Annotated in this window: 53 protein-coding genes, 2 tRNA genes and 1 pseudogene (1 of these 56 cut by a window edge); 30 read left to right on the top strand and 26 right to left on the bottom strand. The window is 62.5% G+C overall.

Going from position 1 to position 56,854, the window contains the following annotated elements; genetic code table 11:
• The 3 genes from JF290_RS16750 to JF290_RS16740 all read left to right on the top strand — a co-directional run.
• On the top strand, window positions 1-548 hold the end of the coding sequence (locus JF290_RS16750) for a vWA domain-containing protein (protein ID WP_199026048.1). 640 nt of this gene lie to the left of the window's left edge; 548 of the gene's 1,188 nt are visible here — the last part of the coding sequence; its start codon lies off the left edge, out of view; its stop codon occupies window positions 546-548.
• 328 nt (window positions 549-876) lie between these two features.
• A complete protein-coding gene (locus JF290_RS16745) occupies window positions 877-1,137 on the top strand; it encodes a hypothetical protein (protein ID WP_199026047.1) in 261 nt (86 codons plus the stop codon).
• Window positions 1,134-1,823, top strand: a complete 690-nt coding sequence (locus JF290_RS16740; protein WP_199026046.1) for a M48 family metalloprotease — start codon at window positions 1,134-1,136, stop codon at window positions 1,821-1,823. The genes JF290_RS16745 and JF290_RS16740 overlap by 4 nt, the downstream gene beginning before the upstream one ends.
• A 76-nt stretch (window positions 1,824-1,899) precedes the next feature.
• On the opposite strand, the gene JF290_RS16735 is transcribed toward JF290_RS16740, so the two are convergent.
• The 4 genes from JF290_RS16735 to JF290_RS16720 form a co-directional block, all read right to left on the bottom strand.
• Entirely contained in the window at window positions 1,900-2,442 is a 543-nt protein-coding gene (locus JF290_RS16735; RefSeq protein WP_199026045.1) for an RSP_2648 family PIN domain-containing protein, read from the bottom strand.
• On the bottom strand, window positions 2,439-3,647 hold the full coding sequence (locus tag JF290_RS16730) for an RSP_2647 family RNA methyltransferase (RefSeq protein WP_199026044.1): 1,209 nt from the start codon (window positions 3,645-3,647) through the stop codon (window positions 2,439-2,441). Before JF290_RS16730 ends, JF290_RS16735 begins: the two co-directional genes overlap by 4 nt.
• A 306-nt stretch (window positions 3,648-3,953) precedes the next feature.
• Window positions 3,954-4,226 carry a hypothetical protein gene (locus JF290_RS16725; RefSeq protein WP_199026043.1) on the bottom strand — a complete coding sequence of 91 codons (273 nt, stop codon included), beginning with the start codon at window positions 4,224-4,226 and terminating at the stop codon, window positions 3,954-3,956.
• A complete protein-coding gene (locus JF290_RS16720; protein ID WP_199026042.1) occupies window positions 4,223-7,012 on the bottom strand; it encodes a bifunctional [glutamate--ammonia ligase]-adenylyl-L-tyrosine phosphorylase/[glutamate--ammonia-ligase] adenylyltransferase in 2,790 nt (929 codons plus the stop codon). The genes JF290_RS16725 and JF290_RS16720 overlap by 4 nt, the downstream gene beginning before the upstream one ends.
• 96 nt (window positions 7,013-7,108) lie before the next feature.
• On the opposite strand from JF290_RS16720, the gene JF290_RS16715 reads away from it, so the two are divergent.
• The 6 genes from JF290_RS16715 (at window position 7,109) to ilvN (ending at window position 12,183) form a co-directional block, all read left to right on the top strand.
• Window positions 7,109-7,591 (top strand): YbaK/EbsC family protein, encoded by a 483-nt coding sequence (locus tag JF290_RS16715; protein ID WP_199026041.1) that lies wholly within the window; start codon window positions 7,109-7,111, stop codon window positions 7,589-7,591.
• 105 nt (window positions 7,592-7,696) lie between these two features.
• Window positions 7,697-8,116, top strand: a complete 420-nt coding sequence (locus tag JF290_RS16710; RefSeq protein WP_199026040.1) for a DUF2852 domain-containing protein — start codon at window positions 7,697-7,699, stop codon at window positions 8,114-8,116.
• A gap of 64 nt (window positions 8,117-8,180) precedes the next feature.
• Window positions 8,181-8,624, top strand: coding sequence for an RDD family protein (locus JF290_RS16705; RefSeq protein ID WP_199026039.1), 444 nt, complete (start codon window positions 8,181-8,183; stop codon window positions 8,622-8,624).
• Between the two features lie 62 nt (window positions 8,625-8,686).
• A complete protein-coding gene (locus JF290_RS16700) occupies window positions 8,687-9,502 on the top strand; it encodes an arginyltransferase (RefSeq protein WP_199026038.1) in 816 nt (271 codons plus the stop codon).
• Window positions 9,503-9,799: 297 nt separating this feature from the next.
• A complete protein-coding gene (locus tag JF290_RS16695) occupies window positions 9,800-11,551 on the top strand; it encodes an acetolactate synthase 3 large subunit (RefSeq protein ID WP_199026037.1) in 1,752 nt (583 codons plus the stop codon).
• Window positions 11,552-11,622: 71 nt separating this feature from the next.
• Window positions 11,623-12,183, top strand: a complete 561-nt coding sequence (ilvN, locus tag JF290_RS16690) for an acetolactate synthase small subunit (protein WP_199026036.1) — start codon at window positions 11,623-11,625, stop codon at window positions 12,181-12,183.
• A 13-nt stretch (window positions 12,184-12,196) separates the two neighbouring features.
• Here ilvN and JF290_RS16685 read toward each other — a convergent pair whose 3' ends face one another.
• Window positions 12,197-12,559 (bottom strand): hypothetical protein, encoded by a 363-nt coding sequence (locus tag JF290_RS16685; RefSeq protein ID WP_199026035.1) that lies wholly within the window; start codon window positions 12,557-12,559, stop codon window positions 12,197-12,199.
• Window positions 12,560-12,837: 278 nt separating this feature from the next.
• Between JF290_RS16685 and JF290_RS16680 the strand changes: the two genes are divergently transcribed.
• The 3 genes from JF290_RS16680 to JF290_RS16670 all read left to right on the top strand — a co-directional run bounded on the left by JF290_RS16680 (window position 12,838) and on the right by JF290_RS16670 (window position 15,078).
• On the top strand, window positions 12,838-13,596 hold the full coding sequence (locus tag JF290_RS16680) for a helix-turn-helix domain-containing protein (protein ID WP_233155482.1): 759 nt from the start codon (window positions 12,838-12,840) through the stop codon (window positions 13,594-13,596).
• Window positions 13,597-13,705: 109 nt separating this feature from the next.
• Entirely contained in the window at window positions 13,706-14,866 is a 1,161-nt protein-coding gene (locus tag JF290_RS16675) for an aromatic ring-hydroxylating oxygenase subunit alpha (protein WP_199026033.1), read from the top strand.
• Window positions 14,863-15,078: a hypothetical protein gene (locus JF290_RS16670; RefSeq protein ID WP_199026032.1), complete on the top strand. Its 216-nt coding sequence runs from the start codon at window positions 14,863-14,865 to the stop codon at window positions 15,076-15,078. Before JF290_RS16675 ends, JF290_RS16670 begins: the two co-directional genes overlap by 4 nt.
• On the opposite strand, the gene JF290_RS16665 is transcribed toward JF290_RS16670, so the two are convergent.
• The 4 genes from JF290_RS16665 to prfB all read right to left on the bottom strand — a co-directional run bounded on the left by JF290_RS16665 (window position 15,075) and on the right by prfB (window position 20,536).
• On the bottom strand, window positions 15,075-15,863 hold the full coding sequence (locus tag JF290_RS16665; RefSeq protein WP_199026031.1) for a DUF2189 domain-containing protein: 789 nt from the start codon (window positions 15,861-15,863) through the stop codon (window positions 15,075-15,077). The two genes, JF290_RS16670 and JF290_RS16665, sit on opposite strands and share 4 nt — an antisense overlap.
• A 23-nt stretch (window positions 15,864-15,886) precedes the next feature.
• Window positions 15,887-17,284, bottom strand: coding sequence for an amidase (locus JF290_RS16660; protein WP_199026030.1), 1,398 nt, complete (start codon window positions 17,282-17,284; stop codon window positions 15,887-15,889).
• A gap of 80 nt (window positions 17,285-17,364) precedes the next feature.
• Entirely contained in the window at window positions 17,365-18,951 is a 1,587-nt protein-coding gene (locus JF290_RS16655) for a calcium-binding protein (protein WP_199026029.1), read from the bottom strand.
• A gap of 463 nt (window positions 18,952-19,414) precedes the next feature.
• Complete coding sequence (gene prfB / locus JF290_RS16650; RefSeq protein WP_199026028.1) at window positions 19,415-20,536, bottom strand: peptide chain release factor 2; 1,122 nt, start codon at window positions 20,534-20,536, stop codon at window positions 19,415-19,417.
• A gap of 178 nt (window positions 20,537-20,714) precedes the next feature.
• Here prfB and JF290_RS16645 point away from each other — a divergent pair, with 178 nt between their 5' ends.
• Entirely contained in the window at window positions 20,715-22,169 is a 1,455-nt protein-coding gene (locus JF290_RS16645; protein WP_199026027.1) for a M20 family peptidase, read from the top strand.
• A 23-nt stretch (window positions 22,170-22,192) separates the two neighbouring features.
• Here the strand turns inward: JF290_RS16645 and JF290_RS16640 are convergent, their stop codons facing one another.
• From JF290_RS16640 to JF290_RS16630, 3 genes are all read right to left on the bottom strand, one after another.
• Complete coding sequence (locus JF290_RS16640; protein ID WP_199026026.1) at window positions 22,193-24,745, bottom strand: penicillin-binding protein 1A; 2,553 nt, start codon at window positions 24,743-24,745, stop codon at window positions 22,193-22,195.
• A 96-nt stretch (window positions 24,746-24,841) separates the two neighbouring features.
• Window positions 24,842-26,062, bottom strand: coding sequence for an N-acetylmuramoyl-L-alanine amidase (locus tag JF290_RS16635; RefSeq protein ID WP_199026025.1), 1,221 nt, complete (start codon window positions 26,060-26,062; stop codon window positions 24,842-24,844).
• Entirely contained in the window at window positions 26,059-27,207 is a 1,149-nt protein-coding gene (locus tag JF290_RS16630; protein WP_199026024.1) for a pyridoxal phosphate-dependent aminotransferase, read from the bottom strand. Before JF290_RS16630 ends, JF290_RS16635 begins: the two co-directional genes overlap by 4 nt.
• 22 nt (window positions 27,208-27,229) lie before the next feature.
• On the opposite strand from JF290_RS16630, the gene JF290_RS16625 reads away from it, so the two are divergent.
• Both JF290_RS16625 and JF290_RS16620 read left to right on the top strand, forming a co-directional pair.
• Window positions 27,230-28,606: a M48 family metalloprotease gene (locus tag JF290_RS16625; RefSeq protein WP_199026023.1), complete on the top strand. Its 1,377-nt coding sequence runs from the start codon at window positions 27,230-27,232 to the stop codon at window positions 28,604-28,606.
• The gene (locus tag JF290_RS16620) at window positions 28,603-29,349 is read left to right on the top strand and encodes a DsbA family protein (protein ID WP_199026022.1); all 747 of its coding nucleotides are present in this window, start codon (window positions 28,603-28,605) and stop codon (window positions 29,347-29,349) included. Before JF290_RS16625 ends, JF290_RS16620 begins: the two co-directional genes overlap by 4 nt.
• Window positions 29,350-29,355: 6 nt before the next feature.
• Here the strand turns inward: JF290_RS16620 and ispG are convergent, their stop codons facing one another.
• The 3 genes from ispG to hemA form a co-directional block, all read right to left on the bottom strand.
• Window positions 29,356-30,486, bottom strand: coding sequence for a flavodoxin-dependent (E)-4-hydroxy-3-methylbut-2-enyl-diphosphate synthase (gene ispG / locus JF290_RS16615; RefSeq protein ID WP_199026021.1), 1,131 nt, complete (start codon window positions 30,484-30,486; stop codon window positions 29,356-29,358).
• Between the two features lie 88 nt (window positions 30,487-30,574).
• Window positions 30,575-31,810, bottom strand: a complete 1,236-nt coding sequence (locus tag JF290_RS16610) for a helix-turn-helix domain-containing protein (protein ID WP_199026020.1) — start codon at window positions 31,808-31,810, stop codon at window positions 30,575-30,577.
• 123 nt (window positions 31,811-31,933) lie between these two features.
• A complete protein-coding gene (gene hemA / locus JF290_RS16605) occupies window positions 31,934-33,157 on the bottom strand; it encodes a 5-aminolevulinate synthase (RefSeq protein WP_199026019.1) in 1,224 nt (407 codons plus the stop codon).
• A gap of 493 nt (window positions 33,158-33,650) precedes the next feature.
• Between hemA and JF290_RS16600 the strand changes: the two genes are divergently transcribed.
• The 3 genes from JF290_RS16600 to JF290_RS16590 all read left to right on the top strand — a co-directional run bounded on the left by JF290_RS16600 (window position 33,651) and on the right by JF290_RS16590 (window position 37,005).
• Window positions 33,651-35,033, top strand: a complete 1,383-nt coding sequence (locus tag JF290_RS16600; protein ID WP_199026018.1) for a M20/M25/M40 family metallo-hydrolase — start codon at window positions 33,651-33,653, stop codon at window positions 35,031-35,033.
• Window positions 35,030-35,905: an alpha/beta fold hydrolase gene (locus JF290_RS16595; RefSeq protein ID WP_199026017.1), complete on the top strand. Its 876-nt coding sequence runs from the start codon at window positions 35,030-35,032 to the stop codon at window positions 35,903-35,905. The genes JF290_RS16600 and JF290_RS16595 overlap by 4 nt, the downstream gene beginning before the upstream one ends.
• Window positions 35,906-36,009: 104 nt before the next feature.
• Complete coding sequence (locus JF290_RS16590; protein WP_199026016.1) at window positions 36,010-37,005, top strand: META domain-containing protein; 996 nt, start codon at window positions 36,010-36,012, stop codon at window positions 37,003-37,005.
• Between the two features lie 3 nt (window positions 37,006-37,008).
• Here JF290_RS16590 and JF290_RS16585 read toward each other — a convergent pair whose 3' ends face one another.
• Window positions 37,009-37,881 (bottom strand): glycosyltransferase family 2 protein, encoded by an 873-nt coding sequence (locus tag JF290_RS16585; protein ID WP_199026015.1) that lies wholly within the window; start codon window positions 37,879-37,881, stop codon window positions 37,009-37,011.
• Between the two features lie 181 nt (window positions 37,882-38,062).
• On the opposite strand from JF290_RS16585, the gene JF290_RS16580 reads away from it, so the two are divergent.
• Complete coding sequence (locus tag JF290_RS16580; RefSeq protein ID WP_328701282.1) at window positions 38,063-38,731, top strand: hypothetical protein; 669 nt, start codon at window positions 38,063-38,065, stop codon at window positions 38,729-38,731.
• Between the two features lie 19 nt (window positions 38,732-38,750).
• On the opposite strand, the gene JF290_RS16575 is transcribed toward JF290_RS16580, so the two are convergent.
• The 4 genes from JF290_RS16575 to JF290_RS16560 all read right to left on the bottom strand — a co-directional run bounded on the left by JF290_RS16575 (window position 38,751) and on the right by JF290_RS16560 (window position 40,707).
• A tRNA-Asp gene (locus JF290_RS16575) sits at window positions 38,751-38,827 on the bottom strand.
• Window positions 38,828-38,963: 136 nt separating this feature from the next.
• Window positions 38,964-39,040: transfer RNA gene (locus JF290_RS16570), tRNA-Asp, on the bottom strand.
• Between the two features lie 96 nt (window positions 39,041-39,136).
• A complete protein-coding gene (locus tag JF290_RS16565; RefSeq protein WP_199026014.1) occupies window positions 39,137-40,075 on the bottom strand; it encodes a pirin family protein in 939 nt (312 codons plus the stop codon).
• Window positions 40,076-40,179: 104 nt separating this feature from the next.
• Window positions 40,180-40,707: a hypothetical protein gene (locus JF290_RS16560; protein ID WP_199026013.1), complete on the bottom strand. Its 528-nt coding sequence runs from the start codon at window positions 40,705-40,707 to the stop codon at window positions 40,180-40,182.
• 314 nt (window positions 40,708-41,021) lie between these two features.
• Between JF290_RS16560 and JF290_RS16555 the strand changes: the two genes are divergently transcribed.
• The 4 genes and pseudogenes from JF290_RS16555 to JF290_RS19845 all read left to right on the top strand — a co-directional run.
• The gene (locus JF290_RS16555) at window positions 41,022-42,326 is read left to right on the top strand and encodes a tyrosine-type recombinase/integrase (protein ID WP_199026012.1); all 1,305 of its coding nucleotides are present in this window, start codon (window positions 41,022-41,024) and stop codon (window positions 42,324-42,326) included.
• Entirely contained in the window at window positions 42,244-43,017 is a 774-nt protein-coding gene (locus tag JF290_RS16550; protein WP_199026198.1) for a hypothetical protein, read from the top strand. The genes JF290_RS16555 and JF290_RS16550 overlap by 83 nt, the downstream gene beginning before the upstream one ends.
• A 108-nt stretch (window positions 43,018-43,125) precedes the next feature.
• Window positions 43,126-43,299 (top strand): helix-turn-helix transcriptional regulator, encoded by a 174-nt coding sequence (locus JF290_RS16545; protein WP_227363422.1) that lies wholly within the window; start codon window positions 43,126-43,128, stop codon window positions 43,297-43,299.
• A 3-nt stretch (window positions 43,300-43,302) separates the two neighbouring features.
• Window positions 43,303-43,398 (top strand): annotated as a pseudogene (locus JF290_RS19845) (hypothetical protein); the annotation flags it as partial.
• On the opposite strand, the gene JF290_RS16540 reads toward JF290_RS19845, so the two are convergent.
• Window positions 43,386-43,739, bottom strand: a complete 354-nt coding sequence (locus JF290_RS16540; RefSeq protein ID WP_233155481.1) for a hypothetical protein — start codon at window positions 43,737-43,739, stop codon at window positions 43,386-43,388. The pseudogene JF290_RS19845 and the gene JF290_RS16540 sit on opposite strands and share 13 nt — an antisense overlap.
• Window positions 43,740-44,088: 349 nt before the next feature.
• On the opposite strand from JF290_RS16540, the gene JF290_RS16535 reads away from it, so the two are divergent.
• Window positions 44,089-45,141: a DUF1214 domain-containing protein gene (locus JF290_RS16535; protein WP_233155480.1), complete on the top strand. Its 1,053-nt coding sequence runs from the start codon at window positions 44,089-44,091 to the stop codon at window positions 45,139-45,141.
• Between the two features lie 50 nt (window positions 45,142-45,191).
• Window positions 45,192-46,628, top strand: coding sequence for a DUF1254 domain-containing protein (locus tag JF290_RS16530; RefSeq protein ID WP_199026009.1), 1,437 nt, complete (start codon window positions 45,192-45,194; stop codon window positions 46,626-46,628).
• A 217-nt stretch (window positions 46,629-46,845) separates the two neighbouring features.
• On the opposite strand, the gene JF290_RS16525 is transcribed toward JF290_RS16530, so the two are convergent.
• From JF290_RS16525 to JF290_RS19840, 3 genes are all read right to left on the bottom strand, one after another.
• Window positions 46,846-47,079, bottom strand: a complete 234-nt coding sequence (locus JF290_RS16525) for a DUF1145 domain-containing protein (RefSeq protein WP_199026008.1) — start codon at window positions 47,077-47,079, stop codon at window positions 46,846-46,848.
• 91 nt (window positions 47,080-47,170) lie between these two features.
• Window positions 47,171-49,249: a hypothetical protein gene (locus tag JF290_RS16520; protein ID WP_199026007.1), complete on the bottom strand. Its 2,079-nt coding sequence runs from the start codon at window positions 49,247-49,249 to the stop codon at window positions 47,171-47,173.
• 254 nt (window positions 49,250-49,503) lie between these two features.
• Window positions 49,504-49,860 carry a helix-turn-helix transcriptional regulator gene (locus JF290_RS19840; RefSeq protein WP_199026006.1) on the bottom strand — a complete coding sequence of 119 codons (357 nt, stop codon included), beginning with the start codon at window positions 49,858-49,860 and terminating at the stop codon, window positions 49,504-49,506.
• Window positions 49,861-50,033: 173 nt separating this feature from the next.
• On the opposite strand from JF290_RS19840, the gene JF290_RS16510 reads away from it, so the two are divergent.
• Entirely contained in the window at window positions 50,034-51,044 is a 1,011-nt protein-coding gene (locus JF290_RS16510; RefSeq protein WP_199026005.1) for an AraC family transcriptional regulator, read from the top strand.
• 575 nt (window positions 51,045-51,619) lie between these two features.
• On the opposite strand, the gene JF290_RS16505 is transcribed toward JF290_RS16510, so the two are convergent.
• On the bottom strand, window positions 51,620-53,374 hold the full coding sequence (locus JF290_RS16505) for a hypothetical protein (protein ID WP_199026004.1): 1,755 nt from the start codon (window positions 53,372-53,374) through the stop codon (window positions 51,620-51,622).
• 153 nt (window positions 53,375-53,527) lie between these two features.
• On the opposite strand from JF290_RS16505, the gene JF290_RS16500 reads away from it, so the two are divergent.
• The 4 genes from JF290_RS16500 (at window position 53,528) to JF290_RS19750 (ending at window position 56,582) form a co-directional block, all read left to right on the top strand.
• Complete coding sequence (locus JF290_RS16500) at window positions 53,528-53,761, top strand: hypothetical protein (RefSeq protein ID WP_199026003.1); 234 nt, start codon at window positions 53,528-53,530, stop codon at window positions 53,759-53,761.
• A 159-nt stretch (window positions 53,762-53,920) separates the two neighbouring features.
• Window positions 53,921-54,718 (top strand): hypothetical protein, encoded by a 798-nt coding sequence (locus tag JF290_RS16495; protein WP_199026002.1) that lies wholly within the window; start codon window positions 53,921-53,923, stop codon window positions 54,716-54,718.
• A gap of 95 nt (window positions 54,719-54,813) precedes the next feature.
• Window positions 54,814-56,208 carry a metal-dependent hydrolase family protein gene (locus JF290_RS16490; protein ID WP_199026001.1) on the top strand — a complete coding sequence of 465 codons (1,395 nt, stop codon included), beginning with the start codon at window positions 54,814-54,816 and terminating at the stop codon, window positions 56,206-56,208.
• A gap of 251 nt (window positions 56,209-56,459) precedes the next feature.
• Entirely contained in the window at window positions 56,460-56,582 is a 123-nt protein-coding gene (locus JF290_RS19750; RefSeq protein WP_255625767.1) for a hypothetical protein, read from the top strand.
• 147 nt (window positions 56,583-56,729) lie between these two features.
• Here JF290_RS19750 and JF290_RS16485 read toward each other — a convergent pair.
• The coding region (locus JF290_RS16485) for a transposase (RefSeq protein WP_199026000.1) at window positions 56,730-56,854 on the bottom strand (125 nt) is incomplete at its 5' end.

Raw genomic sequence — 56,854 nt, 5'->3', positions numbered from 1 at the left:
GCGCCACCGCCGAACACGGCTACCTCGACGTCAAGACCCGGCCAGAGCGTCACAACGCGGTCAAGGTGGTTCTGTTCCTCGATGTCGGCGGCAGCATGGACCCCCATGTCAAGGTGGTGGAAGAGCTGTTCTCTGCCGCGCGCAGTGAATTCAAGCATCTCGAGCATTACTATTTCCACAACTGCCTCTACGAGGGCGTGTGGCGCGACAACCGCCGCCGCTGGGATGCGCAGATCCCCACGCACGAGGTGCTGCGCACCTACGGCTCCGACTACAAGTGCATCTTCGTCGGTGACGCGTCCATGAGCCCCTACGAGATCGCCTATCCCGGCGGCGCCAACGAACACTGGAACGCCGAGGCCGGCAGCGTCTGGCTGCAACGCGCCATCGACCAATGGCCCGACACGCTGTGGATCAACCCGGTGCCCGAGAAGTACTGGGACTACACGCATTCGATCCAGATGATCCAGGAGATCTTCGGCAAGGAGGCCATGGTGCCGATGACGCTGGAAGGGCTCAGCCGCGGCATGAAACACCTGACCAACTGATTTCGAACCGCGGCTCCGGACCCCGACAACGCTGAACGCCGGGCGACCCGGCGTCTCCGAAGTCGACATGCCCCGCGCCAGGCCCGGTCTCCGTTGGCCCTGATCGCTCGGCGACACTTTCTTTACCTTTGGCCCCGCGCGCCGCGTTAACCGTCGCACCGGGCGCGAAACGGCATGCCGCGTATGCACGCGGTCTGTACGCGGTATGTACGCCCTGCACAGCCCGTTCGGTCAGGGAATGCAGGGGTAAACGCCGGGTTTCGGCATGAACCCGGCGCAGCCGTTGCGCGTTCTCTTCCCCGCGCCCCCGGCGCGCTGAACTGCCACCATGTCCGATGCGCCCGTCACCGGTATCGACCTCGCCGCCTTCACCGCCGATCCCTACCTCGTTCCGGCCCGGATGCGGCGGGTCGCGCCGATCACCCAGGTCGCCCTGCCCATGGCGCTCGCCGCCGCGCCCGGCCTGCGCCTGGCCACAGAGGTGAAGTTCACCGGTTGGGCGTTTCGCGGCCCCCGTGCGGTGTCCGTGGCCTGGGACGCGCGCAAAGCCTTGTCGAAGGGCCCGCCCGACGCCATATCCATTCCATGATCAAGCTGACGCCGATCCTGCTGGCCATCCTCTACGCCGTCGCGATGTACCGCGTATCGGTCTGGCGCACCGGACGCGAACTTGACAGCAAGTCCACCGAACTGGCCGACCCGAAACTCAAGCGCCTCACCGACCGGCTCGCCGTGGCGCTCGACCTGGCGCGAATCCCGGTCTACATCTACGAGATCGACCCCGTGAACGGGCTTGCAGCGCCCGACGGACGGATTTTCATCACCCGCGGGTTTTATCGCAAGTTCCAGAACGGCGACGTGACCGGAGAGGAACTGTCGAGCGTCATCGCGCATGAACTCGGCCATGTCGCCCTCGGCCATTCGCGCCGCCGCATGATCGATTTCTCTGGCCAGAACGCATTGCGCACGGCGTTGATGATGATCCTCGGGCGCTTCATTCCCTTTGTCGGGGCCTGGATCGCCAACATCCTGACGACCCTGTTGGCCGCCGGCCTGTCACGCTCGGATGAATACGAGGCGGACGCCTACGCAGCCGCCCTGCTGACCAAGGCCGGAATCGGCGTCGAACCGCAGAAGTCGCTGTTTCGCAAGCTCGATGCGCTCACCCAGCAGCGCGCAGGCATGGCCCCGGCCTGGCTTATGAGCCACCCGAAAACCGAGCAGCGCATCGCCGCGCTCGAAAAGCTCGAGGCGCGCTGGACCGCGCCGAGTTGATGCGCCCCGGGTCACGCTGTTGGCCCGGCCCGCCGCGCGCCCCGCTGCCATCCTGAGCGGAAAGAAGCAACCGAGTTCAGCCTGCGACGGCCTTGGCCAACCGTGGCAACCGGGCTTTCTTGAGCAGTGCGCGCATCTCCCAATGGTGTCCGGACAGGCGATTGGCTTGGGCGAGGACCGCATTGGCCTCGGCGGCGATGCTTTCGGGCGCCTGCTGCCAGAGACCATACAGAAAGGAGTCTGGATCGACGCGGGTAAGCCCTTCCTCGGCGAGAATGTTGCGCGGGAAATCCCGCGCGTTCAGCGTCATGATCGCGTCAGCCGAGCCCGCAACGGCGACCGCAAGCACATGCAGATCGGACGGGTCCGGCAGCCAGAGACGGGTTTCGACACCAGGCGCGGGTGGCAGGAGCGCATCGGGCCAGGCCGCGCGCAGCAATGCGATCTCTCCCCGCGCCTGAACTTCGCCGTCGGGTCCGAGCCGGTGCGCGGCGCGGGCCCATTCCTCGAGGATCCGCTCGGACCAGAAAGGGGCGAAATGACCGGCCCGGGCGGCACCCAGGATCATCTCGCGCATCACGGTGGGAAACAGGACGCAGGTGTCCAGAACGATCTTCACAGCCGGAAGACCAACGCCTTGAGATAGCCGCTTTCCCCCAGCTGTGGCAATTGCGGATGATCCGGCCCCGCGAATCCCGTGTGCAACAGTTGCGCCTGTCGCCCTGCGCGCCCGATGCCGCGCGTGCAAGCCGTGCGGAACCGCTCGAGATCGGCGGCGTGCGAGCAGGAACAAAGGACCAGGTATCCGCCCGGCGCGACCAGCGGTGCGGCGAGACGGGCGATGCGTTCATAGGCCCGCAGACCGGCCTCGAGCGCGGAGCGCGCCGGCGCGAAAGCCGGCGGATCGCAGATCGCGAAATCGAACTGCGCACCTTCCTCCTGCAATGCGGCGAGGGTTTCGAAAGCGTCGCCCTGCCGGGTCTGGAAGCGGTTCCCTACCCCGCTCGCCTCGGCCCCCGCGCGGGCGAGGTCGAGGGCTGCAGCAGACCCATCCACCACGAGAGCCGAGGCCGCGCCATGCGCAAGCGCCGCCAGGGCGAAACCGCCCACATGAGAAAACACGTCAAGCACCCGCGCCCCGGGCGCAAGCCGCGCGGCAAAAGCGTGATTGGGCCGCTGGTCGAAGAAGAGGCCGGTTTTCTGCCCTCCTGTCAGGTCGGCCATGTAGATCGCCCCGTTCATCGGCACCGGCACTGGCCGATCGGGTGCCTGCCCGTGCAGAACGCCTGAAACATCGTCGAGCCCCTCAAGCCCCCGGGTGCGCCCGCCGGCGTTCTTGAGTACCGTGGCGACGCCGGTCACCTCCACCAATGCCCGGGTCATCGCGGCGAGATGCACCTCGGCCCAGGCAGCATTGGGCTGCACAACCGCCACGTCGCCGAAACGATCGATCACGACGCCGGGCAAGCCGTCAGCTTCGGCATGCGCAAGCCGATAGAACGGCGCGTCATACAGCCGGGCGCGCAGATCCAACGCCCGCTGCAGTCGCTCCGCGAACCACGCCACGTCGACCTCGGCCGCCGGGTCGCGGTCGATCATCCGGCAGATGATCCGCGAGTTCGGATTGACCGAGACCAGACCCAGCGGCGCGCGGGCATCATCCTCGAGAACCGCCAGCGTCCCCGGCTGCAGCGACCGGGTGCGCCGGTCCGTCACGAGCTCGTTGGCATAGACCCAGGGGAACCCGTGGCGCAGCCCCCGCGCGTTGATCTTGGGCTTCAGACGAACGCGGGGGCGGTCATCCGGTTGAGGAGCAGGTGTCATGTCAGATCCGCGTTGGTCCGGGGACGGGCCGTTGCTGACCCATTGGTTCGCCTTGCCTTAGCGCGTTTCACCATCTGGGCAAAAGGCCCGACTTGGCGAATTGCACCATCGTCCCGAAATTTTCGCTTATCGGCCTTCCTCATCGGTCCCGTTCGGGAAACACCGCGTATCGCGAACAGCATGGGCCAAGGCCCGTCGTCCCCTTGGCGTCCAAGAACTCTCACGGCCGCCGCGCTTCGGTCTGATGTCTGCCAATTCCTATCGCCCAGGAGGATGTGCGCACCCGCCGAGGGTTCAGTTCCCGCGTCAGGTGCGCGGGCGGGCGCGCCAGCCGCCTCGGCGTTTGGGCGTCGCGACAGAGGTCAACCCTTCCTGCATGACCTGCGTCATCGGATGCTCCGGCTGCGCGGTTGCAAATCGGTCGATCAGTTGGCGCAGGATCGCGCGGGTGTCCGAACCCTCCGGAAGGCTCAGGGCCCAATCCAGAAAGATCGATCTGCACTCGGACGCGGTAACATCCGGCATGCGATACGCTTCCTCGATCAGTCCCTTCGGATCGGTCCGTGCATCGCCCTTCATTTTTCATTCCCCGGCCCAACCAGCTCTGCGATACGGCCGGAGATGCGCTCATAGCTCGTCTCGAGTTCAGCACGCAGAAGGTCGATATCGTCAACCCCAGTGCTGCGGCACAGGAAGGCTGCAGCTCCTTCGCCGATATCCGCACTGTCCAACGCATTGCCGGAAATAAGCCGGGCCGCCATCTGCACCGCCCAGTAGAGATCATATGCCTCCGACAGCAGGTTTGCGTCCTCGGTCGACAGCCAACCGCAAGCGACGGCGGCCTCGAGCCCCGACCGCACATCGCGGGCGGGCGACCCGGCCAACAGAGCGCCTGTCTGCGCGACCAGTTCGATATCCTGCATCCGTCCCGCGCCGGTCTTTGCGTCCCAAGGCCCGTCAGCGGTCTTGGCCGCGGCCACGCGGGCGCGCATGTCGGCAACCTCTCGCAGCACCTTGTCGCGGTCGCGCCCGGTCGCCAGAACGGAGCGGCGAAAGCTTTCGATATCCTCGGCCAGATCGGGCGCCCCGGCGACGACCCGGGCGCGGGTCAGCGCGAGATGCTCCCAAACCCAGGCGTCCGACACCTGGTAGTTCCGGAAACTAGCCCAGCTTGTCGCAACCGGCCCCTGGGTACCCGAGGGCCTGAGCCGCATGTCCACCTCGTAGAGCCGGCCCTCGGCGGTGGGGGCGGTCAGGGCGGTGATCAAAGCCTGCGTCAGACGCGCATAGTAGGGGCGCACGCCAAGGGGGCGGCGTCCCTCCGAACTCTCCTGCTCCTGCGGGTCATAGATGACGATCACATCCAGATCGGACATGGCGTTCAGCCGGCCCGCGCCCAGCGATCCCATGCCCAGAATCGCGGCCCCGCGACCAGGCGGCGCGCCGTGCTTTCTTGCGAACTGACGCGCGACCACCGGTGCGATCGAGGCAATCACCGCTTCGGCAAGCTCGGCGTATTGCGCGCCCGCGCCCGCCGCGTCGATCAGACCACGCAGGTGATGCACGCCGATGCGGAAATGCCATTCCTTGTTCCAACGTCGCGCCGCGTCCAGCTGGCGCTCGTAGTCGGGTTCCCTGGCCAGAAGCTGGTCGAGATCGGCGCGCAGCTGCTCGGTTCCGGGCCAGTCGGCAAAGAAATCGCCCCCGATCACCGCGTCGAACACGCCGGCGTTACGCGAGAGGTGGCTGGCCAAGGCAGACGATGTGCCGACGATATCGATCAGAAGATCGATCAACTGCGTGTTGGCCTCGAACAGCGAGAACAGCTGCACCCCGGCGGGCAATCCCGCGAGGAACCCGTCCAGAGCCAAGAGGGACTCCTCGGGCTTGGCGGTTCGTGCCAGCCGCGACAGCAGCTCCGGGCGCAGTCGCTTGAAGATCTGTCGCGCCCGTTCCGAACGCAGCGCCGGATAGGTCGGCCACCGCGCGAGAATGCTTGCATCAAACGCCTCGGTCTCGGGCGGGCTGGGCTCCGCTGCGCCCGATTCCGGAGCAAAGAACCCTTCGGTCAACTCGTGCACCTCGGTCAGACGCGCCTTGACCGTGTCGATCATGTCGGTTTCATCCATGTCCATCAGGCAGGCGATCCGCGCCAGGCCCTCCTCTGTGGAGGGCATCTTGTGGGTCTGCGCGTCGTTCACCATCTGGATGCGGTGTTCGACTTCGCGATGCGCCCGGTAATGTGCGGTCAGTCGGTCCGCGACGTCCTTCGGAACCCAACCCTTGGCAGCCAGCGCCGCAAGACCGGGCACAGTACCGCGCTGACGCAGATCGCTGTCGCGGCCGCCGGCGATCAACTGGCGGGTCTGGGTGAAGAACTCGATCTCGCGGATCCCCCCGCGCCCCAGCTTCATGTCATGGCCCGGCACCGAGAGTGGGCCGTACAACCCCTTGTTCTCGCGGATGCGCAATCGCATGTCATGGGCGTCCTGGATGCTGGCGAAATCCAGGTGCTTGCGCCACACGAAGGGGGTCAGCGTGGTCAGGAACCGGGCACCGGCCTCCAGATCCCCCGCCGCCGGGCGCGCCTTGATATAGGCGGCGCGTTCCCAGGTGCGGCCGAGGCTTTCGTAGTACCGTTCCGCTGCTTCGGTGGCCATGCAGACAGGCGTCACGGCCGGATCCGGGCGCAGGCGCAGGTCGGTACGGAATACATACCCCTCCGCGGTGCGTTCGCTCAGCGTGCTGCACATGTTGCGCGTCGCGCGGACCATGCCCTGGCGGGCATCATGGAAATCGGACGGGTCGAAGCGAGTTTCGTCGAACAGGCAGATCAGGTCGATATCCGACGAGTAATTCAACTCGTGTGCGCCCATCTTGCCCATCGCCAGAACGATCAGACCGCCGGCCGTGGCGATGTCGTCCTCGGTTTGGCCGGGCAGTTTGCCGCGCCGCACCAGCGCGGCGATCTCGGCCTTGATCACCACGTCACAGGCCAGACCACCGAAATCCGTCAAGACGCCGGTCACCCGTTCGAGCGGCCAGACGCCCGACAGATCGGCCAGCGCCGTGATCAGCGCGATGCGCCGTTTGGCCCGGCGCAGACCGGACTTGAGTGCATCCGGCGCCAGCTCCGAAACCTCCGCAAGACAGCGGTCGATCGCGGCATCGGGATCGTCGGCAGCCGAAAGGAGCCACTCCGCCTCGCTTTCGATCAGGCCTTTCAGAAATGGGCTCGACCCGCCTGCTCCCTCGATCAACTGTGCGAAATCGCCCTCGGCGCCGGGCACGGCGGCACGGGCCTCCGCGCCCCGGTCCGGGTCGTAGGCTCGGGGCAGACGGGTGATCTTGCGCAACAATGACATGAGCGCAGACTGCTGCGCGACGCAAGGCGCGTCAATCCGCGATCGGCCTTGAGCGAGCGGCTTGATCCCGCCCGCGCACTGCGCCACCCTGTCGCCATGAGCAAAAGCCTGAAGCGCGTCCGCGCCGCCCTGAAAGACGCCGGGCTTGATCCGGATATCCGCGAAACCGACCTCGCCCGCACCGCCGCGGACGCCGCGCGGGCGGTCGGCTGCGGGGTCGACCAGATTGCCAAGTCGATCGTGTTCCTGGGCGAACACAGTGGCGAGGTGCTGCTGTTTCTCACCGCCGGCGGCAACCGGGTCGATCCGGACAGGGCCGCGGCCTTGGCAGGCGAACCCCTGGGAAAGGCCGACGCCGCGCTGGTGCGCAGCCGCACGGGCTTTGCCATTGGCGGCGTCGCCCCGGTTGGCCACCTCTCGCCGATCCCCGCTTTCCTGGACCTTCGCTTGACGGATTTCGACCGGGTCTGGGCCGCTGCAGGCACGCCGCATCACGTATTTCCGATCTCACCCTTGGATCTTCAGCGAATTTCAGATGCTCAAATATCTGATTTCACGATAAAAAAGGAAGAAATGTAAAAAACATTCACATAAACCCTTGCAAAGGGGCACAGCACTTCCGATCTAGGTAATGTGAAAGAGGTTCACATAGACCCACCGAAACCCGATATGGAGAGACTGACCATGACCATGATGACCGACCCCGTCCCCGCCACGTCCCATCCGGGCTGGTTTTCCCGCAGCGAAGCCTGGCTTGACAGCAAGGGCAAAGGCGCGTGGATCGCCGCCATGGTGCTTGGCTTCGTCTTCTTCTGGCCCATCGGCCTCGCATTTCTCTTCTACATGATCTGGAGCAAACGCATGTTCAGCAAATCCTGCAGCCGCCACGGTTCCTGGAACACCAGCCGCATGACGATGACGAAATCCACCGGCAACAGCGCCTTTGACGCCTACAAGGAAGAAACCCTCCGCCGGCTCGAGGAGGAGCAGACCAACTTCGAAACCTTCCTGGAGCGCCTGCGCGAAGCCAAGGACAAGGCCGAGTTCGACCAGTTCATGGAAGAGCGCGCGAAAAAGAACGGCGACGGCACCGAAGCCGCCTGATCGACCCACCGCCCCCGCCAAAGCGCGGGGGCGCTTCCCCCAATCGTTTCACGGACGCACAACAATGCTTCACCTGCCCGACCCGGACCGCCAACCGCAGTTCTACAGCTCGGTTCCGGCCAAGCGCCTGCTGGCCTGGATCGTCGACATGGCGGTGATCCTATTGCTCAGCCTGCTGACCGTTGTTCTGACCGCCTTTGTCGGCGCCTTCGTCTGGCCCGTGCTGATCGTGGTGATTGGCTTTGCCTACCGGGTCGTGACGCTCGCCAACGCCTCGGCCACCTGGGGCATGCGTTTTGCCGGAATCGAACTGCGCCAGTCCGATGGCAGCCCCTTCGATCTCGGGATGGCTCTGGCGCATACCACGGGCTACACGATCAGCGTCGCTGTCCCTGTCCTGCAGGTGATCTCGATCGTGATGATGCTGACCGGCGCACGCGGACAGGGCCTGTCCGACGCCTTTCTCGGCACGGTTGCGCTGAACCGGCGCGCCGTTTCCAGCGCGTGAATCCGGGCTTGGCGTATCAGACGACGGTTGTTATCATTTAGGCAATCAACCGCGGACGATCGATGCGCCACACTCTTCCCATAGCGCCACAATTCTATGTGACGGCCCCCCAGCCCTGTCCTTATCTGGACGGGCGAATGGAACGTAAGCTGTTCACATCGCTGCAGGGCGAGAACGCCGATCGACTCAACAACAGCCTCAGCCAGCAGGGGTTTCGCCGGTCACAGAACGTGCTGTACCGTCCGTCCTGTGCCGAATGCTCGGCTTGTCTATCGGCGCGGATTGATGTGTCGCGCTTCACACCGTCCAAGAGCCAGAAGCGCACGGCGCGCCGCAACGCCGACCTTGAGCGCCGGGCCACCTCTCCGTGGGCCACCGAGGATCAGTACGACCTGTTCCGCCGGTATCTCGACGCGCGCCATGCCGATGGCGGAATGGCCGACATGGACGTGTTCGAATTCGCCGCCATGATCGAGGAAACCCCGATCCGCAGCCGTGTCATAGAATACATGAACGGATCGGACCTCGTCGCCGTCAGCCTGACCGACGTCCTCGAGGACGGGCTGAGCATGGTCTATTCCTTCTACGATCCAGACGCTCCGCAACTCAGCCTCGGCACGCATATGATCCTCGATCATATAGAGATCGCCCGCGGTGCCGACCTGCCCTATGTCTACCTCGGCTATTGGGTGCCCGGCAGTCAGAAGATGGGCTACAAGGCGCGGTTTTCCGGGCTCGAGGTCTATCTCGGCGGTGAATGGCAACCGATGCGCGATCCGGACGCCTTCCGGTCCGAGACACACCCGCTCTCGACCGACCCGATCGCCGAGCAGGTCGCCAACATCAACCTGCCGGATCGACGCCCGACCCGTCTCTGACCCGAGAACCCGCCGGTGTGATTCCGAAAAAATCCCAGCGGGGCAAAGTGACGCAACAATATGTCCAGTTTCTGGCCGTTCCGGTCATTTATTTCTGCCTATTGCGGTTGACGCCCCTGCCCCTCGCTCATAATGTCCGCGCAGCACTGAGGAGCGCGGGATTTGACACCCCTAGTCGTAATCGTAGGAACCACGCGCATGGGCCGGTAACGGTAGACCATAATTCGACCCATGCGCCCCCGTCACAACCGGGGGCTTTTTTGTGCGCGGAACGCTGTCGCGGATGGAGCAATGCAGATGACACGTGAAATGACCGGAGCAAAGATGTTGGTTCAGGCCCTGAAGGATCAGGGTGTGGACACGGTATTCGGATATCCCGGCGGCGCTGTCCTGCCGATCTACGACGAAGTGTTCCAGCAGAATGACATCAAGCACGTCCTGGTGCGTCACGAACAGGGCGCGGTCCACGCCGCCGAAGGCTATGCACGGTCCACCGGCCGGCCCGGCGTTGTTCTTGTGACTTCGGGCCCCGGCGCGACCAACGCCGTGACCGGGCTGACGGACGCGCTGATGGACAGTATCCCGATCGTCGTTTTTACCGGACAGGTGCCGACCTTCATGATCGGCTCGGACGCGTTCCAGGAGGCGGACACTGTCGGCATCACGCGCCCCTGCACGAAACACAACTGGCTGGTCAAGGACACCGACAAGCTGTCTGGCGTCATTCACGAGGCGTTCCATGTCGCCACCTCGGGCCGCCCCGGGCCGGTCCTGGTGGACATCCCCAAGGATGTGCAGTTTGCCACCGGGACCTATACCAAACCGGCGCCGACCGCCTCGCACTATCAGCCGAGGATGAAGGGCGACATCGAGGAGATCACCGAACTGGTCGCCGCGATGGAAAAGGCCAAGCGCCCGGTCTTCTACACCGGCGGAGGCGTGATCAATTCCGGCCCGGCCGCCAGCCAGTTGCTGCGCGAATTGGTCGATGCCACCGGCTTTCCGATCACCTCGACCCTGATGGGGCTCGGCAGCTACCCGGCCTCGGGCAAGAACTGGCTCGGGATGCTGGGGATGCACGGCCTCTACGAGGCCAACCTCGCCATGCACGACTGCGACTTGCTGATCAACATCGGCGCGCGCTTCGACGACCGGATCACCGGCCGCATCGATGCCTTCAGCCCGAAATCGATCAAGGCGCATATCGACATCGACCCCAGCTCGATCAACAAGGTCATAAAGACCGATATTCCGATTGTCGGCGATGTTGCCCATGTACTCGAGGACCTGCTCAAGATTTGGAAGGCCCGGGGCCGCAAGACCAATGTCGAGTCGGTGGCCAAGTGGCACATGAAGATCAACGAATGGCGCAAGGTGGATTGCCTCGCCTACACCGACAGCAAGAAGTCGATCAAGCCGCAGCACGCGGTGGCACGGCTCGAGGCTCTGACCAAGGGGCATGATCGCTATATCTGCACCGAGGTTGGCCAGCACCAGATGTGGGCAGCGCAATACCTGGGTTTCGAAGATCCGAACCGCTGGATGACCTCGGGCGGCCTGGGGACGATGGGCTATGGCTTCCCGGCGTCGATCGGTGTGCAGATGGCACATCCGGACGCTCTGGTCATCAACGTGGCAGGCGAGGCCAGCTGGCTGATGAACATGCAGGAAATGGGCACAGCGGTGCAGTATCGCTTGCCCGTCAAACAGTTCATTCTGAACAATGAACGGCTCGGCATGGTGCGCCAGTGGCAGGAACTTCTGCATGGTGAGCGCTATTCGCATAGCTGGTCCGAAGCTCTGCCCGATTTCGTGAAGCTGGCCGAGGCCTTCGGGGCCAAGGGCATCCTGTGCTCCGATCCGGCCGACCTCGACGATGCGATCATGGAGATGATCAACCACGACGGTCCAGTGATCTTCGACTGCCTCGTCGAGAAGCATGAGAACTGCTTCCCGATGATCCCGTCGGGCAAGGCTCACAACGAGATGCTGCTGGGCGAGGCCGAAACCCAGGGCGTGATCGACGCCAAGGGATCGGTTCTGGTCTGATCGAGCGACGCAACTCTCTGGCCACGGCAAATAGCTTGCCGAGGCAGAACCAGCTTCAGGAAAGGGACATCATGTCAGCCCTGCACATCAAGAAAGGCGCGTCCAAGCACTCCGCCTACAACCTGCGTCCCACCTTCTCGGACGTGAACGAGCGTCATACCCTGGCGCTGCTGGTCGAGAACGAGCCCGGCGTGCTGGCGCGCGTGATCGGCCTCTTCTCCGGACGTGGCTACAACATCGAAAGCCTGACCGTGGCCGAGGTCGACCATACCGGGCACCTCAGCCGCATCACCATCGTCACCACCGGTACGCCGCAGGTGATCGAACAGATCAAGGCCCAGCTGGGTCGCATCGTGCCTGTGCACGAAGTGCATGACCTGACTGTCGAAGGGTCATCCGTCGAACGTGAACTGGCGATGCTGAAAGTGGTGGGCGATGGAGACAAGCGCGTCGAAGCGTTGCGCCTTGCCGACATCTTCCGCGCCAATGTGGTGGACAGTACGCTCGGCAGTTTCGTGTTCGAGATCACCGGAGCTCCGGAAAAAATCGATGCGTTCGCCGACCTGATGCGTCCGCTGGGATTGGCCGAAGTCGCCCGAACCGGGGTCGCCGCGCTGTTGCGCGGCGAGTGACCGGGCGACGAGGCTAGAGCGCGCTTTTCTGCGCCACTTCAGCCCGCTGCACGTCGCGTCGGCCACGCGCCAGGGCGAAAGGTATGATCTCGGCGGATCCACGCTGCGCCTGCCCTGACGCGGCGGCCTTGCGCGGGGCCGCCGACTCCAGCGCTTCCGGCAGTTCTGGAAACACGCCCTCCGCAACCAACCTGGGGTTGTGTACGAAGCGCAGATTGTGGTCCATCGACATGTCGAACTCGACCCAATCGCCGGCATCCAGTGCCACCGACGCTTCGTTTTCTTCCTGTCGGTAGAACGCCAAGTCGCCGTGATCCTCGCACCAGATCACCGCCTTGTTGTCCTGCCCGTCACTCCAAAGTACCACGCCAAACATAACATGTCCCGTCTATCCCTATGCCTTAACATTGAGACAATTCCTTACAATCAGACATGGAAAACTGGGCGTCGCACTCTTGCAATTTGTGTCCAATTCGATAGCTTGGCGACACAATCCGGCGTCACCCTCGACGCTAACTAGCGTCAACTCGGGTTTTTTGAGGTGAACGTTGGTGTTTTCATATACTTGGCCTGGGATCAGGCTTAAGTCCAAAGCGAATTAAATTTGGAGTAATCATGTCCAGATCAGGGCGTTCTCCGTCAGAATTGCGTAACATGTTCGGCGCTAATTTGCGCGTTTTGTCCAAACAGTATTCCTCCGTCTCCGAGCTGTCTCGGCAGTTGGGCATCAATCGTACCCAATTCAACCGTTACTTGTCCGGCGAGAGTTTTCCGCGCCCCGACGTACTTGACCGGATCTGTGAGTTCTTCAAGGTCGACGCCCGTATCCTGCTCGATCCTGTCGACTCGCTGGTCACTGCCGGGATGGTGTTGAACGGACCTGTTTTGGCGGATTTCATCGGCAAGGGCGTGAACGACATTCCACAGGACGTGTTTCCGGACGGGTTCTTCCGTTTCTCGCGTCGCAGTTTCACCAACACCGATCAATTCGTCGTCGGGCTGGTCAACGTGTTCCGCAAGTCGGGCCATACCTATGTGCGCGGTTTCGAGGCGCGCGAAGCGATGGGCGAGCAGGGCCTCACGCTGGATGCTCGAACCCGCGAGTACCGCGGCTATGTCGTGCGTCAGGAAGATGGGGTCGCGCTATTGATCTCGCGGCGCAAGGCGATGTCGAGCTCCTTCAATTTTCTGACCCGGGTCGCCTCGTTCGAGAACAACTTCTGGGTTGGCTACGCCACCAGAACCGTGCGCGAAAACGCGAATGCCGTTCGCGCAACGCGAATGGTTTTCGAACATCTGGAAGGAACGTGCCACAGTGTTCTGGCCGCCGCGCGAACGACCGGCCTGCGCCGCGAAGAGGAACTGTCACCGTTCCATCGGCGGCTGCTGCAACCGTCCGAACCCTTCCGCTGAGATCCGAAAACGGCCTTGAGTGTCGCGGTGAGGAAAGTCGCGTCGCTGCTGGGCCGGACCTCCGGCTTGCTTGGGTGATGAAATCGCCGCAGCCAAGAAGGAGGGGATCATGGCCCAGTCAATCACCGATCTGTCCGATGTACGCCGCCCGATCGGGTCCGCACACGGCCTTCCCAACGCGCATTACATAGACCCTGCCGTCTTCGAGGAAGAGAAACAGGCGCTTCTGGTCACGCAATGGGCCGGGCTGGCCGTGGCCGCGGATGTTCCCGAACCGGGCGACGCGGTGCCGATGACTTTCCTGGGCATGCCGCTGCTGCTGATCCGCGACAAATCCGACACTGTGCGCGTGTTCCAGAACACCTGCCGCCACCGCGGGATGATCCTGGTGGACGCCCCGCGCAAGATCGAGGGCGCGATCCGGTGCCCTTACCACAGCTGGTGCTATGCGACCGACGGACGTCTCGTCAGCACGCCCCATGTCGGCGGTCCAGGCCAGAACACCCATGAAGGTATCGACCGCGCCCTGCTCGGCCTGATCGAGGTCCGCAGCCATATCTGGCGCGACGTGGTCTGGATCAATCTCTCGGGCGACGCCCCCGCTTTCGAAATCGCCATGGCCGACCTTCTGGCCCGCTGGGCCGAGTTCGAGCAGCCGGTTTTTCATGGCGGCCCCGAAAGCCGCTTCCAACTCGACGTCAACTGCAACTGGAAGCTCGCGGTCGAAAACTACTGCGAAAGCTATCACCTGCCGTGGGTGCACCCGGGTCTGAACAGCTACTCCCGCCTGGAAGACCACTACCACATCGAACGACCTGGCGAATATTCCGGCCAGGGCACGCTCGTCTATCGCCAGATCACCAACGAGAACGGCGAGAAGTTTCCGGACTTCGCCGGGCTGAGCGACCAATGGGACACCGCCGCCGAATACGTCGCAGCCTTTCCGAACGTGCTGCTGGGCGTGCACCGCGATCACGCCTTCGCCATCATTCTCGTGCCCGACGGGACGGCGCGCACGACGGAACATGTCCATCTTTACTATCCCGTGGCCGGCACCGACGAAGGATTGCGCGCACGCAATTCACAGCAATGGAAGACCGTGTTCGAAGAGGACATCTTCGTCGTCGAAGGCATGCAGCGCGGTCGTCTGGCCCCCGGATTCGACGGCGGTCGCTTCTCGCCCGCGATGGACGGGCCGACTCACCTGTTCCATGATTGGGTCGCCGGCAAGATCCAGACCCATCGCGCCAAGGCCGAGGCCGCGGAATGAACGATCTGAACGACCGGCTGCTCGCCGCACATGCAGAGGGCGCGCATGACGCGCTGGTTCATCTCTATGCCGAAGCCGCCGACCGCGCCAACGATCCAACTGCCGAAGGGTTCTTTCTGACCCATGCCTATGTCTTCGCGCTCGAACGCAATCACCCCGACGCGCTGCGCCTGAAAGCGCGCCTCGTCGCGTCCGGTCGGGAGCAGGATTAGGCCGCCTCGGTCGCGGCCTCCTCCTTCAGCTGGTCATAGACATGCCAGGTCGCATGCCCCAACAGGGGCAGAACCACGAACAGCCCGGCGAACCACGGGATCAGCGCGGCGAAGGTCAGCACCGCGATGATGAACGCCCAAGCCAGCATCGGCAGAGGATGGCTCGTCACGTACTTGAAACTGGTGATCATCGCGGTGACGAAATCGACCTCGCGATCCAACAGGAGCGGCAGCGCCAGAACAGTGATCATGTAGAGCAGCAACGCGAAAAGCGCGCCCACCACCGTTCCCACCCCCAGCATGGCCAAACCGTTTGCGGTCAGGAAAACCTCGAAAGACGACGAGATGTTGGTCATCGTCGACAACCCAAGGAACAGGGCAAAGATCATGTGCCCGATGAAGAACCACCACAGGAAGACCACGATGATGATGGCGCACATCGAGGGCAACTGCCGACGCCCCTGGTGCAGCACCACGCCGAACACCTCGCTCCAGTTCAACGGCTCACCCTGTTCCAGCCGGCGCGACACTTCGTAAAGCCCGACCGCCGCGAAGGGACCGATCAGCGGAAATCCGATCGCGGCGAGCACCAGCCAGAACGTCGTCCCGGTCTGGGCGGTGATCCAGGCCATCAGCCAGCCACCGAGAACGTAAAACCCCGCGAAGACCAGCCCAAAGACCGGTGCGCGCTTGAAATCCTGCCAGCCGCGCTGCAGCGCCGTGCGCAGGATGCCGCCCGACACCGGGCCGAGCGGCGGAACACCATGTTCCAGTTCTGCAGTCATTCCATTCTCCCCTTCCCGGTGTCTTACTGGGCCGGGCGCTTCTGCGGCCAGCCGGTCGCGGCGTGATAAGCCGCGCCCAGTTGCAGCAGCGCCGCGTCGCTGCCGCGCGGGCCGAACAGTTGTACACCCATCGGCAGGCCCGCCGGGCCGAACCCCGCCGGTACCGCCAGCGCCGGCAGGCCGATCAGGCTGACCGGGATAACCACCTGCATCCAGCGGTGATAGGTGTCCATCGCCGTGCCGTCGATCTCGGTCGGGTATGCCAGCGTCACGTCGAACGGCCAGATCTGCGCCGATGGCAACACCAACGCGTCATAAGTTGAGAACAGCTGGGTCGCGGCGCAAAACCAGTCCGACCGGATCAGGCTCGCCTGCTGGATCTGCTGGCCACTCAAAGCGAGGCCCCGTTCGACCTCCCAAACCGCGCTTTCCTTCAGCGGCGCCTTCTCGGCGAGAAGCGGCGCAAGTCCCGCAGACACCTGCCAGGCACGCAGGTCGAGCCAGCTCTGCCACATTGCGTCCGCCGAGAACGGCGGCGCGACCGGCTCGACTGTGCAGCCCAACGTCTCGAACACCGCCAGCGCCGCCTCCGAAATGTCGAGAATTCCCGGCTCCATCGGCAGCGCACCGCCCCAATCGCCCAACCATCCGATGCGGAGCCCGGCCGGATCGCACGGAGAAAGTGGAGCGACAGGATCACAGGCGACACCATGCGGTTGGCGCGGGTCGGGCCCCGAGATCACGTCGAGCAACAGTGCGATATCTTCGGGGCTGCGGGCCATGGGGCCGAGCGTGCTCAACTGGTGCAGGAAGATGTCGCCCACCGGGTCCGACGGCACCCGGCCCCAACTCGGCCGGAAGCCATAGACGTTGTTCCAGGCGGCCGGGTTGCGCAGGCTGCCCATCATGTCCGACCCGTCGGCCAGTGCGGTCATGCCCGTGGCCAGCGCCACCGCCGCCCCGCCCGAGGAGCCGCCGGCGCTGCGGGACGGATCATAGGCATTGCCGGTCGCGCCATAGACCGGGTTGAAGGTATGCGAACCGAGTCCGAATTCCGGCACGTTGGTCTTGCCGATCAGGATCGCCCCGGCCGCCCGCATTCGCGCGGCGATCAGCGAATCCTCCACCGGCACGACCCCGGCAAACGCCGGAGAGCCGCGGGTCGACACGATGCCCGCGACATCAGCCAGATCCTTGACCGCGATGGGCAACCCATGCAACGCACCGCGCTTCGGCCCATTGTCGAGGGCGCGCGCTTCCTCCAGAAGCGCATCCGGATCGCGCAGACCGACAACCGCGTTGACGGTGCCGTTGACGATGCCGATCCGGTCGAGCGTCGCCTGCATGAGCTCTTCCGCACCCAAGGCGCCACGCGCGAGATCGGAGAGAAGATCGGCGGCGGGACGACGGGTCAGGGTCATGTCGGGCGGTCCTTGGAGCTTGTTTTCGCCAGCCTAACCCCAACCCGGTTTCGCGCAAGCCCCGGAATGCGTCGCGCAACCTAGACGAAATCGAAATCCGCCGAGGTCAGCACTGTTCCTGCCTCGCCAACCAGTACGATCGTGCCGTTGTCATGCGTGACCCGCAGGTTCCCGCCCAGGTTGGCAAAGGACAGGTCGCCAAACCCGCCGGTGTGATCCTCCAGCCGCAGAATGTCCTCGCCGTCGGTGAAATCCAGAACCCGGTCGAGGCCGCTGTTCTTGCCGAAAACAAAAACATCCTCGCCGTCGTTGCCCCGCAGGTTGTCCCGGCCACGGCCACCGTCAAGCACATCTTTGCCCTTGCCACCGATCAACGTGTCTTTGCCGTTCTGGCCGTACAGCTTGTCGTTGCCGTTTCCACCTCTCAAGACATCGTTCTGATCACCACCGAAGAGCCGATCGGCCCCGCCACGCCCCGACAGCGCGTTCTCGCCGCCATTCCCGGTCAACTTGTCACCGCGGTTTGACCCGGTCAGATTTTCCATCGACGACTGACGGAAATTCCCTTTCCCGGAAACATCCTGGTAGGCCGTCGTATCCAGAGAGAATTCCACTCCAACGGTGAAACCCGAAAACACGACTGTATCCACGCCTTGCTGACCACGAAAATCGAGCTCCATGTCACTCGCGATTTCGCTCACGTGAATCGTGTCGTCACCCGTCCACATATTCACTTGGCCGACGCTTCCGGTGCCAATCTTTACAGTGTCGTTTCCATCACCCGTCGACACACTTTGGACAAACCCGGATCCGGTTGTCACCGTATCGTCCCCATCGCCTGTTCGGATTGCTTCAACCTCGCCGGAACCGGTCGTCACAGTGTCCGTGCCCTTTCCGGTTCCAATGAAATTCGCTCCGCCAGCGCCGACACCAACACTGTCGTTGCCTCCACTGGTCGAAATCGTCTCGACGAAATAGTCGCCGGTTTTCACGGTATCGTCACCATTGCCCAAGAGCAGCGCACCGGCGAAGTAGTTGATCGTGACGTCGGTACTCTGGTCATCGGTCGCGTCGCTGCCCGTGTCCTGCGTGCTCAGCATGCCCAGATAGCCATGCGCCACAATGGTATGCGAAAACGCCTCTCCAGACCCGCTCGAGAACTGGACTTGCCCTGCGCCACCAGAGGTGTTTCCGGCCGTTCCGAGCCGGACCGTGTTATTGGAGTCAAAGGAGTAGAACGTCTCGAGAAACCCGCCCTCTGTGGTGACGGTGTTGTTGCCGTGATCCAGCTTGAGCGAAAAAATCCGGGAATTCCCCGTCATTTCGATGTCGGCATTGCCGGAATCGATCCGCATAGACGCGACCCGGCTGTCGCCTTGCAATCGGCCGATGAAATCTCCCGACGACGCGTTGACGTTTTCGACGATCGCTCCGTTTTTCAGGATCAAACGGTCCTCACCACCACGAAAGGACACGCTCTTCACGTTTCCGCCATCCACGATCACCCGGTCATTCAGGTTGCCCAACCTGATCGCGCCGGCTCCTCCGTTCACAGTGACCACTCCGCGTCCGTTCCAGACCTCAAGGTTGCCGAGATATCCAGACGCGGTCTTGACGATGTTCAGATCAGCTCCGATGTTGATCGAGTTGGTGAATTGCGATCCCAACTGAATGTCGTGCTTTGCCCCGTCACCGCCTTCGATGAACTTTACCCTGGTCGAGACGAGATCGACATCGGAGTTTTGCCCCAGCCTGAGGTAGTCGATCCGCCGCCCCGATCCCGAGTCGCTGTCGGTGAGTTTCGTGGTGTTCGTCCCGTCCGCTCCAAAGCGCATCGCCGCGACGGTCCAGTTGGATCCGACAAGGTCTGCGTTCGCAATCAGGTTCGCATTCGGCGTCGTGTCATAGGCGCTGTAGTAGCCCAGAAAGCCACCGTTCCAGGTCGCATCTCCCTGTCCCGATGCACGTTCCACCGGGGTCGATCCGTCAAAAATCGGATTAATCGTCGGCATGGTCCTATCCCTTCGTTTCGCAATGATCCGGAGCGCCATCCGTCAGGGATGATGCGCGCCGCGAATCAGGGTTAACAAGGGGCGCGTGAATCCAGCGTGAAAGCCCGCCTCTCGCGGCTCAGCCCTGCGCCTCGGCGCGGGACTTGCCCGACACGTCGAGCGCCAGGGTCGCGGCCATGAACCCGTCCAGATCGCCGTCCAGAACGCCCTTGGTATCGGACGTTTCATGGTTGGTCCGAAGATCCTTCACCATCTGGTAGGGCTGCAGAACGTAGGAGCGGATCTGGTTGCCCCAGCCCGCGTCTCCCTTGTTTTCATGCGCCTCGTTGATGGCGGCGTTGCGGCGGTCCAACTCCATCTGGTAGAGCCGCGATTTCAACGCCTTCATGGCGATGTCACGGTTCTGGTGCTGCGATTTTTCCGAACTGGTCACCACGATTCCCGTGGGATGGTGGGTGATCCGCACCGCGGAGTCCGTCGTGTTGACGTGCTGGCCGCCGGCACCCGAACTGCGATAGGTGTCGATGCGGATGTCGGCGGGGTTGACTTCGATCTCGATGTTGTCATCCACCACCGGATAGACCCAGACGGACGAAAAGGACGTGTGCCGCTTGGCCGCCGAGTCGAACGGGCTGATCCGCACGAGCCTGTGCACGCCGCTTTCCGATTTCAGCCAGCCATAAGCGTTCGGCCCGCTGATCTTGTAGGTCGCCGACTTGATCCCGGCCTCTTCGCCCGCGCTCTCGGACTGAAGTTCGACCTTGTAGCCCTTCTTCTCGGCCCAGCGGACATACATCCGCGCAAGCATTCCCGCCCAGTCGCAGCTTTCAGTACCACCCGCGCCCGCGTTGATTTCGAGAAACGTATCGTTGCCGTCAGCCTCGCCGTCGAGCAGTGCTTCGAGTTCCTTCTTCGCAGCCTTCGCGGCCAGCGTCTTCAAAGCGTCTTCGGCATCCTTCACGACCTCGGCGTCATCTTCCATCTCGCCCAGTTCGATCATCTCGACGTTGTCCGACAGATCGCGTTTGATGCTTTCATAGGTTTCCATCGCGTCAACCAGCATCTGGCGATCCCGCATCAGTTTCTGCGCGGCCTCCGGATCGTCCCACAGGTTCGGATCCTCCACACGGGCGTTGAATTCCTCCAGCCGGTGCTGCGCGGTTTCCCAGTCCATACGCTGGGCCAGAAGCTCCAGCGACTTCTCGATTTCGGCAACGGTATTCTGAATCTCGGCGCGCATCGAAGGGTCCTGCGGTGATCTGTATGCCCGTGGGTGATAGACCAGCGCCGGTGGCCCGGCAAGCAATCAAGCATACCGGCTGACCCGACGCCGCGATTGCGGCAAACCACATTCCGGTCTAACGAATCCAACAACCGACAGCGCCGTCCCTCTGCCACCGCGATCCAAGGAGCCCCACATGCTGAGCCTCATCAAACGCCTCGCCATCGGAGTCGGAGTCGTCCTCCTCGCCCTGATGGCGATCATCGTGGTCAACACGCTGCGCTATTCCGCGGGCGAAATCGCCATGGCCGAGCCGTTCGAACTGGGAGCCGACACGGACCGCGCGGCGCAAATTCTGTCCGACGCGGTGCAGTTCCGCACTGTTTCGATCGACATGAACCAACCGGAATTTCCTGCGTTTCGCGCCTTCCTTGTCGACCGGTTCCCGAACGTGCACGCGACCATGGACCACGAAGTGCTCGACGCGCAGACGCCGCTGTTCAAATGGACAGGCAGCGACGCGACGCAACAACCGGTGCTGCTGGCAGCCCACTACGATGTCGTTCCCGTGGCGCTGGACTCGATCGACGAATGGGTCCATCCGCCCTATGACGGCACGTTGGCGGACGGCTACATCTGGGGGCGGGGGACGCTCGACAACAAGGGTGCGCTGATCGCGATGATGAGCGCGGCCGAACACCTGATCGCCGAGGGCTTCACCCCGCGCCGCACGGTCTATTTCAGCTTCGGCGGTGACGAAGAGGTTGGCGGCACCGGCGCGCAATCCATCGCGCGCCACCTGACGGATCAGAACGTGCGCCTCGCCTGGGCGCTCGACGAAGGCTCCTTCGTGCTGGACGGCATCGTGCCCGGACTCGACACGCCGGTCGCCAGCATCAACCTGTCCGAAAAGGGCTACATGACGTTGAAACTGATTGCGCGCGGCACCGGCGGACATTCCTCGATGCCGCCGAAGATCACCGCGGTCGGGCGCCTTGCGCGGGCCGTTCACCGGCTGGAGGAGTCCCCGATGCCCGGCGGTCTGACCGGAGTATCGGCCGAGTTCTTCGACGGGTTGGGACCGCATTTCTCGCTTCTGCAGCGCGCGCTCTTTGCAAATCGCTGGCTGTTTGACCCGCTGCTCGAACGCGTCCTGTCCGATGCGCCGTCGACGAACGCCATGCTGCGCACGACCACCGCACCGACCATGTTGTCCGGTTCAGCCAAGGACAACGTACTGGCGACGGAGGCGAGTGCGACGATCAATTTCCGAATCCATCCGCGCGACACGGTGGACAGCGTCATCGCCCATGTGCGCCAGGTGATCGACGATTCCGCAATCGAGATCGTCGTGGACAGCGCCACGGCGATCGAGGCATCGCCGGTGGCCGACGCGCGCGCGCAGGGCTATCTCGACATCGAGGCCGCGATCCGATCCACCTTCGGTTCGCTGGTGTCGGTCCCCGGCCTGACCATCGCCGCGACCGACGCGCGCCACTACGCCAAGGCATCGGATGCAACCTATCGGATCAACCCGTTCAAGATCGGCAACGACGATTTGGTGCGGTTTCACGGCATCAACGAACGGCTGTCCTTGGACAACCTGTCGCGTGGCATCGACTTCTACGGCGCGCTGCTACGGAAACAGTAGTTGCGGCGCGGTTGTGGGGCGGGTCAGTAGAGTCCGCCCGAGCTGACCGTTCCGAAGTTCGCCTTGGGTCCGACCACCGCTGTGCCGCCGGTCGATGTCTGCACCTGGCGACCACCGCTGCTCACCTCTTCGAACAGCGGCAGGTTCGAGCCCATGGCGAAGCCGCCGTCATAGGTCAGCCCGAAGCCCGGGTCTTGCCCGTCGCGGAAATACTCGGCCACGACGTAGTTGCCGGACGCGTCATCCGGCAGGCGCGCACCGGTGAACCGGTCGATCTTGATGAAGTAGCCCCCAGGCGGCACGTCGAACGGGCCGCCGCCGTATTTCTCGGTCGCCTTGGTCATGAACGACTGGAACACCGGCCCGCACAATGACGAGCCATAGGCGCCGCGGCCCAGCGGGCGGGGACGATCGTGGCCGATATAGCAACCGGCGACGATGTTGCTGGTGAAGCCGATGAACCAGACGTCGCGCGCGTCATTGGTGGTACCGGTCTTGCCTGCGGTCGGCACCGGCAGGTTCACGACACCGCTGGCGGTGCCGCGATCGACCACGCCCTTCATCATCGACGTCAGCTGGTAGGCCGTGATCGCATCCATCACCCGTTCGCGGTCGCTTACGATGCGTGGGGTCGCGTTGGCAGCGAGCGCCGGCGAGTTGCAGTCAAGGCATTGCCGCTTGTCATGGCGATAGATCGTTTCGCCATAGCGGTCCTGGATCCGGTCGACCAGCGTCGGCTCCACCCGTTCGCCACCGTTGGCGAACATCGCGTAGGCCGCCACCATCTTGTAGAGCGTGGTCTCCTCAGACCCCAGCGAGTTGGCAAGATACGGCCCCATGTCGTCATAGACACCGAACCGTTCGGCGTATTTGGCGACAACGGGCATCCCGACTTCCTGCGCCAGACGAATGGTCATCAGGTTTCGCGACTGCTCGATACCGGTGCGCAAGGGCGTCGGCCCGTAGAACTTGTTGGTCGAATTGCGCGGCCGCCACAGGCCTTGCGGCGTGTTGATCTCGATCGGGGCGTCCACCACGATGGTCGCAGGCGAGTAGCCGCTGTCCAGCGCCGCGGCATAGACGAAAGGCTTGAAGCTCGACCCCGGCTGGCGCTGTGCCTGGGTGGCGCGATTGAACACGGAATCCTGGTAGCTGAACCCGCCCTGCATCGCGAGGACGCGACCGGTGTTCACGTCCATCGCCATGAACCCGCCTTGCACTTCCGACACCTGCCTGAGCGTCCAGCGGATGAAAGATCCGTCCTCGTCGCTCGTCATCGCGCGCACCAGAACCACATCGCCCACCTCGAGAAGGTCGCCCGCCACTTTCGCCTTGCTGGCCAGCGACCCGTCGCTGCGCCGCTTGCGCGCCCACTGAACGTCCTTTGCCTCGATCCAATGACCATCAGCATCCTCGTCGACGCCCTCGATGCCGATACGGGCATTCTGCTCGCCGATGCTGAGCACCACCGCCGGGTGCCATTCGCCGTTCAGCGTGATGTCGCGCGGCACGTCGGCGTCCGACAGCGCGGCGCGCCAGGTGTCCTCGCTGCCCAACTGGTCGGCGGCGATCTTCTCACCTGTGCCGCGCCAGATGCCGATCCCGCGGTCGTATTGCTCAAGCTCCGCACGCAACGCGGCCGCCGCGACCTCCTGCATCTCCTCGTCGATCGTGGCGCGCACGGTGAAGCCGCCGGTAAAGAACTCGCCCTCGCCGAAATCCTCGGCCAGCTGGCGGCGGATTTCTTCGGTGAAATAGTCACGCGGCGGCAGGGCCGTGCGGAAGCTTTCGAAGTCGCCATTCTGAACCGACCGCAGCGGCGCGTTGACCTCGGCTTGATAGCTTGCCTGGTCGATATACCCGTTCTCGTACATTTCCTTGAGAACGAAGTTGCGCCGCGCCAGGAGCCGGTCCTTGCGGCGCACCGGATGATAGTCGCTGGGCGCTTTCGGAAGGGACGCCAGGAACGCCGCCTCGTGCGGGGCAAGCTCGGCCAGCGTCTTGTTGAAATAGGTCTGGCTGGCCGCGGCCACACCATAGGAGTTCTGCCCGAGATAGATCTCGTTCAGGTACAGTTCGAGGATCTTCTCCTTGTCTAACGTCTCCTCGAGACGGGCGGCCAGAATGATCTCCTTGGTCTTGCGCTCGATGCGGCGATCGCCCGACAGCAGGAAATTCTTCATGACCTGCTGGGTGATGGTCGATGCCCCGCGTACGGTTTCGCCACGCGTCTGCACCGCCTCGATGGCGGCGGCCGCGATGCCGCGCGTGTCATAGCCCTTGTGGCTGTAGAAATTCTTGTCCTCGGCCGAGATGAAAGCCTGCTTGATCAGGTCGGGGATCTCGTCCGCGGGCGCGAACAGGCGGCGCTCCTGCGAGAACTCGTCGATCAGGTGTCCTTCGCCCGAATAGATCCGGCTGATCGTGGGTGGCTTGTACTGTGCCAGCGACTCGTGGCTGGGCAGATCGCGGCCATAGACCCAGAACACCGCACCGATGCTGAGCGCGATCAACGCCACGCCAAGCGTCAGGAGCGTGAAGATCGCCCCGAAGAAGGATAAGATGAACCGGATCACGGTGAAGCCCCTACTCGTACGGTAGCGCCAATATAGGGATCGGGCGGGTCAGGGTCAAAACACAACCGGGCAAGAAACCGCCTGACGCTGCGGGCTTTACTGTCGCACCAGCGGACGCTGCGCCGCATTGGACGCCTGCCAGGCGCGCAGCCCGTTGCGAATGCCCTGCGCCATCGCCGCACGCCACGCGGGGTTCTTCAGGTTGGCGAGATCGCGGGAACTGCTGAGAAAGCCGACTTCGACCAAGGCCGAGGGAATATCGGCGGCTTTCAGCACCGAAAAGGCCGCGCGGCGCAGCGGACGTCGGTTCATCGGACCGCCCGCTTCGCTCATGCCATCGACCAGCGCCCGGGCCAGCGCCTCCGCGCGTGGCTGCGTTTCCTGACGTGCGAGGTCCAGCAGAACGCCGGTCACCTCGTCATCCGCCGTGCTGAGATCGACACCCGACAGCAGCTGGTCGCGGTCGTGGCGTTCGGCGAGCTTGGCGCTGGCGACGTCCGAAGCGTCGCGAGACAGAACATGGACGGTCGCGCCATGCGCCGCGCCTTCGGCCAGCGAATCGGCATGCAGAGACAGGAAGACGTCGGCGCCGGCCTCGTGCGCGATGGCAATGCGCTGTTCCAGCGACACGAAGACATCGGAGTCGCGTGTCAGCACCACCTCAAAGCCGCCGCTTCGGCGCAACAGGTCGCGCAATTCGCGTGCGAAGGTCAGCATCAGGGTTTTCTCGTCGATGCTGTCGGTCTCGGCCCCGGGATCGATACCTCCGTGGCCCGGGTCCAGAACCACGCGCAGCGGCGCATCGGCCGCGCGCGGAGGCGGCGGCGCCAGGTTTTGGGGCACGGGCAGGTCCCAGCGCGGGTCCTGCGGCGCGCCGGCCGCGGCGGCGAATGCCTCAAGCGATACCGGCTCGAGCCGCACAGTCAACCGCGCGGCCCCCGTGCCCTCGTCCACGTCCAGCGCCGCCGCGCGCACGCCCATCGGCTCGGCCAGTTCGCCGACCATGCGGGACCAGCCCGGCACGTAGGCGCCGAACTGCACTTGCGAGACCTTTCGGCTGTCCAGAAAGCTGTCGCGCCGAAGTCCGGACCAATCGACCTCCTTGAAGTCCAGCACCAGGCGCGGCGGATCGTTCAGGGTGAACAGCCGCCACGGCACGCCCTGGCTCAGCGCAAGAGCGATGCGCGCACCGCTCCACCCGTCATCGGTGATCCGGCTCTGCGCGGCGTCGACCCGCGCCACACCGCTGAATGATTGCGCCGTCGCGGCCGCGGTCAGCAGCCAGAGCGCCGCAAGTGCTGTGCACAGCCGGATCACGCCTGCCGCTCCGCCATGAACCGTGTAAGCCGCGCCAGACCTTCCTCGATATCCGCAGTCGCCCGCGCATAGGAAAACCGTAGCGTCCCATGCCCGCGCACCGGGTCGAAATCCAGCCCAGGCGTCACCGCCACACCCGCCTTGTCGAGAATTTCGGCCGCAAAAGCCCGGCTGTCATCGGTCAGATCGGATACGTCCGCGTAGACGTAGAAAGCCCCGTCCGGTGGCGCAATCCGCGTGAAGCCCGCCTTCGGCAAACCGTCGAGCATCAGCGCCCTGTTGGCGCGATAGACGGCCATATTGGCCTGCAACTCGTCGTTACACTCCATCGCCGCAAGTGCAGCAACCTGGCTCGCGTGGGGCGGGCAGATGAACATGTTCTGGGCGATCCGTTCGATCACGCGCACATGGTCCTCGGGCACCACCATCCAGCCTATGCGCCAGCCCGTCATGCTGAAATACTTGGAAAAGGAATTGATGACATAGCAGTCGTCAGTCAGTTCCAGCGCGCTCACCGCCTTGGCCTCGTACTCGATCCCGTGGTAGATCTCGTCGCTGATGAAGGCCGCGCCCTGCTCCTGCGCCGCCTCAATCAGCGCGCCCATCGCGGCACGGTCCAGCATCGTGCCGGTCGGGTTGGCGGGCGACGCGACCATCAGCCCCGCAAGGTCCAGCCCGGCGACATCCGCGGGCACCGGTTGCAAGCGATTTTCCGGCGCAGTCGGCAAGTCGACCGGGACCAGATCCAGCGCCCGCAGGATCTGCCGATAGCTGGGATAGCCGGGCGCTCCGATCCCGACGCGGTCGCCGGTGTCAAACAGCGCGGTGAAGGCCAGGATGAACCCGCCGGACGAACCCGAGGTGACCACCACCCGATCTGAGTTCAGATCGACCCCGTACCAGTCGCCATACAGCCGCGCGATCCGCGCCCGAAGCTCGGGCAGACCCAAAGCTACAGTATAGCCAAGCGGCTGGTCTCGCATCGCGCGCTCGAGCGCCTGCGTTGCGCCTCGCGGCGCCGGTGTTCCGGGCTGGCCGACTTCCATGTGGATGATCCGGCGTCCCTCGGCCTCGGCGCGGCGCGCGGCTTCCATCACGTCCATCACAATGAAGGGATCGACCCGGGACCGGGTTGAGTTTCGCATATCGCTCTCCCATGGTGCGGCCATGCGGTTTGAACGTGTATCCCGTCCGGCGTCAATCCTTGCCTGCCTGCGGGCACGCGCCGCGCTCACCGCGCTGACCGCCCTGATACTGCTGCTCGGGGCCCTGCCCGCCGCGGCGATCTCGCTGCTTCGGGACGCCGACATCGAGCACGGGCTGACACAGCTGTCTGCCCCTGTTCTGCGAGCCGCAGGCTTGAACCCGAACCGGGTACGGGTGCTACTGGTCGATGACAGCTCTCTCAACGCCTTCGTGATCGACGGTCAGACCATCTTCCTGCATTCCGGACTGGTTCTCAAGATGACGGATCCGGCGATGTTGCAGGCGGTGATCGCGCACGAGGCCGCGCATATCGCCAATGGACATATCGCCCGGCGCGTCGGCAACATGAAGAGCGCGCGTACCGCCGCAGGGCTGGGCACCGTCCTGGCGCTGATCGCTGCGGGGGCAGGCGCGGGCGATGCTGCAGGCGGCATCGCCTTCGGTACCGCCAGTTCCGCTATGCGCAGCTTCCTGGCACATACGCGGGCCGAGGAAGCTGCCGCCGACCGCTCCGCCGCATATTTCATGCAGAGCGCCGGGGTGAATCCGCAGGGTCTCGTCGACGTGCACCGCACCTTTCAGGGGCAGGAGGCGCTCAGCGTCGGGTTGCAGGATCCCTACATGCGCTCGCATCCGCTGACCCGGGACCGTATTCGCGCCGCCGAAGGCTATGTCGCGGCGGCTGGCGACCTGCCGGCGATCGATCCCGAGGACGCCTACTGGTTCGCTCGCATCCACGGCAAGCTTTCAGCCTTCACCCGGGCGCCAAGTTGGACCCAACGACGCGTCGAAGGCGAAACCTACGAGGACGTGCGCCACATGCGCGAGGCCATAGCGCACCACCGGTTGAACGACTTCGCAAAGGCCCGGGCCGCCATCGACGCGGCAATCGCGCTGCGCCCGGAAGATCCGTTCTATCACGATCTCAAGGGCCAGATCCTGCTCGAGAACCGCAAGACGGACGCCGCTGTCGTCGAATACGAAACCGCTGTCTCGCTATCGCCGCGCAACGCGCTGCTGCTGGGTGGCTATGGCCGCGCGCTGCTGGCGAACGGACAACCCAGGGCCGCGCTCGAACCGCTCGAAAACGCTCGCTCGCGCGATTTCCGCGACACCCGCGTGCTGCGCGATCTCGCGCTCGCCTATGCCCGGGTCGATGACACCGGCATGGCGGCGCTGACCACGGCCGAACGCTATGCCCTGCAAGGCAGGCTGGAGGACGCACGTCCCCAGGCACAGCGGGCCACAAGACTGTTACCGCGGGGCTCCGCACCTTGGCAGCGGGCGCAGGATGTGTTCATTGCCGCAGACCAATCCTCGAAAAGGAAGAATCGATGATCCGCTTCGCCGCCCCTGCCCTGACCGCCCTTGCCCTCATGGCAGCTCCGGCCCAGTCCGCCGATCTGACCGCGATGACCGATGCCGAACGCGAGGCGTTCCGCGCCGAGGTTCGCGCCTATCTGATGGACAATCCAGAGGTCATCATCGAGGCCGTCAACCTGATGGAGCAACGCAAGGCCGAGGCTCAGGCCGAGGCCGATCTCGGCCTCGTCGCCGCCAATGCCGACGACATCTTCGACGACGGCTTTTCCTACGTGGGCGGAAATCCCGAAGGCGACATCACCCTGGTCGAATTCATGGATTATCGCTGCGGATACTGCCGCCGTGCCAAGCCCGAAGTCGCGAAGCTGCTGAAGAACGATGGCAACATCCGCGTCATCATCAAGGAATTCCCGATCCTTGGCGAAGCGTCCATGCTGTCCTCGCGCTTTGCCATCGCCACCAAACAGGTGGCGGGCGACGAAGCCTATATCCAGGTGCATGATGCGCTGATGGAGTTGAACGGCGATCTGACCGACGTCGTCCTGCGCCGTCTCGCCGACGGGTTCGGGCTCGATGCGGACGCGATCCTCGAGCGGATGGACAGCGAGGAGGTCACCGCCGAGATCGCCGCCACCCGTGCGCTGGCGCAGAAGCTTCAGATCAGCGGTACGCCGACCTTCGTTCTGGAGGACGAATTGCTGCGCGGCTTCCTGCCCGCCGACCAGATGGAACTGATCGTCGCGGACAAGCGCGGCTGACCGGCCTTACTCGGCGGCGTCCTGCGCCGCCGCTGCCGCGTCCAGTTCGGCGGCCTTTCGCTCGACCTGTTCGACGATGTGATCGATCATCGCCTCGTTGCTGAGCTTGTGGCTCTGCTTGCCGGCAAGATAGACCATGCCCGAGCCGGCGCCGCCGCCGGTAAATCCGACATCCGTCATCAACGCCTCGCCAGGCCCGTTGACCACGCAGCCGATGATGCTCAGGCTCATGGGCGTCTTGATGTGTTCCAGCCGCTTCTCAAGCGCCTCGACCGTCTTGATCACGTCGAACCCCTGCCGGGCGCAGCTGGGACAGCTGATGATGTTGACGCCGCGGTGCCGCAGGCCGAGCGATTTCAGAATCTCAAAGCCGACCTTCACCTCTTCGACCGGGTCGGCCGACAGCGACACCCGGATCGTGTCGCCAATCCCCATCCACAGCAGGTTGCCAAGGCCGATGGCGCTCTTGATCGTGCCGCTGACCAGCCCGCCCGCTTCGGTGATGCCCAGATGAATCGGTGCATCCGTCGCCTCGGCCAGCTGTTGGTAGGCGGCGGCCGACATGAACACGTCGCTGGCCTTCACGCTGATCTTGAATTCGTGAAAATCGTTGTCCTGCAGAATGCGGATATGCTCCAGCCCGCTTTCCACCATCGCATCGGGACAGGGTTCGCCATACTTCTCAAGCAGGTGCTTTTCCAAGCTGCCCGCGTTGACCCCGATCCGGATCGAGCACTTGTGGTCGCGTGCCGCCTGGATCACGTCCTTGACGCGCCGCTCGTCCCCGATGTTGCCGGGATTGATCCGCAGGCAGGCGGCACCCGCCTCGGCGGCCTCGATGCCGCGCTTGTAGTGAAAATGGATGTCCGCAACGATCGGCACCGGGCTTTCGGCGACGATCTCCTTCAGCGCACGGGACGAAGCCTCGTCGGGCACCGAGACGCGCACGATATCGGCACCGGCCTCGGCCGCGGCCTGCACCTGCGCCACGGTCGCCGCCACGTCGGTGGTCAGCGTGTTCGTCATGGTCTGCACCGCGATCGGGGCATCGCCACCGACCGGCACGTTGCCGACCATGATCTGTCGCGACTCGCGGCGATAGATGTTGCGCCAGGGGCGGACGTGGTTGAGCGACATGACATCGGCTCCGTTTTGCGGGTGTTGCGGGTTCGCGTTCAGTGCCAGAGATAGCCCGCGCACGGCGGCGCGGCAATGGGCGCGCCGCTCAGGGTTGCGTGACCGGGACCTCGGGATCGGGCGCTGTCTGCGCCTCGGCGACCATGCGCGCCAGGTCACTGTCCTGCTGCAGGTCCGCCACCTCGAAGCGCTCCTGCACCGCGTCGATCGACAACGCCACGTTCGAGGTGACCTGGCCCCGTTCGCCCACCGGTCCGAAATGCCGGTCGCCGAGCGCGAAATAGATCGCACCCGATTCTCCTGCACGCAAGGTTGGCGGATCTTCGGTCAGCGGCACGTCATAGCCCTGCCCGCTTTCCAAAATGCCTTCGAAAATCACGGTGCCATCGGCCGCACGCACCCGCACCCAAGACGGGCGCACGGCCACCATGCGCAGCTGCGGCGCTGTCTCCTCGACCACCTGCGGCACGATGATGCCGCGGCGCGGATCGTTTTCGTCCCGTTGCGCGACCTGCACATCGGGCAGCTCGGGCTGTGCGAAACTGCCCACGCTACGCGGATCGAGCGTCGAGATCGGCGCATCACGCGCCACCAGCACCGGCACGTCCAGCGCCTGCGGCCGGTAGAGTCGGTCCAGCGCCTCGGCGGTCGGCGTATCGAGACCGGCCAAAACCGGATCTTCGGTGCCACCGGGCTGTGCCGCCTTCAGCGGGTCGAGATCGGACAGCACCACGGGCGCTTGGTCAACCGGCGCCATCTTGACCTGCTGCACCTGTTTCAGAACCGACCAGCCGCCGTAACCCAGCCCCCCGATCAGTGCGACCAGCACCAGCATCGAGCCGATCGCGCGCGCTTCGATCTGGTTGAAGACAGATTCGCCGGACGGGATGAAGGGCGTGTTGGGCGTGATGAACGGGTCACGGACGCCGCCGTTCGACTTGGCCTGATCCTTGCGGATGGCGGCGGATTTCTTCACCACCGATGCTTCGGCGGACATGCCATGCGCCACCGAGAATCCGCTTTCCTCGCAGAATGCGGCAAAGGCCTCGTCCGGGTCCATGTTGAGATAGCGGGCATAGGAGCGCACGTAGCCGGCGATGAAGCCGGGCGTGTCAAAGGCCGAAGGGTCCGAGTTTTCTATCGCGGCGATGTAGGAGGCCTTGATCCGCAATTCGCGCTGAACGTCCAACAGCGACTTGCCCATGGTGGCGCGTTCGCCGCGCATGGTATCACCGAGACGCAGTTCGAAGTCGTCAAACCCCTTGGGTCGGACCACATCGACTTCATCTGCTTCTGATTTGCGCTGTCCCTTGCGCCCAATCATGCCTGCTGCCCCATGTCGCCTGCTGCGGTCTGTCTCAACGTGTGGAGTCGTCCCCTCGACTCATTCACGCTTTTCTTTCCACAATGCTAACACAGCGCAAGGAGTTTGCACACAGAGTTGGGCTCAGGCGCTCAACTCGGCGCGATTCAGCGCACAGTGCGACCACAGCTTGTCCATCGCGCGGACCAGCTTGTCCATCTCGTCCGGTCCATGCACCGGCGAGGGCGTGAATCGCAAGCGCTCGGTGCCGCGGGGCACCGTCGGGAAGTTGATCGGCTGCACGTAGATGCCGTGATCCAGCAGCAGCATGTCGCTGAGTTTCTTGGTGTGGACCGGGTCGCCGACGATGACCGGAACAATGTGGCTGCCATGGTCGATGATCGGCAGGCCCATGCCCTTCAGGCGCAGCTTCAGGATCTTCGCCTGGGTCTGGTGCTGCTCGCGCAACTCCGGCGCCTGCTTCAGATAGGCGACCGAAGCGGCTGCCCCGGCCGCCACGGCGGGCGGGATCGACGTGGTAAAGATGAATCCCGGCGCGTAGGACCGGATCGCATCGCACATCTTGTAGCTTGCCGCGATGTAACCTCCCATGACGCCATAGGCCTTGGCCAGGGTGCCGTTGATGATATCGAGCCGGTGCATCAGGCGATCGCGCTCGGCGACGCCCGCACCGCGGGGCCCATACATGCCGACCGCGTGCACCTCGTCGATATAGGTCAGCGCGCCGAACTCGTCGGCCAGATCGCAGATCGCCTCGATGGGCCCGAAATCGCCGTCCATCGAATAGATCGACTCAAAGGCGATCAGCTTGGGCGCGTCGGGATCGTCGGCCTCGAGCAACGCGCGCAGATGCGCCACGTCGTTGTGCTTGAAGATCCGCTTCGCACCGCCATTTCGGCGAACGCCTTCGATCATGCTGGCGTGGTTCAATTCGTCGGAATAGATTATGAGGCCGGGAAACAGCTTGGGCAGAGTGCTGAGCGTGGCGTCATTGGCAATATAGGCGCTGGTGAAGAGCAGCGCGCTTTCCTTGCCATGCAGGTCGGCCAGTTCGGCCTCCAGCCGCTTGTGATAGACCGTTGTGCCCGAGATGTTGCGCGTTCCGCCCGATCCCGCGCCGGTGGCGTCGATCGCCTCCTTCATCGCGTTCAGCACGACGGGGTTCTGCCCCATGCCAAGATAGTCATTGCCGCACCAGACGGTGATGTCGCGGGTTTCGCCTGCCGGAGTGGTCCAGACCGCGTGCGGAAACTGGCCGTTGCGGCGCTCGATGTCGATAAAGGTCCGGTAGCGGCCTTCCTTGTGCAGGCGGTCGATCGCCGCGTCGAGTTGTGCGGTGTAGTCCACCGGCTCCTCCATCTGTTTGCGCCGGACCCGGCGGCAGCTTGGCGGCGCAGTAACCGCATTCACGTTTTGGAATGATTATAGCTCGAGCATTCCATGTTCAACTGGTTATCGAACGACGATACGTCGCAGCCTTGATCTGGATCAATCCGACCTTCGAACCGGGGGCGCATCCAAAGGTCGGGAATACCTGACTTGCCGGATCGGCACCCAAACGGCAGGGTCAACGCATTGGAATGGTAACGATTTCACTTTTTTCAGGTTCGTTCATTGGTATCCGTTTCGATCCCGCGCCCAACGTTTTTCGGGTACGTGTGAATAGGTAGTCGGCGCGCGGTCTCATTCAGGCCGCGACCGGGGAGAAACGGCAACGGCTGGCGGCGCGGAATAGCAACCCGTCGCCGGTCGTTGTGATTTCCACGTCGATTTCGCCACGGGCTGGACATGGCCCGCCCCGCTGATACGGTCCCTCGCGAGTCACACAGAGGAACCTCCCATGGCCCTGAACGATGTCCTGTCGCGCATCGACGCCGACCTGCCCGCTGCAACCGACCGGCTGATGGAGCTGTTGCGCATTCCTTCGATCTCGACCGATCCGGCCTACAAGGCCGATTGCGACAAGGCAGCGGACTGGCTGGTCGCCGACCTGAACGCGCTCGGCGTCAAAACCGAGAAACGCGCGACACCGGGCCACCCGATGGTCGTGGGTCATGTCGACGGCGACGGCCCGCACCTGCTGTTCTACGGCCATTACGACGTGCAGCCCGTCGATCCGCTGAACCTCTGGACCCGCGACCCGTTCGATCCGCAGATCGAGGATACGCCCGCGGGCCGGGTGATCCGGGGGCGCGGCGCTTCGGACGACAAGGGCCAGCTGATGACCTTCGTTGAGGCCTGCCGGGCCTGGAAGGCGGTCAATGGCAGCCTGCCCTGCAAAATCACCTTTTTCTTCGAAGGCGAGGAGGAAAGCGGTTCGCCCTCACTCGTTCCCTTCATGACCGACAACGCCGAGGAACTCGGCGCCGATATCGCGCTGATCTGCGACACCTCCATGGTGGCGCGGGGAGTCCCGTCGATCGCCTCGCAGCTTCGCGGCATGCTGAAGGACGAGTTCACCATCATCGGGCCGCGTATCGACCTGCATTCAGGCCACTACGGTGGCCCGGGGCTCAATCCGCTGCGCGAGATCGCCCGCATCGTGGCGTCCTTCCACGACGAGGAGACCGGCCGGGTCGCGGTCGAGGGCTTCTACGACGGTGTTCACGAGGTTCCCGCCGATCAGCTGCGCCAGTGGCAAAGCTGCGGATTCGACGAGGCCGATTACCTCAACTCGGTCGGATACACCCAGCCGCACGGGGAAAAGGACTATTCCACGCTGGAGCAGCAATGGGCCCGCCCCACGCTGGAAATCAACGGACTCTGGGGCGGCTACAACGGCGCCGGGTCCAAGACGGTGATCCCGTCCGAAGCACATTGCAAGATCACCTGCCGGCTTGTCGGCGACATGGACCCGGACGATCTGCGCCGCAAGATCCGCGCCCATGTCGAGGCGCGCCTGTCGCCGGACGCCAAGGTGCGATGGGACAACGACCTCGAAGGCGCGCGCGCCTCGGTGATGAACATCGACCGGCCGGAATTCGAAGCCGCGCGCCAGGCCTTGTCCGACGAATGGAAGCGCGAGGCCGTCTTCTGCGGCATGGGCGGCTCGATCCCGATCGCCGGCCATTTCAAGTCGATTCTCGGGCTCGACGCGATGCTAATCGGCTATGCCAATGAAGACGATGCGATCCATTCTCCGAACGAGAAATACGACCTGCAGAGCTTTCACAAGGGCATCCGCAGCTGGGCGCGCATTCTCGACGCGCTCACCCGCGCATGAGCGCCCTCCCCGGGTTCACCGACGACGTGGCCGAGGTGAACGGGCAGAGCATCGCCTATTCCCGCGCCGGCAGTGGTCCGCCCGTGCTGCTGTTGCACGGGTTTCCGCAGACCCGCGCCATGTGGCACGGCATCGCCCCGCATCTGGTGGACCGCTTCACAGTGATCGCCGCCGACCTGCGCGGCTATGGCGACAGCAGCAAGCCCGACGGCGTCGCGGCCTACACCTTCCGCAACATGGCCGCGGACCAGCGCGCGCTGATGGCCTCGCTTGGCTTTGACAGCTTTCACCTCGTCGGCCATGACCGGGGCGCGCGCACCGCACATCGCCTCGCGCTCGACGCTCCGAAGGCCGTCGCCAGCCTCACGCTGATGGATATCGTGCCGACACAACTGCTGCTCGGCGACCTTAAGACAGAGGTGGCCGCGGCCTATTACCACTGGTTCCTCCTCGCCCAACCCGCCCCTTTCCCCGAAACCCTGATCGGGCATGATCCCGATTGGTACTACGAATCCTGCCTGACCGGCTGGGGCGGCTGCGAAATCGACGATTTCCACCCGGACGCACTTTATGCCTATCGGCAAAGCTGGCGCTGGCCTGACACGATCAACGCCATGTGCAACGACTACCGCGCCGCACTCGTCCATGATGTCAAGCATGATGCGGCAGACCTGTCGCGTCGGGTGACTTGCCCGGCGCTGGTGCTCTACGGTATCGATGGCGCCATGGCGAAACACTACGACGTTCCGGCAACCTGGGCCGACCGGCTGAGCGACATGCAGTCGCGCGCCCTGCCCGGCGGCCATTTCTTTCCGGACCTGCATCCCGACACCACGGCTGAGGTGCTGGGCGATTTTCTGGCCGGCTTGTAACCTTCCGCGACGTCCCGATGCGCAGCGCTTGCGACGCCGCGCCCCGTCCCCATCTCAATCGCCAGACCCGATGGACCCACGACCCAGAAAGACGAGACGACACCATGCCAAGACTATTCAAGATGATGCCGATCGGCCTCGCCGCCGCGACCCTGCTTGCCGCCCTGCCTCTGGGCGCGCTGGCGCAGCAGAGCGATGACGCCGACATGATCACCGTCACCGGACAGATCAGCTATCTCCAGCGGATCGCCCTGCAGCCCGGCAGCACAGCCACCGTCACCGTCAGCGACGTCTCGCGCGCGGATGCCGCCGCGCCGGTGCTCGCCGAAGCCTCGATTCCGGGCCGGCAGGTGCCGATCCCGTTTTCGCTGGAAGTGCCGACACAGGACATGACCGAGCGCGGCCGCTATGCGCTGCGGGCGGTGATCCGCGACGCCGCGGGCAACCTGCGCTGGACCACTGACACCAATATCCCGGTCGATCCGACGCAAGCGGTCAACGATCTGGGCACCGTGAACCTGATTCAGGTCACGACCCTCTCCGCGGCGGATGAGGCGACCTATCTCTGCGGAGATCGCAAGGTGACGGCGCGGTTCACGCCCGGCACCCTGGCGTTGACGATCGATGGCGAACTTCGCAACCTCCGGCGTGTGCGCGCCGGATCCGGGGCGCGCTACGCCACCGAGGACGATAGCCTGTCGTTCTGGGACAAGGGTCTGACCGCGCTTCTGGAAACGCCGGAAGGCAGCACCGAATGCACGCGTGAAACGGCTGGACTGACCGGTGGCAGCTGGCGCGTCGAGGATATCAACAACGCTGGCGTGATCGACAATTCCCAGACCAGCCTCTCGTTCTCCGAGGATGGCACCGTGTCGGGCCGGGCCGGCTGCAACCAGTACAGTGGCAGCTATACCCGCGAGGGCGACAGGCTGACCTTCGGCCCGCTGGCGGTCACGCAAAGAGCCTGTCTTCCGGCGCTCGCCGATCAGGAGCGCAAGTTCTTGGACGCGGTGTCCGGCCCGATGACGATCAGCTTTGACGCGACCGGGGCGATGATCCTGACCGGAGACTCCGGCGGCCGCATCCTTGCGCGGCGCTGAGCGTCAGACCAGACCGACGAACCGCTCGGGCAGCAGGTATTGCGCCTGCTGGGCGGGCCGGTCGAATTCCCAGTACCCGGTTTCGCCGCGCGGTTTCCAGCTGCGCTGCATCCGGCGGCGGAGCGGGGCCATGTCGAAGCCTTCCTGCATCGGCAGCTGACTGAACCCGTCAAACACCGCATCATCCTCGCCGCGCGCCTCGGCGAACCAGTGCCGCCCCACCGCCGCGCCCTTGATCCCGGTGCCGATCTCGGCGGTCATCGCGTTGCGCCGGTCCATCGCCGCCCCATAGGCCGCGCGGTCACAGTATTTCAGGTGCAGCAGATACAAATGTTCGGGTGTGTGCAACTTGTCATACTGGGTGAAATGCCCACCCCGCGCAATCTTGGTGCCCACGGACACCACGCAGGGCTTGGAATAATGCGGCGCGACTCGCACGTGGCGGCGCGGCCCGAGGATGCGCTCACCGATCGGCGCGGTCTCGACATCGGTGCGATGGATCACCTCCAGCCCCAGCGGCGTCAGCACCCGGTTGACCGGCGTTTCGCGCAGGAAGGACAGCAGGTCGCGGCCCGCGGCCGGGTCCAAGACGACCAACTCGTCGACATCGCCCACGATGACGTGGTCGTAGTAGCAGCGCAGCCCCATGACGAAGTTGTTCAGCATCCGCCAGCGCTTCATGTCGAAATTCTTGTGCGCGTCGCCCGGAATGCCGATCACGTTGCAACCTTCGGCCAGCGCGGTGACCTCCGGCCCGCGCCCGTGGTTGATCACATAGCAATTCTCCCGCCCCAGCGCGCCGCCGTAGTGACACAGCCAGGCAGCCAGGAAAAACGCGTCGTCGCGCACCATGGTCAGGGCGGCTGCTGTCTGCATCTGGGGCGTCCCGGTCCGGTTTTGTCTTATGCTTAACCTTCGAGCGGATATAAGAGAATCACAAATTTTCCGTGCGCCGCACCGCCGTGGACCGTGAAAGGAGCCCGCCCTGCTGCTCTCCGACTTCGCCGAAACCGGTCTTTTCATCTACCGCACGGCCACTGCGCCGACGCGCTTCCAGGTGCTGGGCGAACGCTCCTCGGGCACGAACCTCGCGCGGAGACTGCTGGCGCGCAACACGCCCCTTGCGCCAAGCGATGTGCTCGGGTGGAAACACGGCTTCCCCTCGATGCTGGCGATTCCCGCCGACCTTGCGGTGATTTGCATGGTGCGCAACGCGGCCGACTGGGCTCTGTCGATGCACGCCAAGCCCTGGCACGCCACGGCGTCGCTGCAAGCGCTGCCCTTTTCCGACTTCATCCGCGCGCCGTGGCACAGCACGATCGATCGCGCGCGCTACTTCCCAGGCGCCGAGGAGCTGGTCGGCCAGTCCCTGCAACAGGACCGCGACCCGCTGACTGGCGCGCCCTTCGCAAATCTCTTTGAACTGCGCCGGGCCAAGCTGGCTGCGCTGCTGGGCTATGCCGCGCGCGGCTGCACCTGCGTGGTGCTGCGCGTCGAACGGCTGCAGGCCGACCCGCAAGGCGCGATCGACGAGATCGCGGGCGGGCTTGGCCTCGCAGCGCGCGACGCCCGGTTCCGCCCGGTGGGCAAACGGCTTGGCGCACGCTTCAAGCCGGTGCTGGCGGACCGTCCGCCGACGCCCGACTCGCTCACACCGGCGGATCTGCGATTCCTTCAACGCCATTGCGACACGCAGCAGGAAGCCGCACTCGGATATGTCTATTGATCTGGGCAAGGGAAAGAAGTGGCGCGGTTGACGGGGCTCGAACCCGCGACCCCCGGCGTGACAGGCCGGTACTCTAACCAACTGAGCTACAACCGCGCGATGTCGGCGCAATAGGCCAAGCCCGCGCATCGGTCAAGCGGATAAGTGCGCCTATGGAACATTCGCGCGGCCCTGACACGCATCCCCAAAACGCGAAAAGGCCCGCCGGAGCGGGCCTGTCGTTCTGCAGCAGTGGCGCGGTTGACGGGGCTCGAACCCGCGACCCCCGGCGTGACAGGCCGGTACTCTAACCAACTGAGCTACAACCGCTCGCTGCGTTTGGCGGTAATATGGCGCACACTCTGTGCCGTCAAGCAGGGTTTTGCGCAAAATACCGCATTTCGCGACCGCGGTCCTCGGTGTGGCCTACCGCTCAGGCAGTGGAATGAATTCCCGGTCGTCATCCGGCGGCAGACGGAACCGCCCGTGCTGCCAATCCCCCGCGCGCCAGGCCTCCTTGGCCGCCTCGATCCGGTCCCTGGAGGAGGCCACGAAGTTCCACCAGATGTGGCGCGGCCCTTCCAGCGTGGCACCACCCAGCAGGATCAACCAGGCCCCCTCGGGCCCCGCCTTGGCGCTGATCCGATCTCCCGGCCGGAAGACCATCATCCGCCCGGCCTCGAACACCTGACCTGCCACCGTGACCGAGCCCTTTACAACGTACACGCCCCGGTCTTCGTGATTGTCCGGCATCGGAATGGCGGCCCCCGGGTCGAGCCGCGCATCGGCATAGAACATCTCGGATGGCACCGGCACCGGCGCGGATGCACCATAGGCCGATCCGAGGATCAGCCGTACCTGCTTGCCGCGCCCCTCCAGCAACGGCAGATCATCCTTCGGCACATGGACGAACTGCGCAGGCGCGTCCTCCTTGTCCTTTGGCAAGGCGATCCAGGTCTGGATGCCGAACATGTCGTAGGGTGCCGCCAGCGCGTCTTCGTCCACCCGTTCAGAATGGGTCACCCCGTTGCCCGCCGTCATCAGGTTGACCGCGCCCGGCTCGATCCACTGGTTCACGCCCAGGCTGTCCCGATGATGAAACCGACCGCTGTAAAGATAGGTCACCGTGGCCAATCCGATATGTGGATGCGGACGGATGTCGATGCCCTGCCCGGTCAGAAATTCGGCCGGGCCCATCTGGTCGAAGAAGATGAACGGCCCGACCATCTGCCGCTTGGGGGCGGGCAGCGCACGGCGCACTTCGAAATCGCCCAAGTCACGGGCTCGCGGGACGATCACGGTCTCGATCGCGTCCACCGCGTCGCCGATGGGGGTATCGGGGTCTAGAATCGGGTTCCAACTCATGGTGCGGTCCTTTCAGTTGACACCCCCGCTTTTACACCCTCACCAACTTCGAACAAATCCTGCGAATTTTGCCTCTTTCTGTGCAATTTCGCACACACAACGACTCAGCCCAACTGCGCGCGGTTACAAGCCCGCGCCGCCTCCATCGCCTTCTTGGTGCCAGTCAGGTCCACGGTGAACATGCCGTCATTGCCCGGAAATACCGTCATGTTCCGCCCATTCGCCACGGCATCGGCGAAAGCCGGGTTGTTGGCCAACACGTAGCCGCCATTGTAGCCACCCGTCACGTTGCCCTTGATCCCGGTCACCTCAGACTGAAAGACCATGCCGTCGATCTCGATGAACACCTCTTCGGTTTCGCCCTGCGCCAGATCGGTGTCGATCTGCGCGAAGACACCGACATAGCCAAAACGGTGATCCGCGGTCAGGCCCATTTGCACCACGCGCCCATCCTGCGCCCGCTCGATCAGACACGAGCCGCGCGCGATATCGACATAGACGACCCATTCGCCGACTTCGCCGTATTTCCTGAACCCGTCATCGCCGGGTGGCACCACCTGCTGCGCCTGCGCCAGCGTGCCCCACACAAGGGCTGCCGCCAGAATCGAACCGGAAAGTCTCGGGAAAGTCATAAGGGCCACTCCATTGTCCTGCCTGAGGAAAAATGTAGAAGCGCCGGCGCGTCCCGTCGAGCGGTTTCGATGCTTCAAGCGAGTCGAAGCAATCGCACAGGTGTCATTCTTATGAAATCCACGTCCCGGCATATCGGGGATCAAAGGGCAAATGGTGCGGCCGAGATGCATCGAAGTAATTGTTCACACATGTTCAGGTTTGCTCCAAAATAACTTATAATATTTTGATTTTAAATATTTACTCTGACACCGCCGCATCTTCTTGCTTCATACTGTTCCATAGTACACCGTCAAAACTGGGGAATATTTGGGGAATGAAGCCGATCGGAAAGCTCCCGCCGAATATCCTGAAAACTGCAAAACCTGGCAAGTATTCTGACGGTGGTGGCTTGTATCTTCTGGTCACTGGCAGGACAGACAAAGGCCAAGCAAAGGGCAGTTGGATTTATCGCTACACCTACCTCAAGCAGCGATACGAAATTGGTCTTGGCTCGGTGCAATCCTTGTCTCTGGCGCAGGCGCGTAGCGAGCGGGATCGCTGGCGTGAGTATAGTACCGACAAGCGACACCCCATGAACCCCATCGACGCAAAGCGGCTGCTCGAAGACGAGGCGCAAGCCGGACGCGGGGCTCGAACTCTCGCTGAGGTGGCCCCGATAGCTTTCGAGGCGATGAAGGGTACGCTGAAGGATGGCGGGGAGGCCGGACGGTGGTACTCCCCACTCAGGTTGTACGTGTTGCCGACGCTTGGCGCGAGAAAGATCGAGGACATCCATCAGAGAGACATCGTGAAGGCGCTGGAACCAATCTGGAAGACGAAGAACCCAACCGCGGTCAAGGCTTTGAACCGCTTGGGAACCGTGATGAAACATGGCGCTGCAATGGGCTTGGAGGTGAACCTGAACGCGGTGTTGAACGCAAGACAACTTCTGGGCCACCCGGGGCACAGGGTGCATAACCATCCCTCACTGCCTTGGAAGGAAATTCCCTGCCTGTATCAATCGCTGAATCCCGTCAGAACTGCCCAACGCGCGTTGATGTATTACATTCTGACAGGCGGCGGCCCACGGATGAAGCCGCTTCGATACGCGCATACAAGCCAGTTCCAGAATGGGATCTGGACTGTGGCAGGAGACGCATTGAAGAGCCGCGTTGGGCAGGAAGCAGACTTTCGGATACCAGTCACCCGCGAAATGCAAAGACTGATTGACCTGTCACTTTCAGAATCGGAGACCGGGCATCTGTTCCCATCTCCGCGGTCGAAACCTGAGGCACCGAAAGTAATCAGCGATCAAGCCATCGAGAATATCATGAGAAATCTGGAAACGGAGTGGGGCTGGTCGGAACCTTACCGACCTCATGGATTGCGGGCCACGTTCCGGTCCTGGGCCTCCGAGATAGACCCTAGCCTTTATGCCGTGGCCGAAACAGCACTTGCCCACAAGATCGGGGGCATAGTCGAACGCACATATGCCCGCCACGACTTTCTCGATCAACGCCGGGACTTGATGGAACGGTGGGCTGATCATCTTATGGGTGGAACAGCGCCTGCTGATCGTCGGAACCAGCCAGTGGAATGGTCAAGCGTCGGTCGCCCCGGTTTTGTCAGGAAGACATGACGTGGATGCAGAAACACTTCACTACATGCGATTATTTGGCCCGGATGGGGCCTGGATTCCACGTCCAGACTACATGATTTTGTCGGTAATGTCCGTTCCCGACTTGACTACCGCGGGCCAAAAGACACCTGACCTGATCTCGATCCAGCATCTCTACAAGACGATGCTGGCGGAGGACGAACTAAATCCGGCGGCGACTGACGGGCACCTTTCAACCTACGCGGCCAATGCGAAGAACGACTTCATTAAACGATTTATGACTGAGCGGGTCTACGCCGGGCAAGTTGTTGTTGAACTGGTGCGCATTGCTGAGGCCACCGGCGAGCCTCCGTCGGTCAATGCCGCGCGGCGACTGGTTGCCTACAATCATCATGAGCATTTCAGGACTGGAGCGCCCGATGGTGCAAGACGGGCAGTCGAAAAGGCTTTCCGGAGGTTTCAAAGCTCTGCACATCTTCAGGCGGTGATGATTCTGAAGCGATCACTTCTGAAGGAACTGGAAGGGAGCGAAGAGAAGTGTCGCGAGTTTCTCGGCACCGCACGAGCAGTCGAGAGTTTCGTTGATAGCAATGTTGTCTCAGATTCCTTCAAATGGAACCCGCTGCGAGTCCCGGAAACGATTGAAAAAGTTTCTAAAATTGACTTTCCACGGCTTTCAGATCGGGAGTTGAAGGCAGCCGGCGTAACGTGATCCTCGGGGGACGGCAAAAAAATCCCGTCTCCAGCATCCCAAAAAAATTCGGAACGATGAGGGGCACATTGAAACCTCTCGGAGTGACGTGAAGTGAAACACCCAACCATGAAAGACTTGCGAAAGATGCTTGGCGGTCGGGGCCGCACGACCATCTATCGTGACATCGCAGCGGGGCGCCTGCCTACGCCCACCAACATTGGTGGGATCAACTACTTTCCCGAAGATCTGGTTCAAGCCGCGCTCCAGCAACTCCGTTCCGACACGGAATTGGCGGACTGATCGATGAGTATCAATATCTCCAGCCAAGTGTGGAAAACCGGACCGAGTGATCGTGGGGAAATGTTGGTGTTGTTGGCTTTGGCTGACTACGCCGACAAAAATGGAAAGTGCTGGCCGTCCATGGCCATGATGATGTCGCTAGCGATCTGCGTGATGCGGTCTCGGCTTGATAGCACGCGCTGGAGCGTCCCCAAAAGCTGTTGTTGCGACGCTTTGGCTACAAGCGTCAACCCCTTTGTCTTGGCCTCGAACCATGCATCGATCTTCGCAGGCGAGGTGACGCACTGCTCGATTTCCCGCGTTTCGTAGCGCAGGTCCAACATCACGCCGTCCTCAACGGTCTCGTCAAACCAGTACGGCGTGTCGATGTATGAGCCAAACGTCTCCAACGACATGGACTTGTCCGATTTGAGCAGCGAGGTGCCCGTGAACGATTTCAAGCCTCGTGGCGCGAAGGTCGTTGCTTAGCCACTCTTGCAAAACACTCTAAAGCAAAGAGAAATTGCGGCAGTCTCCGGACCGAGAGAACGATTTCGCGAGGTCGAGTGACGGAGGGAATGGGACTAGAGTCCAACGTTCTCCACCCAAGTCAGTGCAATGATGGTCCCTTTTGTTGACCGCATCACACCTTATTCTGCCGTGATACTAGTGCGCGAAAGCGTCGCGAAATGGTAAGAAGGCGCGCTTGTTCTGGCGCTATTATGGCGCAGAACAGTTGGTATCCGGTTCGTGGGTTGGCACCGCCTGACTTGTTCAGGCCGCCAATTTCACGCGCGTCCAGAAAACCTGTTGTTCAAGCAAATTGACAAAAATGAGTGCTTCAAAATGATGTTCCCCAAACCCTCCAACCTTTTTGCATGTGCCCTATTGCTTGCCGGGACCGCCACACAGGCGGAATCCGTCAAGGTCAACGTGATGAACTTCGTCACGGCGCAGACGGCCATGCAGTTCGACACCTATCAGAAACAGGCCGGTGGGGTGAACAAGGTGCTCAACATCCGCGAGCCGGTGGCGATCGACAACCAGCCGACAATCCGGATGAACCGCGACACGCTGTACAGCTTCATGGTGGTGGACATCAGCAAGGGCGCGACCGTCACGCTGCCCGATGCCGGAACGCGCTATCGCTCGATGATGGTGGTGAACGAGGCCAACTATATCAATGCGGTCTATCTCGATGGTGGTGCCCACGAGCTGACGAAAGAGCAATTTGGCTCGAACCACGTCTGGATCGGCATTCGCACGCTGGTCGATTCGAACTCGGCCGACGATATCAAGGCCGTGCATCAACTGCAGGACGCGGTCAGGATCGAGGCGACTTCCGCCATGCCCTTCACCGCGCCGGACTATGATCAGATCAGCTACAAGGCCACGCTCGAACCGTTGCTCAACCTTGGCAAGGGTGTGCCCGATTCCACGGGCTGGTTCGGATCGAAGGAAGACACAACACCCATCGGCCACCTTGTCGGCACGGCGGTCGGTTTTGGCGGGTTGCCGCAGAAGCACGCCTTCTACCTGAACGTAAATCCCGGCTTGGCTGTAGGAGAGTATCAACTGACCGCCAAGGATGTCCCAGTTCGAGCGTTCTGGTCAGTCAGCCTCTACAACGACAAGGGCTATTTCCAGAAGAACCCCGAAGGCGCCTACAACTTCAACAGTGTCAACGCGAAGAAAAACTCCGACGGCTCAATCACCATCAACTTCGGTGGCTGCGATGACGGCCGCGTCAATTGCCTGCCGATCATGGAAGGGTGGAACTATGGCGTGCGCCTCTACGAGCCCGAAAAGGCGATCCTCGACGGCAGTTACGTTTTCCCCTCGGTGGAAAAGGTATCGAAGTGACCTCGGCCGGCCCGAACCAAGGCAGCCCTTTGCATATTGGAAAGACTAAAATGACGTTCAAAGCACAAATCGCGACCCGCGCACTGGGCATGGCGGTCGCGCTGTCCGGTCTTGCCGCCATGCCGCAATCTGCGGGTGCGCAACAGGCGCTGTCGGCCGATGAGGCGAAATCCATCGCCGAGGAGGCTGCCATATACGGCCTGCCGATGGTGATGAACTACAGCGTGATGTACCAGTTCGCGATCGACAAAAACAGCAGCCAGTACAAGGCGCCGTTCAACCAGATCAAGAACGAAGCCCATCTGGCGTCGCCGAAGGATACCGCCATCGTCACGCCGAACAGTGACACGATCTATTCCTTCATCTGGATGGATCTGCGTGCCGAACCATTGGTCGTCTGCGTGCCGGAGATCGAGAAATCCCGATACTTTTCCGTTCAGCTGATCAATCTCTACACCTACAATTTCGACTACATCGGAAGCCGAACAACAGGCAATGGCGCAGGATGCTACGCGATCGCCGGCCCGCACTGGTCCGGAGACACCCCGTATGGAATCGAGAAAGTCCTGCGTTCGAGCACCGAGTTCGGCTTTACGATTTACCGCACCCAGGTTTTCGGTCCGTCCGATCTTGAAAAGGCCAAGGGCGTGCAGGCCGGATACACCGTTTCCACCCTTTCCGAGCATACCAAGACCACGGCGCCAACCACGGCGCCCGCAGTCGACTGGATGAAGTTCGACACTGACTCCGCGAAAAAGGACCCGCTGAGCTACCTGGCGTTTATCCTGAAATTCGCACCGGCCACCGGCGACGCCGAACCGGAACAACCGCTGCGCGACAAGTTCGCCCGGATTGGACTGGAAGCGGGCAAACCATACCCTTCAACCGGTCTCCCGGACGACGTGAAAGCCGCCATCGCCGAAGGCCTGAAAGCGGGCGCACAAAAGGTCGAGGCCAAGAAGGCGAATGTCGGCCAAGTGGTCAATGGCTGGCAGATTTCGCAAGGTCTGTTCGGCGATCGCGCCATGCTGAAGGACGATTACCTGACGCGGGCAGCGGCGGCGCTAGTCGGGCTCTATGGCAACGATTCCGCGGAAGCGTTCTATCCGTTGACCCGGAAGGACGCGAACGGCAAGGACCTCGATGGCAGCAAGAGCAACTACACGCTGACATTTCCGGCAGGAAAGCTTCCGCCCGTAAATGCGTTCTGGTCGGTGACCATGTATGATGGAAAGACCCAACTCCTGATCGAAAACAGCATCGATCGTTATCTCGTCAACTCGCCCATGCTGCCCGATTTGCACAAAAATGACGACGGTTCGCTGACGCTCTACATCCAGAAAGAAGAGCCAACCGACTCCCAGGCAAAGGTCAACTGGCTGCCAGCGCCGGACGGACCGATCTACATGGTCATGCGCCTCTATTGGCCTGCCAAGGCGGCGTTGGATGGCGATTGGCAGCCGCCCGGGGTTTCGCCGGCGAATTAGAGCGGGCAGCCTGCACCGGCATGTGTTTGACAAGCGGCCGGATGCAAGAACCGCCCTTCTTGCCATTGCGGACGCGTGACGAAGCGTTTTCTCCCTGCCGGAGGTCACAAAAGGGCGCCGGTTTCCGGATGACCTCGATTTCTGGGGGCAACGCGGAGCCGGCTGCGATCATCGCTGCCCGGTCAAAGGCAAGAAGAGCGCTCCGGCACTCGCTCCGCTACAGGTAATGGCGGACATGGAAGTAGCCGAATACGAAGCTTTTGAGCAGATTGGGCCAGAACGGCTCTGGCGATTGCCTGAGTTTTCTCCACACAAAAGCCGTTTCAGCGGCGTGGGCGGCCACCAGCCCGCCCAACAGCCAGCTTGCAATCGTGGCCCAGATGCCCGGGTAGGCGTAGAGCAGATTCAACAAACCGAAGGCCCAGAGGCAGAGTGCGAGTGCATGTCCCATCAACGCCCCCCGCGCTTCATCGGTGGGGGTGCCGCAATTCCGTGCGGCTCCCGTCGGTCGCTCTGGACCGCGATGCGCACCTTTGGGAACGTCACGGCAATCTGACCTGCCCCCCAACAACCGGCGTTATGACAGGTTTCGCGGCACCGTAGAAAACCACGATGGTGCTTGCCGGGAACCGGGTCGACTGGGCCTCGTCGGGGTCTTCGCTGAACCCTGTCTTGGTATCGTCCCAGCCGTTGCCGACCCAAACGTTGCCAGCCGGATCGACGCCGATCGGCGCAACGATCTGCAACCCGCCGACATAGCCCTCCGATGGCGTGATCGGATCCCCCGTTGTCATGCCGGGCGGGCAGGTTTCGGTGCGGAAGCCGCAAATCTGGGTGATCGAGTGGCTCGTCGAACTCGCGACCCAGACGTTGTCATTGCCGTCGATAGCGACACCCCAGGGCCCGGTGATTGCGCCATCTGCGTTAAAGGGGCCAAGTACCGTTCCGTCGGGGCGGATCACGGAGATATCTCCACCGGGAAATTCGCTGATGATCTCCCATAGATTGACCCACATATGGGCCGATATCTCGTCGGCCGACTCGGTGCCCTTGCGGGCAGCGAGCTTGCTTTCGATCGTCTGCTTGACCAGCGCCAGTTTCTCGGATGTGCCCGGATGCCCGACGAGATTGCCAATCCAGGCATTTCCCTGGCTGTCGATGGAAATGGCGTGCGGGCTGAACCCCACCTTGATCTCCTCGGCATTGCCGGGATCGTCCGCCGGAAAGCGGGTCACGGTGTCGGACGAACTGTTGGTGATCAGGATCCGGTTCTGAAGGTCGATGGCAATACCGAACGGACCTTTGACCTGAAGCGTGCCCATCTCGGGCTTTCCGTCAACGGTTCGGCCCAGGATGCGCCCCTTGCCCGGGTCGCCGCCCGGAATGTGAACGATCTGGCTGTTGCCATTGTCGACGGTCCAGACATCGCCGTTCGGGGCGACGATGACACCCTGCATATCCCCCAGTTTGCCACCGAAATCATAGCCGCCTTTGGGCGACAGCGGCGCGCCCGTCTTGCGGTCCAGCACGGAAATCGTGCGGCCGATCAGGTTGGTGAGCCAGACCTTGTCATCGTCCGAAAACGCAATACCCCAGCCCGGGCTGTCGAGCCCCCCGCCGGTATATCCGGTGATCGCGGGCGACAGAGGGGTGCCGTCGGTATCGAACCGGCCCACGCCCGCACCGAATTGCTTGAATATCGTCGTTTGAGACCCGATCAGCCAGTTATTGTTGGTCCAGAAATTGCCGTCCGCGTCCAGCGCGGCGCCGCCGACGCCGAAAAACCCGCCGCCGCCATAGACGAGCGACAAGGTCCAAGCGCTGGGGGCATAGAAAAGGTAGGGAACATGGCTCACGTTGCGGTAGCGCGCGCCTTCCGGGACCGGGTAGAAATCGTCGACCAGCCCGAACAACTCTTCCGCGTTGTGCCAGGGGTGGCGCGCGATGTTCTGCGCCGCCTGCAATGTGTCCGTCGGCACCGTTCCGTCAGGCGGTGTGGCGGCCGCGAACAGCTTGTCACAAGCATCAGGGATCGCCTTGACGCAGCCAGACAGCAGGATGCCAAGCGTATTGAACTTTGCAAGGGTGGTGGTCCGAGGCGCGTTCAGCGTGTCTGAGATGACCGGCCCCAGGCCGCCGGTCTCAAGATTCACGAAGTTCGGGACATTGCGCGACGCGATCTTCAGGCCCAGGGCATAGCCGGTCACATCTTTGCCGTCCAGAAATTGCGCGGCCGCGAAGGCAGAGGCGACCGTGGTCAATTCGTTGATTGTCACCTGCTCCGGGGCTTCGCCCTCAAGGAGTGCCATCAATGTTATTGCCGGGTTCGATCCCGCACCCACCGCCGTCTTCGCCTCGCCGCCCTCAGCGACAAGATACAGCACGCCCCCCGCGTCAGGTCCGTCGGCTATTCCCAAGCCGAACTCCCCGTTTTCGTCCGTACGCACGGCAGCAAGCATTCGAGGCGCATCCTGGCCGGCCTGCCAAGCCGACACCTCGGCTCCTGCGATTGGCGCGCCGCCGACCAAAACCCTGCCGTCGATGCGCTCCTGTGCCACGGCAGAACCCGCAATCAGCGCAGCCGCGGCGGCAATAGCGCCGAGCTTCGAAATACAAGACATGAATGAAATCCTCTCTCGGTTCATGGCGCTGAAGATCCATGATGTTGGATAAAACATGCACAAGGCCAAGTGGTGTGGCCTTGTGCGAGATGCCCGAATGCCTGGTTTCCGATGCGGGGCTGGATACCGGCCGAGGTGAACAGCCTGGATCTTGACGTGACGGTCATCGATTCATCCCATTTCCGCGGGCATGCTTTTTGACACCTCTAATTGATGATGGAAAAGGGCCTCTGTCTTACCATTTTACGCCACTCCTACGTTTGTGTACGGCCGCGTGGGGCCGCAAGGTGCCAGGCCCGTGGGGATTGTTTAGCGCGTTTCGCGAAGACCCGAGAAAATACGCCAGGCGTGGCGTAACCCAAGCGGGCGGCAATTTCGCAGACCGGCACTTTAGTCTGGCTCAAGAGAGCCTTCGCCCGCTCGTGACGCGCCGACAAGACGATCTCGCGGTAGCTCGTGCGCGCCTCGGCAAGGCGCCGCTGCAGCGTCCGGCTTGTTGTGCTAGTTTCGCGTGCGACCTCTGCGATCTTGGGCAGCTTCGAATAAGATAGGACCTTCACGATCGTACGAACGCGGTCCAACGTCAGCAAGTTCTTTGCATTTTGCGCCATAGCCGTCGTAAGCTGGCGAGGTATTTTGATGCAAGAGACCCAATTGTAATGCTGTGCGTCCCGAGAATCTTACCCATCGGCGCCACATGGCACGCTGCAGGAACGCCGGGCGCCCAAGCCATGGACACACAGGCACGCGGGGGCCCTCCCGGTTTCCGACATGGTGACCGCGAATGACGCATGTCCCGCTTGTTCGCGCCGTGCATCTGAATATCTACCTGGGCGTTCTGAGAGAAATCGGGGAGCCTGTTGATCGCTTGCTGAATCAGGTGGGATTGCCGGGGTCGGTCGAGGAAAGCCCGAACGCGTATCTGCTTGTTCCACAGGTGCTTGCGCTTGTCTCCGCCTGCGGCGGATCTCACGCCGCGATGCATCTCGGATTTCGTGCCGCACAATGCCTGTCGTTCGAGGGTCTGCGTCCGGAGACGCAAGTCGCATTCCTGAACGCGCCGAGCGGCCGCACCAGACTCGAAGCGATGGTGCGTCGCTGCAGCTTCGAGGATAGCGCGCTGGTCGGGGAGCTGGTCGAGGAAGGACGCAATCTGCGCGTGCGCTGCGACATGGTCGGGTTTGAAGAAAGTCCGGCGCTCGCTTATTCAGAATGGATCCAGATCTACGCCTTCATTTCCGCGGTACGCTCGATCGCGGGAGCAGATTGGTGTCCCGAGGAGATTTCGCTCGCAACGCATGGCACCCCGCCCGACGCCGCATCTGCGGCGTTGCCGAACACACGGATACTGATGGGCCAACCGCATTGCTCGATCCTTGTGCCAATCGAAACGCTGGCCCGTCCGTGCAATCGGCCCGAGGCCCAACCGAAGGGGTCTGATCCGGAGGCGCTTGCCCCTCCGCGGGGCTGGACCTACGGAGCGGGTCTGCGAGAAATGCTGAAGCCCTACATGAGCGATGCGCCGCTCGATCTTGCAAAGGCGGCAGAGATGCTTGACACAACTGCGCGCACCTTGCAGCGGCGGCTCGATCGGGATGGCATGACTTTCCGGCAAGTGCTCGACGAGGCGCGCTACGAGATCGCTTGCGACCTGCTCGCCGACCGCGCGATGAAGATCATCGACGTCTCATTCGCGACCGGCTACGAGAACCCCCAGCACTTTACCCGTGCTTTCCGACGGCTGGCCGGTATTTCTCCTCGGGACTATCGAAAGTCTCTCGCTTGCGCAGGTTAGTGCGCGCCGAGTCCTGCGTCTCGTCAAGTGTCACGGGTGGCGATGCTGTGCAGATCGAGGCCTGATCGCAATTCTTCGATCGGATCTACTCTACGGTCACTGTGACGGATAATCCGATGGCAGTTTAGCCTTTGAGCATGGCGATACGAACTTGCGGCTTGGCGACCTGATGGTCGGACTCTTGTGCCCAAAGAGACTATGGCTGGCCTCGCTGCCATTTATCTTCCCGGGTGTAGATTGTGACTGCGACTCCAGCAAGCACCACGGCGGTGAACGCTCAGCGCATTGTAGCGTAAACGCGTCTAATGTTTTGTTTCTCCATTCGGATCAATCGCTACCGGGATCTAGTCGGATTGAGCCGCGGTTCTATCAGCTACATTCGGGATACAATGACCCGGTTCACCTCGTCGTCATGCACCTTGTAAATGGTTCTTGCGAGATCGATCCGTAGACCTTGCTTCTGATAGCGACGACTGCATAGCGTTTTCATCCACCATCTTTCTGAAACCAGCCAATTCTCCCCGCCTTTCTGGGCAGTGCACTTGCGGCGCTTTCAAAGCGGGTCAAATGCTGGCTTATTCTCCAAGAGCTGCGCGTGCTTTGGTAATGCCCGTAAAGACGGCGTCGACGATGACTGGCGCAAAGCTATGCCCTTCAAGCCAGACCTTTGGATCCCCTGCGAGCCGTGGATCGAGTTCCGCCATTTTCGTCAATGCCTCGCGGGCGGCTGGTTCATTGGACAGTTCTGTGTGCGCGATTGCGAGGAGCGCCTGGCCGAATGACCAGCCATCGGCAGAGGCCTGTTCTGCAGCCAACTGCAGCTCTAACCATTCTTCCTTGATGAGATGATCAACGGCCAGCAAGTGAAAGTAGAATGGCGGCGGCGTCACGGAACGATCAATTGCCCGACGCATGATGGGAACGCCCTCGTCAAGACGCCCAGCAATCCCGTAGCGAATGGCTAGATTGGCAAGAGCGGCGGGGTCGTTCGGATTCACCTCGACCGCCTGCTGCGCAAATTCAATGGAGCGATCGATATTGCCCGCATACTGCTCGACATGGCTCATGGCTTGCAACGCATCTGTGTCTTGGGCGTCAAGATCAAGGGCCCGGGTTGCGGCTTGTCGGGCGAGGGCGAACGCCGCCTCCTTGGAGAGGTCCTGCTCATGGCCGAAACGCGCCGCGTCGTTGCGCAGATAGGCGAGCATCGCCCAAGCGCGGCCGTAATCGGGGTCTTCCCGCACGGTCGCTTCGAGGCAGTCCCGCACCGCCTGGTATTCATCGCGGTGATATGTTCGCCGGTAAATCTGTGCGCTTGCGACACATGCGAAGCCACGCAGGCTCGGATCATTTCGATCTTTGAGCCTTGTGGCGCGGGCATCCCGCAGCGCGTAGCCGTATTGCTGACCGATCGCAGAGGCGATTTCGGATGATATCGAATCCAGAATATCTGTGATGCTTTGGTTCGCCGCACCCTCCATGTAGCGTTCGCTCCAAAGCACCTCGAAGTCGTCCAGGCGGATAAGTTCCGCTCGAACGAAGAGCACTCCGCTCTCGTGCCAAACCCCACCGGCCACTCTGAACTCCGGCTTCAGAGTTCGGTCGATTGGTGCGGAGACATCAGAGACGCCTGCAACCTGATCGTTGGACAGATGCACGGCAAGGTCGGGAAATCTGATCAAGGCTGCTGCGATTTCGTTGGACAGCCCGGCTGCGACAAGCGTTTCAACCTCGTCCCCCGTTCTGGCGACGAACTCTTCGACCAGGAGAGCGACGCTTTGCTTTGAAACGGGATCGCTCTTTGGTGCGCTGCCTCCGGGTCGCATCGTCCAGAGAAACAGCGCCGCCACAAGTGCCATGCCGGCGATTGCGACAAGCCCAAGGACAAGGCTGAGTCTATTTCGCAAACCCAGTTCTCGTTGGCCGGTGCTATCGGGCTGCACCATCGCGGCCTCTGATCCGCGTCCTACTGTCCCCTCTTGCACGTCGAATTTCGGATGATACCGGCCCTTGGGGATGCTGATGCGGATGGGATCGTCCCGACCGATTTCCGCGTAATAGTTGTCGAGGTCTCGGCGGAGCTTGCGCGCCTCCAGACGCACAACCGGGTCCGATTGCTGGTCGAAATCAGACCCGCGTCCGAAGACCGCCATCGCGATGGTCGTCGCCTTCAGTTCGTCCTCACGGCCGGCCAAGCTCTCCTCGACGACGTAGCGAAGCATCTCGCGCCGTCGATCGCTTGATTGCAATTCTGGGAACGCGAGGATTCGGTCGAGCTGCCGACGGATGTTCTCGGCAGAGATCGGCGCGGGATCAGTGGGTTCGGGCATACAGGTAGGGCGCTCATGCGGGGTTCAACCGAAAGTTAGCACGAAAGATCCGATAGGTAACAGGATGCCCGATCAGCAAAATCCCATGTTGCAACATGTTTCAACGTTCCACGCGGCGGGTCATCGAGCGAAAGGTGACCACCGAGAAGACACATGGCAGACACTTACCTTGAGGCATTGACCTCGCGATTTCCCACACTCGAATGCGCCATCGCGCAGCTGCATCGCGACGACCCGAAGTTCCGGTCGGTCGGCGAGGAGATGGAGATGGCAGAGATGGCCCGCGCGCGTTGGAAAGACATGCCGGATCGGGCCGAGGAGTATGGGAGGATTCTTGAGCGCTTGGAGAAGGAGTTCCTCGACGCTGTTGTCAAAGACAACGGCTGAAGCCTGCGGCAGTCAGCGCCCAGAGCGCTGGATTTCCTCAAAGACTGAAAATACGCGGAGGACCTATACAAAGCCATGAACAGTAACCATTGGGAACCCATCCCGTTCCGCTCTGCGCCAACCTTTTCGAAGCTTTCACAACGTCTGCCAGTCTTCATCTTGATCCTGACACTCGCCGGCCTGTCGACGCCTTCGTTTGCTCAGGACGGGTCGAACCTGCCCGAGATCCAGCGCGATTTCGAAGAGATCAACAACGGGACGAATCCGACTCTGCTGACCACGCAATTCGGGGTCCAGTATCAGTTCAACCAGATCAATTCCAACCTGAATACCGGTCTGTTCGAAGCGTTCTACACGAAACCCTTCGGCGATGGCAGCCGCGCCTTCAGACTCACGGTTCCGGGGTCTGACAGCCCGTTTAACGCCAACCCGATCTTTGGCGGTCAGCCCGGAGTCGAATTTACCCTTGGCGACATCAGTCTCACCTATATCGACGTGTTCCACCTGACCGAAAGGAATGGGGCCGCCTTCACGTTCGAGCTTTTCCTCGACACCGCGCAGACCGACAGGGCAGGCTATGGACAGTTCGTTGGCGAAACTTCCGCGTTCTACGCATGGTTTCTGAGCAATGGCGCGATCTTCGCGCCCGCCTGGGTTCAAACCTTCGGCCTCCAAGGCGGCAATGCCCAGGGCGTGAATGTCAACACCACGACACTCGACTTCTACTACGTGCCCAAGCTGAAGAACCCCCGTTTCTATCTCACGTTCGACCCGGCGATTATTCATGATTGGGAAAACGATAAGACATTCGGCAGCCTGCAAGTCACGGCGGGGATGCTGACAGGCAAAGCTTTCGGAGGCGATGGCCAGGTCTTCATCAAGCCCGGCATTCTCTTTGGCGGCGACCGACCGGCCGAATGGTCCATTCAGGTCGGCTACAAAGTGCTGAACTTCTGACGGGCCGGGCCGACGAAGCGCTTTGACCAGGATCACGGCGAACCACGCAAACATCTCCCATCATCCTGAAAAGACATCATGAGGACCAAGAAACAATGAAAAACCGCTCCCTGACCTACCTTCTTTGCACCACGATCGCGGCCGCGCCCATCGGCGCGATCGCACATGAGGCCAACCACGCCGTCGTCCCGGCGGGTGTTATCGGGGAGATCGAAACCACTGATATCAAGATGAAATTCGACAACGTCGTCATCCGGGATGCGCAGATTTTCAACGGTTGCGACGATGGGCTGACTCAGGCCGATCTTCTCGTCACTGGGCAATTGATTTCTGGGATTGGCACCGACATCGACACGCCCGATGGCGCATTCGAAATCGACGCGGAAGGCTACACCCTTATCCCGGGCCTGATCGACAATCACTGGCACGGGGTCTTTGCCGAAGCGACCATCGCGCAACTTATGCTGACAGGTGAAGGCTATTGGAATCTGCTGGCCGCCAAGGCGTCGAACAATGCGTTGCTTCGCGGTTTCACAACGCTGCGGGATGTCGCAGGGCCCATGTTCGACATCGCCCGCGCGACCGATGAAGGCCTGATCGATGGACCACGCATCTTCGCATCGGGCCCGGCGATTTCGATCACTGCCGGACATCAGGATTTCCGTACAACGCGCGACGTTCCGACACCTCTGGACGAGCTGCACTCTTTCGAGCGTGGCAACATGTTTTACCTGGCCGACGGGGTGCCTGCAGTTCTCAAGCGCGTGCGTGAAAACCTTATGCAGGGGGCTACACACATCAAGCTTATGGCAGGCGGCGGTGTGACCTCAGCCTATGATCCCATCCATACGATCCAGTTCACGGATGACGAATTTCAGGCTGCCGTTGAAGCAACCGAGGCCTGGGGCACCTATGTGACGACCCACGCCATCAACGACGAGGCGGTGAGGCATTCGATCGAGAACGGTGCCAGGTCGGTCGAACACGGTCACATGGCCACGCGTGAGACCCTGCAGATGATGAAGGACCAGGGCGTGTGGCTCAGCATGCAGCCCTTCCTCGACGACGAGGACGCGCCCGCGCTCAACGAGTTCCAGAAGGAGAAGTACAAGTTCGTCACCGACGGGACCGATTTCGTCTATCGCACCGCCAAGGAATTGGGCCTGAAGATCGCCTTCGGGACCGATACGTTGTTCAGTGCGGACCTTGCGGAACGCCAAGGCGCGGTTCTTGCCAAGCTGCAGCGCTGGTTCACGCCGTACGAAGTCCTCAAGATGGCGACCTGCGACAACGCCGAACTGTTGAAAATGTCGGACAAGGTCACGCCTTATCCTCTCGGGTCCCTCGGCGTGATCGAGGAAGGTGCCTACGCAGACCTGATCCTCGTAAACGGCAACCCGCTCGAGGATATCGACCTTATCGGTGACCCCAAGGCAAACTTCGGCATGATCATGAAGGACGGAGTCATCTACAAATTCGACATGGAATGACATGGTCCGCCAATGGATCGTCCCAGTGTCCGACTATCCCTTCCGGCGCCTCCGGGCACCGGTACGCCGGACTCGCCTACCTTTGCGAGCAGCGACGACCCGAGACCTTAGGCTAGACCGCAAAGCGGACCGGTCTGGGCGCTGCCGGGATCGGGCGGGCGTGGCAATGCGGAGCTTTGGGGTTGTTCTCTCGGGAGAAAAACCCCCGGGGGCCTTTGATACCTCCATCCGCGAAACATGGCGTAGATCGGATGCTGTCATTCGTTCTGACCGTCGTCCGGCTGCTCAAGGCCATGGTGCGGTCGTGGACCGATCCGACCTCCCGCGCGACCTTGACCGTCGCGTTCCTGCTGCTCCCGAGTAGATTCGTGTAATATCTCAAAGCCGAGGGCTGGTCGTGGATCGATGCTACATTTTTCTCCGTCTCCACGATGTCGGCAGTCGCTGTACCGATCAAGGCCATGATTGAGAAGAAGCCGTCCTTCGGTTTCCGAACGGTCGCCTAGGCTCAGGACTCATAGCTAGTAGATGACCGTAGCGGCGAGAGCGATTGCCGAGAGGAAGACCTTCGGGCACCGGTCGTAGCGGGTGGCGACACGCCGCCAGTCCTTGAGCCTGCCGAACATGATCTCGATCCGATTGCGGC

It is taken from the genome of Sedimentitalea arenosa (assembly GCF_016428585.1).
GTDB classification, from domain to species: Bacteria; Pseudomonadota; Alphaproteobacteria; order Rhodobacterales; family Rhodobacteraceae; genus Sedimentitalea; species Sedimentitalea arenosa.
Note: the sequence above shows the minus strand (reverse complement) of the source record. Positions and strands in the feature narration are given on the sequence as shown.

What these genes read in the sequence shown, in the direction of transcription:
- JF290_RS16745 (WP_199026047.1), top strand. Translation starts at nt 877, where the DNA reads ATGTCCGATGCGCCCGTCACCGGTATCGACCTCGCCGCCTTCACCGCC.
- JF290_RS16740 (WP_199026046.1), top strand. Translation starts at nt 1,134, where the DNA reads ATGATCAAGCTGACGCCGATCCTGCTGGCCATCCTCTACGCCGTCGCG.
- JF290_RS16730 (WP_199026044.1), bottom strand. Translation starts at nt 3,647, where the DNA reads ATGACACCTGCTCCTCAACCGGATGACCGCCCCCGCGTTCGTCTGAAG.
- JF290_RS16725 (WP_199026043.1), bottom strand. Translation starts at nt 4,226, where the DNA reads ATGAAGGGCGATGCACGGACCGATCCGAAGGGACTGATCGAGGAAGCG.
- JF290_RS16720 (WP_199026042.1), bottom strand. Translation starts at nt 7,012, where the DNA reads ATGTCATTGTTGCGCAAGATCACCCGTCTGCCCCGAGCCTACGACCCG.
- JF290_RS16715 (WP_199026041.1), top strand. Translation starts at nt 7,109, where the DNA reads ATGAGCAAAAGCCTGAAGCGCGTCCGCGCCGCCCTGAAAGACGCCGGG.
- JF290_RS16710 (WP_199026040.1), top strand. Translation starts at nt 7,697, where the DNA reads ATGACCATGATGACCGACCCCGTCCCCGCCACGTCCCATCCGGGCTGG.
- JF290_RS16705 (WP_199026039.1), top strand. Translation starts at nt 8,181, where the DNA reads ATGCTTCACCTGCCCGACCCGGACCGCCAACCGCAGTTCTACAGCTCG.
- JF290_RS16700 (WP_199026038.1), top strand. Translation starts at nt 8,687, where the DNA reads ATGCGCCACACTCTTCCCATAGCGCCACAATTCTATGTGACGGCCCCC.
- JF290_RS16695 (WP_199026037.1), top strand. Translation starts at nt 9,800, where the DNA reads ATGACACGTGAAATGACCGGAGCAAAGATGTTGGTTCAGGCCCTGAAG.
- ilvN (WP_199026036.1), top strand. Translation starts at nt 11,623, where the DNA reads ATGTCAGCCCTGCACATCAAGAAAGGCGCGTCCAAGCACTCCGCCTAC.
- JF290_RS16685 (WP_199026035.1), bottom strand. Translation starts at nt 12,559, where the DNA reads ATGTTTGGCGTGGTACTTTGGAGTGACGGGCAGGACAACAAGGCGGTG.
- JF290_RS16680 (WP_233155482.1), top strand. Translation starts at nt 12,838, where the DNA reads ATGTTCGGCGCTAATTTGCGCGTTTTGTCCAAACAGTATTCCTCCGTC.
- JF290_RS16675 (WP_199026033.1), top strand. Translation starts at nt 13,706, where the DNA reads ATGGCCCAGTCAATCACCGATCTGTCCGATGTACGCCGCCCGATCGGG.
- JF290_RS16670 (WP_199026032.1), top strand. Translation starts at nt 14,863, where the DNA reads ATGAACGATCTGAACGACCGGCTGCTCGCCGCACATGCAGAGGGCGCG.
- JF290_RS16665 (WP_199026031.1), bottom strand. Translation starts at nt 15,863, where the DNA reads ATGACTGCAGAACTGGAACATGGTGTTCCGCCGCTCGGCCCGGTGTCG.
- JF290_RS16660 (WP_199026030.1), bottom strand. Translation starts at nt 17,284, where the DNA reads ATGACCCTGACCCGTCGTCCCGCCGCCGATCTTCTCTCCGATCTCGCG.
- prfB (WP_199026028.1), bottom strand. Translation starts at nt 20,536, where the DNA reads ATGCGCGCCGAGATTCAGAATACCGTTGCCGAAATCGAGAAGTCGCTG.
- JF290_RS16645 (WP_199026027.1), top strand. Translation starts at nt 20,715, where the DNA reads ATGCTGAGCCTCATCAAACGCCTCGCCATCGGAGTCGGAGTCGTCCTC.
- JF290_RS16630 (WP_199026024.1), bottom strand. Translation starts at nt 27,207, where the DNA reads ATGCGAAACTCAACCCGGTCCCGGGTCGATCCCTTCATTGTGATGGAC.
- JF290_RS16625 (WP_199026023.1), top strand. Translation starts at nt 27,230, where the DNA reads ATGCGGTTTGAACGTGTATCCCGTCCGGCGTCAATCCTTGCCTGCCTG.
- JF290_RS16620 (WP_199026022.1), top strand. Translation starts at nt 28,603, where the DNA reads ATGATCCGCTTCGCCGCCCCTGCCCTGACCGCCCTTGCCCTCATGGCA.
- ispG (WP_199026021.1), bottom strand. Translation starts at nt 30,486, where the DNA reads ATGTCGCTCAACCACGTCCGCCCCTGGCGCAACATCTATCGCCGCGAG.
- JF290_RS16610 (WP_199026020.1), bottom strand. Translation starts at nt 31,810, where the DNA reads ATGATTGGGCGCAAGGGACAGCGCAAATCAGAAGCAGATGAAGTCGAT.
- JF290_RS16600 (WP_199026018.1), top strand. Translation starts at nt 33,651, where the DNA reads ATGGCCCTGAACGATGTCCTGTCGCGCATCGACGCCGACCTGCCCGCT.
- JF290_RS16595 (WP_199026017.1), top strand. Translation starts at nt 35,030, where the DNA reads ATGAGCGCCCTCCCCGGGTTCACCGACGACGTGGCCGAGGTGAACGGG.
- JF290_RS16590 (WP_199026016.1), top strand. Translation starts at nt 36,010, where the DNA reads ATGCCAAGACTATTCAAGATGATGCCGATCGGCCTCGCCGCCGCGACC.
- JF290_RS16585 (WP_199026015.1), bottom strand. Translation starts at nt 37,881, where the DNA reads ATGCAGACAGCAGCCGCCCTGACCATGGTGCGCGACGACGCGTTTTTC.
- JF290_RS16565 (WP_199026014.1), bottom strand. Translation starts at nt 40,075, where the DNA reads ATGAGTTGGAACCCGATTCTAGACCCCGATACCCCCATCGGCGACGCG.
- JF290_RS16560 (WP_199026013.1), bottom strand. Translation starts at nt 40,707, where the DNA reads ATGACTTTCCCGAGACTTTCCGGTTCGATTCTGGCGGCAGCCCTTGTG.
- JF290_RS16555 (WP_199026012.1), top strand. Translation starts at nt 41,022, where the DNA reads ATGAAGCCGATCGGAAAGCTCCCGCCGAATATCCTGAAAACTGCAAAA.
- JF290_RS16545 (WP_227363422.1), top strand. Translation starts at nt 43,126, where the DNA reads ATGAAAGACTTGCGAAAGATGCTTGGCGGTCGGGGCCGCACGACCATC.
- JF290_RS16530 (WP_199026009.1), top strand. Translation starts at nt 45,192, where the DNA reads ATGACGTTCAAAGCACAAATCGCGACCCGCGCACTGGGCATGGCGGTC.
- JF290_RS16525 (WP_199026008.1), bottom strand. Translation starts at nt 47,079, where the DNA reads ATGGGACATGCACTCGCACTCTGCCTCTGGGCCTTCGGTTTGTTGAAT.
- JF290_RS16520 (WP_199026007.1), bottom strand. Translation starts at nt 49,249, where the DNA reads ATGTCTTGTATTTCGAAGCTCGGCGCTATTGCCGCCGCGGCTGCGCTG.
- JF290_RS19840 (WP_199026006.1), bottom strand. Translation starts at nt 49,860, where the DNA reads ATGGCGCAAAATGCAAAGAACTTGCTGACGTTGGACCGCGTTCGTACG.
- JF290_RS16510 (WP_199026005.1), top strand. Translation starts at nt 50,034, where the DNA reads ATGACGCATGTCCCGCTTGTTCGCGCCGTGCATCTGAATATCTACCTG.
- JF290_RS16505 (WP_199026004.1), bottom strand. Translation starts at nt 53,374, where the DNA reads ATGCCCGAACCCACTGATCCCGCGCCGATCTCTGCCGAGAACATCCGT.
- JF290_RS16500 (WP_199026003.1), top strand. Translation starts at nt 53,528, where the DNA reads ATGGCAGACACTTACCTTGAGGCATTGACCTCGCGATTTCCCACACTC.
- JF290_RS16490 (WP_199026001.1), top strand. Translation starts at nt 54,814, where the DNA reads ATGAAAAACCGCTCCCTGACCTACCTTCTTTGCACCACGATCGCGGCC.
- JF290_RS19750 (WP_255625767.1), top strand. Translation starts at nt 56,460, where the DNA reads ATGCTGTCATTCGTTCTGACCGTCGTCCGGCTGCTCAAGGCCATGGTG.